The organism is Candidatus Tachikawaea gelatinosa (genome assembly GCF_000828815.1).
In the GTDB taxonomy this organism is placed as follows: domain Bacteria; phylum Pseudomonadota; class Gammaproteobacteria; order Enterobacterales; family Enterobacteriaceae; genus Tachikawaea; species Tachikawaea gelatinosa.
Genome location: NZ_AP014521.1, coordinates 57,672 through 115,342, shown reverse-complemented (window position 1 = coordinate 115,342; position 57,671 = coordinate 57,672). Strand labels below are relative to the sequence as shown.

Genomic DNA, 57,671 nt, shown 5'->3' with positions numbered 1-57,671 from the left:
AATTATTAATTTAGCATCACGTGTATCTTTCTTTATTGAAAAGAAATTTTTTGGGCAATTATCTTCTAAATTAGACAATATAAACTTTTATAATAAATTTTGTAAAAATATTGATATTGTGAAGAAATATTTCGAAAATAGAGAGTATTCTAACGTAATTAAAAAAATTATTCATTTATCCACTATAGCTAATTGTTATATTGATGAAAAAAAACCTTGGGTTTTAGCAAAGCAGAATAATTTAATTACTTTACAAGAAGTTTGTTCAATGGGCATTAATTTATTTAAAATAATTATAACTTTATTAAAACCTATTATTCCTATGATAACAAAAAAAGTAGAGTATTTTTTAAACAAAGATTTAAACTTTTATGATATAAAAAAACCATTATTAAATCATAAAATATTATCTTTTAAACATTTATATAACCGCATAGAAAAAAAACAAATTGATTTTTTATTAAAAGATTTAAAAATTTTTTAATATTTTATAAAAATTTATAATTATTTAAAATTTATTTAATAAAAATTTATTTTTTTTTTTGTATATTAATAGAACGGTGAGAGAGGGATTCGAACCCTCGATACAGTAGTTTTCCATATACATGTTTTCCAGACATGCTCCTTAAGCCACTCAGACACCTCACCAATATGAATATAAGACAAAATCATTTAAAAAAGATTCATTAGCAATTCATATATAACATAGGTTTTATTTAATTAAAATAGCATTATAAACAATATATCAATATTTTATCAAAAAGATTTTTAATAAATCAATAGATTTATTATAATCTCAAAAGGAAAAAATATTGCTATTTTATATATTTTTATATAGGATAATTCTTTACTCTTCGTAAAATTATTTATCTAATTAATTTTCAAAAAAATTATATTTTATAGCGTTTCTTTAATTACATATATTTGTAATTTTAAAACAAGAAACAATTTTTTTATTTTTTTATATCTGGAGCTCTGATCACATGCAGAACCAAAGGATACGTATTCGATTAAAAGCGTTCGATCATCGTTTAATTGATCAATCGACTTCTGAAATAGTTGAAACAGCTAAACGTACTGGCGCACAAGTTCGTGGACCTATTCCTCTTCCTACAAGAAAAGAACGTTTTACTGTTTTAATTTCTCCTCACGCAAATAAAGATGCACGCGATCAATATGAAATTAGAACGCATAAACGTTTAGTAGATATAGTAGAACCAACTGAAAAAACTGTTGATGCTTTAATGCGTTTAGATCTAGCTGCTGGCGTAGATGTACAAATTAGTCTAGGATAAAATAATTTAAAAAAAAGACTATCGATGCAAAAGAGGTTAAACAATGATTGGATTAGTTGGAAAAAAAATAGGAATGACCCGAATTTTTACTGAAGACGGCGTTTCTATTCCAGTTACTGTAATTAAAATTGATATCAATCAAATAACTCAAATTAAAAGTTTACTAAAAGATGGATATCAAGCAATTCAAGTAACAACTGGAAAGAAAAAAAATAATCGTATTAATAAAGCAAAATCAGGTCAATTTTCAAAAGCTGGTATACAAGCTGGAGAAGGATTATGGGAATTTCGTACAAAAAAAGAAGATATGTATAAGGTTGGCCAAAAACTTTCTGTTAAAATTTTTAATAATTACAAAAAAGTTGATGTTACTGGTATTTCTAAAGGAAAAGGTTTCTCTGGAACAGTTAAAAGATGGAATTTTCGTACACAAGACGCTAGTCATGGTAATTCTCTATCTCATAGAGTTCCTGGTTCAATAGGTCAAAATCAAAGTCCAGGAAAAGTTTTTAAAGGAAAAAAAATGGCTGGCCAATTAGGTAATAAACAAATAACTATACAAAACTTACCTATAGCACGTATTGATGAAAATAATAACCTTTTATTAATTAAAGGATCAGTACCAGGTTCTATTGGTAATAGGTTACTTGTTAAAGTTTCAGTAAAAATTTCAGAGGAATAACGAATGAAGTTACCAATACAAGACATCAATGATTTTTTACTTGTTTCAGATAGTAATTTTAACTATAAATTTAATGAATCATTAATACATCAAATAACTACATCTTATCTATTAGTGAATCGTCAAGGAACAAGTGCTCAAAAAAATCGTTCTGAAGTAAAAGGGACTAGCAAAAAACCTTGGAAACAAAAAGGTAGTGGTAGAGCACGTGCTGGATCTTTTCAAAGCCCAATTTGGCGATCTGGTGGTGTAACATTCGCTGGAAAAACACAAGATTACACACAAAAAATAAACAAAAAAATGTATCGAGGAGCAATAAAAAGTATTTTTTCAGAATTAATTCGAAAAGATCGTCTTATTATTTTTGAAAAATTTTTTATAGAACAACCAAAAAGTAAACTATTAATAAAAAAACTGAGCAAGATACAGCTAAAAGAAGCTTTTATTATAACTCATCAAACAGAAAAAAATCTTTTATTAGCAGCACGTAATTTATATAAAATAAAAATATGTCACATAAAAAACGTTGATCCAGTTAGTCTCATTACCTTTAAAAAAACTATAATTACTTCTATGGCGATGAAAAAATTAGAGGAAATGTTAAATGTTGTTTGAAAAAAAAGTGTTACAAATATATTTAAAACCACATTCTTCTGAAAAAACATCAGATGTTTTAGAAAAAAATAATACATATGTATTTAAAGTAAAAAAAAATGTTACAAAAAAAGAAATTTTTTTAATGAGCAAAAAAATTTTTATGGTAGATATTCAAAAAATAAATACTACAATTGTAAAGGGTAAAAGAAAAAAAAAATATAAATATCCTAAAAAAGATTATAAAAAAGTTTATCTTACTTTAAAAAAAGGTCAAACAATAAACTTTACAAGTCATACTAATTAATCATAGTTTAAGGAAAAAAAAATGGTAATGATTAAATGCAAGCCAACATCTCCAGGACGTCGTCATGTTGTAAAGTTAGTAAATCATTTTTTATATAAAGGAAAATCTTTTTCTAAATTAACGGAAAAGAACAAAAAAACAGGCGGAAGAAATAATAATGGACATATTACAACTCGTCATATTGGAGGAGGACATAAAAAAAATTATCGTATTATTGATTTTAAAAGAAATAAAGATGACGTTCCTGGAACAGTTGAAAGAATTGAATACGACCCAAATCGTTCCGCTAACATTGCTTTAATATTATATAAAGATGGAGAACGTAGATATATATTATCACCAAAAGGATTAAAAATAGGAGATATTGTTCAATCTGGAGTTGATGCTAATATAAACATTGGAAATACATTACCTTTATATAAAATACCTATTGGTGAAACTATACATAATATAGAGTTAAAAAATGGAAAAGGAGGTCAACTGGCACGTGCTGCTGGATCATATGTACAAATTATTGCACGTGAAGAAAAATATGTCAGTATTCGTTTACGTTCTGGAGAAATTAGAAAAATTCATATAAATTGTCGAGCAACTTTAGGTGAAGTTGGAAATAATGAACACATGTTAAGAATATTAGGAAAAGCAGGTGCAAAACGTTGGAGAGGAATAAGACCTACAGTAAGGGGAACTGCAATGAACCCAGTAGATCATCCTCACGGAGGAGGTGAAGGAAGAAATTTTGGAAAACATCCCGTTTCTCCATGGGGTAAACAAACTAAGGGAAAAAAAACAAGAAGTAATAAGCGAACTGATAAGTTCATTATTAGAAATCGTCATAAATAAATAATCCATGATACTAAATAAGAAAAGAGTAAATAAATTATGCCACGTTCCCTTAAAAAAGGTCCTTTTATTGATTTATCCTTGCTAAAAAAAGTAGAAAAAGCAATTAAAAATAATGATAAAAAACCTTTACGCACTTGGTCTCGTCGTTCTACAATTTTTCCTAAAATGATTGGGTTAACAATTGCCATACATAACGGACGTCAACATATCCCTATTTTTATTTCTGAAGAAATGGTAGGACATAAACTAGGTGAGTTTTCTCCAACACATACTTATCGTAGTCATACTGCAGATAAAAAAATTAAAAAAAAATAAAATGAAATTATAGGAAATAATGAAATGGAAACTATTGCTAAACATTTTTGTTCTAATTCTTCTGCTCAAAAAAATCGTTTAGTAGCAAATTTAATTCGAGGAAAAAAAGTCTCTCAAGCCTTGAATATTTTACAATTTACAAGCAAGAAATCAGCATTTTTAATAAAAAAAGTTTTAAATTCTGCTATTGCTAATGCTGAACACAATAATGGTTTAGATATTGACGATTTAATCGTTAAAAAAATTTTTATTGATCAAGGACCAACAGTTAAAAGAATTATGCCAAGAGCAAAAGGACGTGCAGATCGCATAACAAAACGTAGCAGCCATATTACTATTGTAGTATCTACTCATTAATATAAAAAAGAGAGTTTTTATGGGACAAAAAGTACATCCTAATGGAATTAGATTAGGTATAACAAAACCTTGGAATTCAACTTGGTTTGCAAATACTAAAAATTTTTCCGAAAATTTAGAAAGTGATTTTCAAGTACGTCGTTTTCTTTTTAAAGAATTATCTAATGCATCTATATCTCGTATTACTATTGAAAGACCTGCAAAAAGTATTCGTGTAACTATTCATACTTCGAGACCAGGTATTGTAATTGGAAAAAAAGGCGAAGATGTAGAAAAATTACGTTCTTTAATTGCTAAAATAGCTGGTGTACCAGCTCAAATAAACATTGCAGAAATTAGAAAACCAGAATTAGATTCAAAACTAGTAGCAGATAATATTGCAACACAGTTGGAACGTAGAGTTATGTTTCGTCGAGCAATGAAACGTGCAGTTCAAAACGCTATGAGATTTGGGGCTAAAGGTATTAAGATTAAAGTCAGCGGACGTCTTGGAGGAACAGAAATTGCCAGAACAGAATGGTATCATGAAGGGCGTGTTCCTTTACATACATTACGTGCAGATATTGATTATTCTGCATCAGAAGCCCATACTACATACGGCGTTATAGGGATAAAAGTTTGGATTTTTAAAGGTGAAATTTTAGGACGTAATATTTCTTTTAATGAAAAACTAACAAAAACTTCATATCCTTATAATAGAAGACAACAGCGAAAAAATCGTAAGGAGAACCGTTGATGTTGCAACCGAAGAGAACAAAATATAGAAAATTACAAAAAGGAAGGAATCGTGGGTTATCTATTGATGCAAACGTTGTTTTTGGAACGTTTGGATTAAAAGCTGCTGATCGTGGAAGAATTACAGCTCGTCAAATAGAAGCTGCAAGAAGAGCAATGAGTAGATCAATAAAACGCCAAGGAAGAATTTGGATTCGCATTTTTCCAGATAAACCAATTACTGAAAAACCCTTAGAAGTAAGAATGGGAAAAGGTAAAGGAAATGTGGAATATTGGGTGGCATTAATTCAACCTGGTAAAGTTTTATATGAAATGGATGGGGTAACAGAAAAAATTGCTCGTGAAGCTTTTAAACTTGCATCTGCTAAATTGCCAATGAAAACAGTTTTTGTTAATAATTAGGTGAATTTATGAAACCAGTTTTATTAAGAAAAAAAAACAAACAAGATTTAAAAAAAGAGTTGTGTAGTTTGTATCGAGAAAAATTTAATTTAAAGATACAAGCTTCGTTTGAAGATTTTAAACAAACGCATCTCTTAAAAAATGTTCGTCGTAAAATTGCTCGTGTTAATACTATATTAAACGAAAATATAAAAGAAATAAATCATGATTAAAAAAACTCGTATTCTAAAAGGCACTGTTATTAAAAATTATATGGAAAAATCAGCAACTGTTGCTATTCAACGTTTAGTTAAACATTCGATGTATGGAAAATTTATTAAACGAACAACTAAATTACATATTCATGACGAAAAAAATGAATGTAAGATTGGAGATATAGTTGAAATATGTGAATGTCGTCCTATTTCCAAAACAAAAAATTGGAAATTAGTAAAGATTGCAGAAAAATCTATTTTGCAGTAAAATTATTTAAGTTTTTAACAATCTTTAAAAATTATTTAATTCTTAAATTAATCAATATGATTTTACGTATCGTATTGATTTTTTTCACGAAATTTTTTCTAACAAATCATATAATAAAGAGTATTTATAAATGATACAAGCACAAACAGTTTTAAACGTTGCTGATAACTCTGGAGCACGTAGTGTTATGTGTATCAAAGTTTTAGGTGGTTCAAAACGTCGTTACGCAAATATTGGTGATATTATTAAAGTTGCTATTAAAGAAGCTGTTCCACGAGGAAAAGTAAAAAAAGGAGAAGTTTTAAAAGCTGTTATAGTAAGAACTAAAAAGGGAATTCGTAGATCTGATGGTTCTTTTATAAGATTTGATAGCAATTCATGTGTCATTTTAAATGATAGTAATTCACAACCAATAGGAACAAGAATTTTTGGACCAGTAACACGTGAACTTCGTACAGAAAAATTTATGAAAATTATATCTTTAGCACCTGAAGTTCTATAAAAGGAATAGATATATGGCAAAAAAAATACGTAAAAATGATGAAGTTATCGTCATTGCTGGAAGATGTAAAAATCAAAGAGGAAAAGTTAAAAAGATACTTTCTAACAAAAAGGTTATTGTAGAAGGTATTAATTTAGTAACAAAACATAAAAAGCCTATTCCTTCTTTACAACAAGAAGGAGGAATTTATAAAGAAGAATCTTACATCGATATCTCCAATATTGCAATTATTAATACTAAAACCGATAAATTAGATAAAGTTGGTTTTAAGTTTGAAAATGGAAAAAAAGTACGATTTTTTAAATCTAATAACAAAATTATTAAATAATAAAAGGAATGTCATGATAAAATTGTATGATTTTTATAAAAAAACTGTTGTGAAAAATCTTATAAAAGAATTAAATTACAAATCAATTATGGAAGTTCCTCGTTTTGATAAAATCACTTTAAATATGGGCGTTGGAGAATCTGTTAACGATAAAAAGTTTTTAGAACATGCGGTGTCAGATCTAACTGTTATTTCTGGTCAAAAACCTATACTTACAAAAGCAAAAAAATCGGTTGCTGGATTTAAAATTCGTCAAGGATACCCTATTGGATGTAAAGTAACTTTAAGAAGAAATCGCATGTGGGAATTTATTGAACGATTAATTACAATTGCAATACCTAGAATACGTGATTTTAGAGGTCTTTCAAAGAAATCTTTTGATGGTTATGGAAATTATAGCTTAGGAATAAAAGAACAGATTATTTTTCCTGAAATTAATTATGAAAAAATTGATCGCATACGCGGGCTAGATATTACTATTACAACGACCGCAAAAACTAATGAAGAAGGTCTTGCTTTGTTATCTGCATTTCATTTTCCATTTAGACATTAAAAAAAGGATCAATATATGGCAAAAGAATCAATGAAAGCACGAGAAAAAAAACGTGCAAAATTAATCGATAAGTTTTTTTCAAAACGTATAAAGCTAAAATCTATTATTGTAAATATGAATTTATCTGAAGAAAAAAGATGGGATGCAGTACTGAAATTGCAATCTTTACCTCGTGATTCTGTTCCATCTAGACAAAGAAATCGTTGTCGTCAAACTGGTAGACCTCATGGATTTCTTAGAAAATTTGGGTTAAGTAGAATAAAACTTCGAGAAATAGCTATGCGAGGAGAAGTTCCTGGATTAAAAAAATCTAGCTGGTAAAACAATATAGTTAAAAAACTACTATTTTTTTTTATAATATTCGTATAACTATAAGAACTATAGGAAAATAAAGATGAGTATGCAAGATCCAATTGCAAATATGTTAACTTGTATTAGAAATGGCCAAAATGCGAGGAAAATTTCAATAACAATACCTTCTTCTATATTAAAAGTTGAAATAGCTAAAGTTCTTCAAGAAGAAGGCTATATTAAAGATTTTAAAATTATAGAAAATAAAAAACCAAAAATTGTATTATATTTAAAATATTTTAAAGGAAAAGGTGTGGCAGAAAGTATTCAAAGAATAAGTCGTCCAGGACTACGTATATACAAAAAATATAATGAATTACCTAAAGTAATGAATGGTTTAGGTATATCTATTATTTCAACATCTAAAGGCATTATGACTGATCAAAAAGCATACAAATCTAATCTTGGTGGCGAAGTTATCTGTTATGTTTCTTAGGAGAAAAAATGTCTCGCGTTGCAAAACAACCCATTCTTGTTCCTAACAATATAGAAATAAAAATCGATAATCAAAAAATTTCTATGAAAGGTAAAAATGGTAAAATTAATTATTTAATACATCAATCAGTACACGTAAATTACACTAATAATTTTTTAATTTGTAAATCTCGTAATGGTTATGTAAATGGATGGGCTCAAGCAGGTACTGTTCGTGCAATATTGAATTCTATGATTTATGGCATAAATAATGAGTTTGTTAAAAAACTGCAATTAGTTGGTATTGGTTATCGTGCTTCAATTCAAAATAATATTATAACTTTATATCTTGGTTTTTCACATTTAATTAATCATAAAATTCCTTCCGAAGTATATGTAGAATGTCCAAATCAAAATGAAATTGTTTTAAAGAGCTTTAATAAACAACTAGTTGGTCAAGTAGCAGCTGATTTACGTTCATATCGCCCGCCTGAATCTTATAAAGGTAAAGGTATCAGATATATAGATGAAAAAATATTAATTAAAGAAACGAAAAAGAAATAATAAAGGATTATATAAGATGCTTAAAAAAAAAATAGCTCGTTTGCGTAGATCTAATAAAACAAAACATCGAATAAAAAAATTAAAGATTCATCGTTTATTAGTGCATAGGAGCTCACGTCATATTTATGCTCAAATTTTTAATATTGACAACGATCAAGTTTTAGCTAGCGCTTCAAGTTTAGAAAAAAAATATATGAATGAAATAAAAAAAACTGGTAACAAAGAAGCTGCTATTTTAGTTGGGAAAAATATTGCAAAACGTAGCATTAAAATTGGGATTAAGAAAGTTGCTTTTGATCGTTCTGGATTTCAATATCATGGAAGAATTAAAGCACTTGCTGAATCTGCTCGTGAATATGGATTAAATTTCTAAAAGAAGGCATTTTAATAATGACGCAATTTGAAAAAGTAGGTAATAACGAATTACAAGAAAAACTTATTGCTGTTAATCGTGTATCTAAAACAGTTAAAGGTGGACGAATTTTTTCGTTTACTGCGTTAACAGTTGTTGGTGATGGTAATGGTCGTGTTGGATTTGGATACGGAAAAGCTAGAGAGGTTCCATCAGCTATTCAGAAAGCTATGGAAAAAGCAAGGAAAAATTTAATAAAAATTTTTTTAAAAAAAGGTACTTTATATCATTCTGTAAATGGTACTCATACGGGATCACATATTTTTATGAAATCTGCTTCTGCAGGTACTGGAATAATAGCAGGTGGGGCAATGCGTGCTGTTTTAGAAGTAGCTGGAATACATGATGTTTTAGCTAAAACTTATGGATCAACTAATCCAATTAATGTAGTACGAGCAACAATTAACGGATTAATGAATATGAAATCTCCTAAAATGATAGCAGAAAAACGAGGTAAGTCTGTCAAAGAAATTTTAGGAACATAACTATGAAAAAAATTTATATTACTCAAATACGTAGTGCTATTGGAATTTTACCTCAACATAAAGCCACATTAATTGGATTAGGTTTACGTTATATTGGTCACACCGTGAAACGTAAAGATAGCATTGCAATTCGCGGAATGATAAAAAAAATAATTCATCTTATACAGATAAAGGAAGAAAAATAATGTTTTTAAACGTTTTATCTCCGTCTAAAGGATCAAAAACTAAAAAAAAAAGAATTGGTCGAGGTATTGGATCAGGATTTGGAAAAACTGGAGGAAGAGGACATAAAGGACAAAAAGCACGATCAGGAGGTAAAATAAGTCGTGGTTTTGAAGGAGGACAAATGCCTTTACATAGAAGAATTCCAAAATTTGGTTTTACTTCTAAAAAATCATTATTAAGAGAGGAAATAAGAACTAGTGATTTAAATAAAATTAATGGAAACGATATTACTTTAAAAAGCATAAAAAATGCTAAAATTATTAAAAAAAACACTAAACATATTAAAATAATTTTATCCGGTGAGAAACTGGAAAAAATTGTTAATATTCATGGAATAAATTTAACAAAAGGTGCAAGAAAATATATTGAATCTTCTGGTGGAAAAGTTCAGGAATAATCAATAAATGACTGATCATCAAATAAAATCAAATTTTTATAACAAAAAAAGTAGTTTTGACAATCTTAAGTATCGATTGTTATTTTTAATAACAGCTTTGATTATATTTAGGATAGGTTCTTTTATTCCAATACCTGGAATTAATACTGTTGTTTTAGCTAAAATCATAGAACAACAACGTGGTACTATTATTGAGATGTTTAATATGTTTTCTGGTGGTGCTTTAAGTCACGCATCAATATTTACTTTAGGTATTATGCCACATATTTCTGCATCGATTATCATTCAATTGCTTACTATGTTACATCCTAAATTTTCAGATATTAGAAAAGAAGGAGAATCAGGACAAAAAAAAATAAATCAATACATAAGGTATACTACATTAATTATATCTATTTTTCAAGCTATAGGTATTGCTACAGGCCTTCCGAATATACCAGGGATGGAAGAATTAGTTGTAGATGTGAATTTTTCTTTTTATTTTGTCGCAGTAGTTAGTTTAGTAACTGGAACCGTTTTTTTAATGTGGTTAGGAGAACAAATATCTGAAAAAGGTATTGGAAACGGGATATCCATAATTATTTTTATTGGTATTGTAGCTGGTTTACCAAGAGCTATTGCTCATACCATTGAGCAATCAAGACAAGGAAACCTACCAATTATGTTATTAATGTTAGTTATTGGTTTTATTTTAATTACTACATATTTTGTTGTATTTATTGAAAGAGGACAAAGAAAAATTTGTGTAAACTATGCAAAACGTCAGCATGGTCGAAAACTATATGCTGTGCAAAACACTCATTTACCTTTAAAAGTTAATATGTCTGGTGTTATTCCTGCTATTTTTGCTTCTAGCATAATTCTATTTCCAGCAACAATAGTGTCATGGTTTGGGAAAAGAAGTAGTTGGACTTGGTTACATGTTGTACAATCATACTTACAACCAGGACAACCATTTTATTTATTACTTTATGCTTCTGCAATTATATTTTTTTGTTTTTTTTATACATCTATTGTTTTTAAACCACGAGATACTGCTGATAATTTAAAAAAATCAGGTGCATTTATTCCTGGAATTCGTCCTGGAGAAAAAACAGCTAAATATATCAACATTATTATGAAAAAAATTACTTTAATAGGTGCTGTTTATATTACTTTTATTTGTTTAATTCCAGAGTTAATAAGATACATTGCAAATGTTCCTTTTTATTTTGGCGGTACTTCTTTATTAATTGTTGTCGTAGTAATAATAGATTTTATTTCTCAATTACAATCAATATTGATATCTAATCAATATGAATCTTTATTGAAAAAAGCTAATTTTAAAGGCTATCATCATTAAATTATAAAGAATTGGTAAAAAAATGAAAGTTCGTACTTCTGTAAAGAAATTATGTCGTAATTGTAAGATAGTTCGTAGAAATAGAGTGATCCGTGTTATCTGTAAAACAGATCCTAAACACAAGCAAAGACAAGGTTAGTATATTGTACGTTTTTTAAACTTTTAATTTATTTTATTTATAATAAATCATAAATAAATTTTATAATTTCAATATATATTAAAAAGAATTATATGTCTTAAAAGACATAAATAAAATTTGAAAAAAAGGAGTATCTTTATGACTCGTATAGCAGGTGTTAACGTTCCTGATAACAAACATGTTATTATTGCGTTAACCTCAATATATGGGATTGGTAAATCTCGATCAAAAAAAATATGTTCTTCTATCGGAATATCAGAACATGTTAAAATGAACGAATTATCTGAAGAACAAATTGATCATATTAGAGAAAAAATTAACAAATTTTCTATTGAAGGTGATTTACGTAGAGAAGTAACATTAAGTATCAAACGTCTAATAGATCTTAATTGTTATCGTGGTTTACGTCATCGTAGAGGATTACCTGTTCGAGGTCAAAGAACTAAAACAAATGCTCGTACACGCAAAGGTCCTAGAAAACCAATCAAAAAATAATTTATTTAAAAATGAGTAAATGAATAATGGCAAAAAAAACCATTCGAACAAATAAACGTATAAAAAAACAAGTTGCAGATGGAGTAGCTCACATTCATGCTTCTTTTAACAATACTATTGTAACTATTACTGATCGACAAGGAAATGTTCTTAGTTGGGCGACAGCTGGAGGTTCAGGATTTAGAGGGTCTCGAAAATCGACCCCATTTGCAGCACAAGTTGCTGCAGAACGTTGTGCAGAATCAGTGAAAGATTATGGTATTAAAAATTTGGAAGTGATGGTAAAGGGTCCAGGTCCTGGTCGGGAGTCTACTATACGTGCTTTAAATTCTGCAGGATTCCGTATTACTAACATCACAGATGTTACTCCTATCCCTCACAATGGTTGTCGCCCCCCGAAAAAAAGACGCGTATAATATATCAAATATAATATTGGAGAAAAAAATGGCAAAATATTTAGGGCCAAAGTTAAAAATAAGCCGTCGTGAGGGCACTGACTTGTTTTTAAAATCTGGAGTTCGCGCGATTGATACAAAATGTAAAATTGAACAAATGCCTGGACAACATGGTTTAAGAAAACCACGTTTGTCTGATTATGGTATTCAACTACGTGAAAAGCAAAAAGTACGTCGTATTTATGGAATATTAGAAAAACAATTTCGTAATTATTATAAAAAAGCATCTCAAATAAAAGGTAACACAGGTGAAAACCTATTAAAACTTTTAGAAAGCAGATTAGATAATATAGTTTATCGGATGGGTTTTGGCAGTACAAGGGCTGAGGCACGACAATTAGTAAATCATAAATCAATTACTGTTAATAATAACATTGTTGACATTGCTTCATATCAAACTTATCCTAACGATGTAATTGCAATAAGTGAAAAATCTAAACAACAATCTCGTGTAAAAGCCGCTATAGAAATTTCTGATCAGCGTGAGAAACCTAACTGGATTGAAGTTAATACAGATAAAATGCAAGGTATATTTAAACGTATTCCAGATAGGGCAGATTTATCAATGGATATTAATGAACATCTAATTATTGAACTCTATTCTAGATAATCCTTATCTCAAAATGGAGAAAATATGTATAGTTCTACAAAAGACTTTTTAAAACCACGATTAGTTAATATAGAACAAATCAGTGCAACGCATGCAAAAGTAACATTAGAACCACTAGAACGAGGTTTTGGGCATACTCTTGGTAATGCTTTACGTAGAATTTTACTTTCTTCTATGCCAGGTTCTGCGGTAACAGAAGTTGAAATTAAAGAAGTACTACATGAGTATAGTACTAAAGAAGGAGTTCAAGAAGATGTTTTAGAAATTTTATTAAATTTAAAAAAATTAGCAATTAAAATAAAAGAAAAAGATGAAGCAATTTTAACTTTAGAAAAAAAAGGCATTGGTCCTGTTACTGCAGCAGATATAGTTTATCATAGTGATGTTGAAATAGTTCAACCTGAACAAATTATTTGTCATTTAACAAAAGATAATGCATCAATTAGTATGCGTATAAAAGTTCAAAAAGGACGAGGTTATGTTCCTGCCTCTATGAATGCAAGATCTGAAGAAGATCGACCAGTTGGTAGATTACTATTAGATGCTTGTTATAGTCCTGTTGATCGTATTGCTTATAATGTTGAAGCTGCTCGTGTAGAACAACGTACTGATTTAGATAAACTCATTATTGACATGGAAACGAATGGTACAATAGATCCTGAAGAAGCTATTCGTTGCGCTGCTACTGTACTTTCAGAGCAATTGGAAGCATTTGTTGATTTACGTGATGTTCATCAGCCAGAAGTAAAAGAAGAAAAACCAGAATTTGATCCAATTTTATTATGTCCTGTTGATGATTTAGAATTGACAGTACGTTCTGCTAATTGTCTTAAAGCAGAGGCAATTCATTACATTGGAGATTTAGTACAACGTACTGAAGTAGAATTACTTAAAACACCAAATTTAGGAAAGAAATCTCTTACTGAAATAAAAGATGTTTTGGCTGCTCGAGGACTATTTTTAGGTATGAGACTTGAAAATTGGCCACCAGGTAACATGGAAGATTAAAATTTGGAGAAATTACATAATGCGTCATCGTAAAAATGGTCGTAAATTTAATCGTAATAGTAGCCATAGATATGCTATGTTTCGTAATATGACTTGTTCGTTATTACATCATGAAATGATAAAAACGACTTTACAAAAAGCTAAAGAATTAAGAAAAATAGCTGAACCGCTAATTACTTGTGCAAAAAAAGATAATTTATCTAATCGCCGTTTAGTTTTTTCTAAAACAAAAAATAGACAAGTAGTATCTAAGTTATTTAATGAATTAGGACCTAGATTTTTAGAACGTGCAGGTGGTTATACTCGAATTTTAAAATGTAATTTTAGAAAAGGAGATAACGCATCAATGGCATATATTGAACTAGTTGATCGTTTAAGAGAAAAAAAGAAAAGTTAATTTTTTATCGTTCTTTATCCGATGTATAAGGATAAAGAATGATACAATAAAAAAAGTTATTATTTTTTATTCATCTTATCTATATATCCCATACCAAACGCTGATATAACAAAAGTTAAATGTATAACAACACAACACATCATTTTATTATCAGGCGTTTTATCTGATTCCATAAATAAACGTAAAAGGTGAACAGAAGAAATAGCCACTATTGAAGAAGATACTTTGTTTTTAATCGAACTAATATCCATTTTCCCCATCCAACTTAATCTTTTTTTATTGTCGCCACTGCTCATTTTTAAGATAAAATTTTCATAACCAGAAAACATTACCATTACTAATAAACCACCTACAAGAGAAATATCTATTAAAGATAAAACTGTTAGAATAAGTCCGGATTCTGATATTTGAAATATATTTGGTATTACTTTTATAACTTCATGAAAAAACTTTAATGTTAAAAAAGTAAATCCAAAAGAAAGTCCCATATATACAGGAAATAGTAACCATCTTGATGCATATATCATTTTTTCTATCATTTTGATTATTGTTTTTCCATAGTTTTTCTTGTATTCATTATTTATAAATAAATTCTTATATTTTCTATAAACTTAGATTATTAATTATTTGAGATGAATATTAATTGTAAATGATATTTTTCAGTTTATAAAATAAATTTATGAGTGTTTTTTTATGTTTTTTATATTGTATAGTTATATATAGATTGTTCATTTTTAGGACGAGTTTTAAAACGGCGATGTAACCACATGTACTGTTCTGGAGCTAATAATATAGTTTTTTCTATTATTTTATTAATGTAAGTTACAATATCAATTTTATTTTCGATAGAAATTTTATTACTTATGTCTGGCATAAAAATCAATTCGTAACCGCTTCCATCAGACAATCTCTTAGGAAGAAAAGGAATAACAGCAGGTTTAGATAACTTTATTAAACTATAAGTTCCTGCCGTTGTAGCTGTTTTTTTTATTTTAAAAAAAGGCACAAAAACACTACTCTTTATACCATAATCTTGATCCGCTGCATACCATAATATTTCACCATCTCTTAAAGATTTTATCATACCCTTTAAATTTTTACGATCTAACATTTTTTTACTAGATCTAAGTCGCCCCCAATACTGTATCCAGTCTATCAATGGGTTATCATTTGGTCTATAAACACCTATACCTTTTTTTTTTAAGCTAAAACAACGTGCACCTAATTCAAGATTTAAAAAATGTATACCAATAATTAAAATTCCTTTCTTTTTTAGTGCTTTTTTAATATGTTCATATCCAAAAATTTTAAAATATTTTCGAATTCGCCAATCAGGCCAAAACCAAGCAATACTTGTTTCAATACATCCTAAACCTACAGACTCAAAATTTTTTATAAGCATATTTTCTCGTTCTTTCATTGACAGAGTAGGAAAACAAAGCTCTAAGTTTTTACGTACAATTGATACACGTTCTCTCATAAAGTATATAGCAATACGACCTATTTTCTTACCAAAAAAATATAAAAATGAATACGGAAATAGAACTAATAAGTAAAAAAAAATAATGATTAACCATAATACCCAATATTTTGGATGTAAAAAATAATATTTAAACTTTGGGGTATTTTTCATATTATTTTTTCTCTAATAAGAGATATATAATTTATAATTTATAAAAAACTATTTTTTTCTATTAAATGATTAAAAATTTATATATAAAATATATAAAAAATGCTTTCTGTATTGTTTTTTAGTGATGTTATATTAACTATTAATTTACATCTTTAAAGAAATTTTAGAAGATATATTATGTTATTGTATGATCTTTTAAAGAAATATCATTTATATTTATAATTTTATTATTATAATGCATAAAAATAAAATTAAAAACAATTTTATTCAAGGAAAGATTTAATGTTATATAACTCTATTTCTAATAAAATGTTAAAAATTGATATGTTAAAATCAGAGACTAAACGTATCACAATATCTTTTTATAAATACTTTACAGTTAAATATCCAAAAAATTTTAGAGATATGCTTTATCAAGAACTATATAAACTAAAAATATTTGGAAGAATTTATATTGCTAAAGAAGGAATAAACGCACAAGTTAGTGTTCCAAAAAAATATTATAAAAATATGATAAATATCATAGAAAAACTAGATAAATCTTTAAAAGACGTTAGAATCAATAAGGCCTTACAAGATAACGGAAAATCATTTTGGGTTTTACGTATTAAATTAAAAAATTCACTTGTTGCTGATGGTATCAATGAAAAATTTAATATTTATGATGTAGGAACTTCTTTAAATGCTGAAGAAACAAATTATATGTTAAATGATCCATCAGTTATTTTCATTGATATACGTAATCAATATGAATATGAAATTGGCCATTTTAATCGTGCGATTGTTATGCCATATAATACTTTTAGAGATCAACTACTTTCAATTATTACAACTTTTAAAAATCAAAAACACAAAAAAATTGTAATATATTGTACAGGAGGAATTCGATGTGAAAAAGCTAGTGCTTGGATGAAACATCACAACTTCGAAAATGTTTATCAAGTACAAGGTGGAATTATTCAATATGTTAGAGATGCAAAAAAACATGGATTACCAATATATTTTAAAGGCAAAAATTTTGTTTTTGATGAACGTATGCAAGAACATGTTTCTGATGATATTATTTCTTTTTGTCATCAATGTGGTAAACTATGCGATAAACATATTAACTGTTTAAATAATATTTGTCATAAACTTTTTATTCAATGTAAATCTTGTTTTAAAAAATATCAAGGATGTTGTAGTAAAGAATGTATTACTAAATATTCATATAAAGAAAATAAACATTAAAATAAATTATACAAAAAAATAAAGTGTTTATTTATAATAATATTGTCAATCACTATTTTAAAAAGTTTTTTTGGAGCATATAGATGATTGCTAGTAAGTTTAATATTGGACAACAAGTTAGACATAAAAATTTAGGGATATTAGGAGTTATTATCGATATCGATATTAAATGTTCTATTTCTCATCTTACAATACAAAATATAAAAGAGAAAGAAAAAAAAAATTTCAATTACCCATGGTATCATTTAATTGTACAAGATGAAGATGGAGATCCAATGCATATATATATATCAGAAAAACAGCTAGCGACAGAAAATTTTATTGGTAATTCTAAACAATCATCTATAGATAAACTATCTACTTTTATATTGTTAAAGCTTCAAAAAAAAAATCATCATTAAATTTTTTTAATAATTGTTTGTATAAAAAAAAATCGATATAATTTTTAAATGTTAAGTATATATGATTTTATAAAATATAAAAAATTAATACATACACCAATAAAATTTTTTGTGTTGAAAAAAACACAAAAGAACTAATTTTTACTGGAATCTTAAAAAAATGATAAAAAAAATTCAACAAAAACTTCTCGTCATATCACTATTAGTTTTTGGAGCGATTAATATTGTTCAAGCTGCACCAAAAAGTGAAACCTGGTATTTTGGTACAAAATCAGGGTTATCTAAATATTATCATTTTATATATCGCGGAAATAATTATGTGCCAAATGATGCACCTTTTGAAAAAAGTAGAATAACTTCAGGATTTCTTATAGGACAACAAACAACTAATCCTCATGTAGGAGTAGAAATGAGTGGTGAGTGGTTAGGTCGTTTAAACTATACAGGAAAAGATATTGTCGCAGCTTTGTGGGAAGGTTATGGTTTTCAAATGTCAACAATTTTACGACATCCAATATCAAAAACACTAGATTTATATACACGACTTGGTGCAACTATATGGCATGTTACTTCAGATCAAGTAGTAAAAGATCAAATTACACTTCATAATACTCTATGGGGTCCATCTCCAGTTTTAAGTGTAGGTTTTGAATATGCATGGACAGAAAATATAGCTATGAGATTAGACTTTCAATGGACTAATAGAGTTGGAAATCGTAAAACAGTTGGTTGTCGTCCTCACATTGCATTTATTAATTTTGGTTTCATTTATAGATTTCAACAAAAAGATCAATTAAAACCATCATCTATGAATAATGTATATAACTTATTAGATCATGTAAAAAAAATAATTACTCTTAATAATAAATCTTAAAAAGATATTTATTTAATATTTAATTAACATATACTACATAATAAAAAATAACATAATAAATAAACAGGCATAGAATATTTTTAATATTTGTTATAAAAATTAAAGCTATGTCTGTTATTCTAAGTAATCTTTTTGAGGTAATTTATAAAAAATTTTGATTAATATTTATAATAAATTTAATAAATACTTGTAAACTTAATGCAACATCTGTATCTAAAACAGATTCGTTTGGATTATGACTAATTCCTTTTTTACATCTAATAAAAATCATTCCAGTAGGACAACGTTTAGCAAAGGAAATTGCGTCATGACCAGCGCCACTATATATTTCTATAGTACGTTTTTGAAAATATTTTATTGTTTTCAACAATATTTCTTGCAATTTTTCATCAAAAAATACTGAAAACGAATGATATTTTTTTTTATATATGAACGTTGTTTTATAAAAATATGATATTTTTTTTGCATAATTTAATATTTCTTCTAAAAAATTATCTAATATTATATTATCTATACTTCTGAGATCTAAAGAAAAAACAATACTTTCTGGAATAACATTAGTTACATTAGGAAAACAATTAAACTTACCGATAGTACTAACAATTTTTTTGCTATATTTTTCTTTTTGTATATTTTTTCTTAAAAACATCAACCATTCAGAAAAAGCAAAAAATACATCTTTTCTACAAGACATAGGAACAGTACCAGCGTGACCAGATTCACCTATAAATTTACATTCTAAATGATACATGCCATTAATTCCTTTTACCACAGCTAACGGTAATTTTTCCAAATATAAATAAGGTCCTTGTTCAATATGCAATTCTAAATAGGTAATAAAATCGTCTTTAGCACGAGATGCTTTATTAAAAAAATTAGGATTTAATCCAAAACCTTCCATTGCTCGTTTTAATGAAATTCCTTTATTATCTATTATATTCAGCCAATCTTTTATCCATTCCCCTATTATTCCTTTGCTACCTAGAAATGGTATTCCAAACCTTACACCTTCTTCATCAGCAAAACCAATTACTTCAATGGCAAAATTAAAACGTAAATTTTTTTTATGAAACCAATGAACAATTTCTATTGAACTTAATACACCTAATATTCCATCATATTTTCCTGCATTTTTTACTGTATCTAAATGTGATGCCATAAGAATAGCAGATGAATTTAATGTATTACCTTCATAACGACCACAAATATTACCTACCTCATCTTGCCATGTTTTCATACCAGCTTTTTGCATCCATTTTTCAACTATGATATTTACATGTTTATGTTCTTTTGAAAGATATAATCGTGTAATTATGTTTTTATTCTCACTAATTTTTCCTAAAATATTACAGCGTTTCATAACGCTTTTTGCCATTTTTTTTGCTTCATCAAAAGTTATTAAAATTTTGTTCATTATAAGTCCTTTTTTTTAACTCATTTTATCATAGTGATTCCATGCTTCTTGTAAAGCATGACCATGATTTATTTTAAAACCTAAACGATGTAGCGTTGATTCTAATGCACTTAAAGTTTGTAAAACACAATCTCTTCTTGCATTATATCCCATCGTTCCAATTCTCCATATTTTTCCATATAATGGACCAAAAGAAGTGCCGATTTCGATGCCAAAATCGTTAAGCATTAATGAACGTACTTGTTCACCATTTATTTTTTTTGGAATAATAATTCCAACAACATTATTCATTTTATTTTTTATATCACCAAAAATTTTTAAACCCATACCTAATATTCCTTTTAGTAAGGCATCACCGTGTAATTTATGACGTTTAATGTTTTCTTCAAGACCTTCTTCTAAAATAATTCTAGCGCACTCACGAACTGCAAATAGTGCAGTAGTTGATTCAGTATGATGATTTAAACGTTTAGCTCCCCAGTAATCAATTATCATTGATAAATCAAAATAATTTGAAGATATGTATTTTTTGTTTATTTTATCTAAAGAATTACGTAAACCTTCTTCTATAGATTTCCTGTTATTAATGATACCTTCCATTTTTTTATTAATAGTAATAGGAGAACTGCCAGAAGGACCTCCTAAACATTTTTGCATACCTACAGAAACTGCATCTAATTCCCAATCATCAGTTTTTAAAAAGTTTCCAGCAATAGTAGCTGTAGCATCAGTATAAAAAAAAACGCTATATTTTTTACAAATTTTTCCTAAATCAGATAAAGGTTGTAACATTGTTGTAGAAGTATCTCCATGGACAATAAACAAAAAATTTGGTTTAATTTTTTTAATATAGTGTTCAATTTTATTTGCACTAAAAACTTTCCCCCAAGCAACTTCTATTCTATAAACTTTTGCGCGACATCTATAAGCAACTTCGCATAATAAATAACCAAAACGACCAAAAATAGGAACTAAAACTTTATCCCCAGGTTTTATTATAGAAACAAAAATAGATTCAATACCAGCTCTTGATGTACCGTTTACAATTAAAGTACAAAAATTTTTTGTCATAAATAATTGACGATATAATTGCATAACTTCATCCATATAATTAATCATTATCTCATCATATTGTCCAATTATATTACTAGACATTGCTTTTAATACTCTAGGATCAACATTTACTGGTCCAGCACCCATAAGCAATCTTTGAGGAGGATTTATTTGTTTATATATATTATTCTTCACAGAAGATAACCATTATTAATATTTATTAAGTAAAAACTATAATTTTATTATAAATGATAGTTAGTTAAATGATTTTTTAAAATAAAATATAATTTTTAATTCTTTTGTTTTATATAAAAATTCATTAAAAGTTTTTTTAAATAAAATAGTTGTACATTTATATTAAAAACTAAAAATATGCAAAGCAATATGTCTGTTAATGGAATGGTTGTTACTCCTCACCATTTAGCTAGTTCAAGCGGATTAAAAATATTACGTAAAGGTGGAAACGCAATTGAAGCAATGGTATCAGCTGCAGCAACCATTTCAGTAGTTTATCCTCATATGAACGGATTAGGAGGTGATGGATTTTGGATTATTATGTTCCCTAAAGAAAAACCTATAGCTATTGATGCAAGTGGATTTTCTGGGTCATTAGCTAACATAAAATACTTTAATAACAAAAAAACTATTCCTTATAGAGGTCCACAATCAGCATTAACAATTGCAGGTACTGTTAGTGGATGGGAAAAAGCATTAAATTTAATAAAAGAAAAAAAAATTTTGCAATCCTTTTCTATTTATGAATTATTAAATGATGCAATTAATTATGCAAGTAATGGTTTTCCAATCACTTTATCACAAAGTATTATGACTGAATCTAAAAAATTAGAATTAATTAATCAACCTGGTTTTTCTAAAATTTTTCTAAAAGATAATAAAAATATTTATAAACCTGGTGACCTTTTTTTTCAACCTGAATTAGCAAAAACATTAATAAATTTAAGTAAAGATGGTTTAGATAGTTTCTATCGAGGAGAAACAGCGTGTAAAATAGCAAAAGGTATGTTAAAACTAAATATTCCTATTACTTTAAATGATTTAATGAGTTATCGTGCACAATCCCATGTTCCTTTATATTTGTCTCATAGTAAAGGAAAAATATGGAATACAATGCCTCCAACCCAAGGTTTTGTTGCTCTAGTTATATTAGGAATTATTGATAACTTATCTAAAATTAATTATAAAAAAGAATCACATAATATTCATTATATTGTCGAAGCAACAAAAATAGCTTTTTTTATGCGCGATAAATATATCACTGATCCTATTTATATGAACAAAAATTTACAATCATTACTTTCAAAAGATTATTTAAAATCTCTATTTGATAAAATAAATAAGCATAAAGCTACTGATTTTTTATATAATAGTTTTTTTAAAAATGATACTGTTTGGATGGGTGCTATAGATAAAAATGGTATTGCAGTTTCTTTTATTCAAAGTATATATCATGAGTTTGGCAGTGGTGTTGTTATTCCTAAAACAGGAATTTTATGGAATAATAGAGGTTCATCTTTTGTTTTAGAACCTAAAAAAATATTAACTTTATTCCCTAAAAAAAAACCATTTCACACTCTCTGTCCTTCTTTAGCTATATTAAAAAATGGTAAATTAATGGTATATGGATCAATGGGTGGAGATGGACAACCGCAAACACAAGCAACAATTTTTCATCGATATGTAACACAAAATATACCACTTCAAGATGCAATTAGTGCGCCTCGTTGGTTATTTGGAAGAAATTGGGGTAAAAATTGTAACACCTTAAAACTCGAAAATCGATTTTTTATAAATATTTTAAAAGATTTAAAAAAAATGGGACATAACATAGAGATACTATCTCAATATAGTGAAAAAGTTGGTCATGCAGGTATAATTGTTCGTCATAGTAATGGAATATTAGAAGGTGCTTATGATCCACGTAGCAACGGAAGCGCATGTGGTTTTTAAAAAACAGATATTATATGAAAAAAAAAAATTGGATGAATTATATTCATCATATGGAAGATATTTTAGAACTAAAGATAAATAATACTAATCGTTTAAAATTATTATATCAATTAAAACAAATTGAAGAATTATCAATAATTTTAATGAGTTATCCAATCGAATATGATATAGAAATATCAGGAGTTTTTAATGCATGAATATTTTTGGACTAACTATTAAACAATTGAAATCAGCTATTCTTAAAAAGAAAATAAGTATCCAAGAAATCACGAAAGAAACGATAAAAAATATTCAAAAATATAATCCACAATTAAATGCTTGGATAACAATTACTGAAAAACGTATGTTGCTTGAAGCAACTAATCTTGAGAAAAAATATTTTAAAAACATTAAAAATTTACCTTTATTAGGAATACCCTATGGGGTTAAAAACATTTTTAATATAAAAAATTATATAACATTAGTTGGATCAAAAATTTTTAAAAAAAACAAACCCGCTATTAAAGATGCATGGACAATAAATAAATTGTTACAGTCAGGAGCTTTGTTAACAGGTGCATTAAATATGGATGCTTATGCATATGGTTTTACTACAGAAAATAGCGATTATGGTCCTACGCGTAACCCACATGATCATAAACGTATAGCAGGTGGTTCATCAGGAGGATCAGCTGCAGCAGTATCTGCAGGTTTAATTCCATTTTCGCTTGGAACTGATACAAATGGTTCAATAAGAGTACCTGCTTCTTTATGTGGAATTTTTGGGTTAAAACCAACTTTTGGACGTATTTCTCGAAACGGAGTGCACGTTTTTTCAAGCAGTTTAGATCATGTTGGTCATTTTGCTCGCTGTGTTGAAGATCTTGCACTTGTTTATAATGTTTTATGTGGACGTGATATACAAGATTGTTTTCAATCTTCTTATTCTGATAATTCGATGTATAATTTTAATTGTATTAAAAAAGGTGCAAAAGGATTAAAATGCGCTGTTCTTGGAGGTTTTTTTAAAAAGTGGTGTGATAAACATGCGAATCTAGCAGTTAAAAAAGTTGCTCAATCATTAAATATACAAGAAGAAATTATTTTACCTGAAGCAATTATAGCTCGTATATCTGCTTTTATTATTACAGCCTCTGAAGCTGGAAATAATTACTTACCATATTTACGTAAATCATTAAAAATGGATAGTTATTCATACCCTAGACTTTTAGCAGGTTCTATGATACCAAATACTTGGTATATTCAAGCTCAACGTTTTCGACGTATTTTTCAAAAAATTGTTGCATCTATTTTTAAAAAAATTGATATATTAATTGCACCATCTACTCCTTGTAGTGCTACTTTAATTGGACAAGAAAACATGATTATTAATAATACAAATTTTTCACCACGTGTGGCTATGGGGTTATTAACACAACCAATTTCTTTTATTGGTTTACCAGTTTGTAGCGTGCCATTAATGACTGATAAAAAATTACCAATTGGAATACAAATAATTGCTTCTCCATTTAAAGAAATAAATGCTTTAAGAATAGCTTGGGAATTAGAAAAAAAAGAAATATTATTGAAACCTAGGAATATTAGACTATAAAAATAAATTAAAATACTTAATTTTATAAATATTTTATTCAAAAAGAATAAGGAAAATTTTTTATCCAAAATTCAGCAATTTGTTGTCGTGTACAGATCCAAATTTTTTTATATTGTTGAATATAATCAAGAAAATTTTGCAATCCTTTGAACCGACCAGGTCGACCTAATATTCGACCATGCATTCCAATAGACATCATTTTAGGTGTGTTTTTTCCTTCTTTATATAAAACATCAAATGTATCACGTAAATATTTATAGAAATGTTCTGAAGTTCCAAATCCTTGTTGTGTAACAAAACGCATATCGTTACAATCTAATGTATACGGAATTATTAAATGAGGTTTTATGATTTTATTTTTACAAGTTACTTTTGTCCAAAAAGGTAAATCATCGCCATAATAATCACTATCATAAATGAAAGAACCATTTTCTACTATTAATCTACGGGTATTAGGACTATCCCTTCCTGTATACCAACCTGTTGGTTTTTTATTAAAAATTTTAATAAATATTTTTACTGCTTGATCTATATGTTTTTTTTCAATTTTCTCATTAATGTTTTGATAATTAATCCAACGAAAACCATGACTCACTATATCAAAGTAATTTGATTTAATTATTGATATGATTTCTGAATTTTTTTCTAATGCTATTGCTACAGCAAAAATCGTGAGAGGTAAATTTCTTTTTTGAAATTCTTTCATAATTCTCAAACAACCTACACGAGAACCATACTCATAAATTGAATCCATAGACATATGAATATTATTATATTCTTGTGCGTTTGTTATATCTGAAAGAAATTTTTCAGAAAATTTATCTCCATTTTGTATATGACTCTCTCCTCCTTCTTCATAATTTAAGACAAACTGAATTGCAATATTTGTGTTATTTGGCCAACGAAAATTAGGACTATTATTACCATAACCAATAAAATCACGTGAATATTTTATAGCGCATGTATTATTTTTTTTCAAATTCATCTTCATAGATTTAGCTTAAAATATATTTTAACTAAATTTTTCTATATTTGAAATTTATTTGTTTGTCAATTACTTTTGTTTGTACGTTAAAATAAATAAAAATCAACTATTCCATAAACAATTTTTATTTGTTTTTTTTATAATTTTTAATAATTTTATATGTTGTTCAATATCATTGGTTTTTGCATATATTATAGGTAAATTTAATACTTTGTTTTTTTTATGAATTTTATTATAATCAATATCTTTATCATAACTTTTCCTTTGATGAAAGGAAAAAGATATTTGACCACTTGTCATTAATAAATAAACTTGTGCAAGAATTTCAGCATCTAATAAAGCTCCATGCAAAATACGTTTATTATTATTAATGTTATAACGTGAACATAACGCGTTCAAACTGTTTCTTTTTCCTGGAAACAGTTTTCTTGCGATCTTTAGACTATCAGTTATTTTACAAAAATTTTCTAATTTAAATTTTTTTTTCATTAATAATGAAAATTCATAATCAATAAATCCTATATCAAAAGCTGCATTATGAATAATCAGTTCAGTATTCACAATATATTTAAAAAAACTTTTTGCAACTTCATTGAATTTTGGTTGGTTAGAAAGAAAATTATCTGATATACCATGTATATTAAATGCTTTGATATCTACTAAACGATTAGGTTTTAAGTAAACATGAAAATTTTTTCCTGTTAACTGACGATTAATAATTTCTACTGCTCCAATTTCAATAATACGATGTCCTTCATAATGTGCACCAATAGTATTCATTCCAGTTGTTTCAGTATCTAAAACAATTTGACGATTATTGATAATGTTCATATTTTTTTTAAATAGTAATTTATTAAAAGAAATGTATAAAAAAGTAATAATATTTATTGATGGTTCTTGTTTAGGAAATCCAGGTCCTGGTGGATATGGAATCATTTTACGTTATAATACATATGAAAAGCAAATGAGTGTTGGATATCATCTAACAACGAATAATCGAATGGAATTAATGGCAGCTATTGTTGCATTAGAAACAATTAACCAGGCTTGTGATATTAAAATTTACACTGATAGTCAATATTTAAATCAAGGAATTAATATATGGATAAAAAAATGGAAAATAAATAATTGGAAAATTAAACAAAAAACTGTTAAGAATATTGACTTATGGAAAAAATTAGATCACGTTATTAAATTTCATTATAAAATAAAATGGTATTGGTTAAAAAGTCATAATGGTCATAAAGAAAACGAAATTTGTGATATTTTAGCCAAAAAAGCTGCAAAATTTCCAGATCATATAGATACTGGATACATATATAAAAAATAATATTAATATGAATATTACAGGTGTATTAAGTTTAAAAGATAATTACATTTGGATTTTATATAACAAAAAAAAAGATTGCGTCATCATTGATCCAGGTGATACAAAATTATTAATAAATAAAATATATTCTAATAAATTATATCCTATTGGAATTTTTCTTACGCATAATCATGAAGATCATACAGGAGGAGTATATAATATATGCAAAATTTGGCCAAAAATAAAAATATTTGGTCCAAAAGAAATAACAAAAAAATATAATAACTATATCGTTGTTAGTAATAATAGTATTAATATTTTAGGAAAAAAAATTTTTGTAATATTAACACCAGGTCATACAATGGGACATGTTTCTTATTATATTAAACCTTATTTGTTTTGTGGTGATGTTTTATTTTCTGGAGGTTGTGGACGTTTATTTGAAGGAACGGCTAAAGATATGTATAATTCTTTAAATAGAATTAATAATTTACCCGAACAAACTATTATATGTCCTGGACATGAATATTCTTTAAATAATATGAAATTCTCTTATACACTTTTTCCAAAAGATGTATACTTTTCTTCATATTATAGGAAAATAAAAAATAAAACAAAAAAAACAAGAATAAATTTTCCAACAACTTTATCAAAGGAAAGAAAAATTAATATTTTTTTTCGCATCAAAGAAAAAAAAATAAAAAAATTTTTTCATGTTAAAACAAACTTTTTATGGGATATTCTTGCTTTATTACGTAAAAAAAAAGATACGTTTTAATGCAATATAAAAATTATTCTTAACAAGAAAATTATTATATATATAAAAAATTTTTGAATTAACTATTCATCAAATTCTTATCATAAAATTCATAATGAATAAATCTACATTAATAACGTTTCAAAACATTATACGCATTTTAAAAAAATATTGGTCAGATAAAGGATGCAATGTATTACATCCCATAGATTTAGAAGTTGGTGCTGGTACATCTCATCCTTTTACTTTTTTTGGTGCAATTAACAATGAACCTATGTCAGCAGTTTATTTACAACCTTCACGTCGTCCAAATGATGGACGTTATGGAAAAAACTCTTATCGATTACAACACTATTATCAATTACAAGTTATTATTAAACCTCCTCCTCAAAATATACAAGATATATATATAAATTCTTTAAAAAGTATTGGAATAGATTTAAAAAAGAATGATGTTCAATTTATCGAAGATAATTGGTCAAACCCAAGTTTAGGCGCTTGTGGAGTGGGATGGGAAGTTTGGATGAACGGAATAGAAATTACTCAATTTACTTATTTTCAACAAATGGGGGGTATTTCTTGCAAACAAATTAGTGTAGAAATAACTTATGGTTTAGAACGATTAGCTATGCATGTTCAGCAAAAAAATAATGTTTATGATATCATTTGGGATGAAAATTTATTTAATAAAATTACTTACGGTGATTTTTTTCTTAAAAATGAACAAGATCAATCTGCTTATAATTTTGAATATGCAAACGTTGATTTTCTTTTATATTGTTTTAACCAATACGAAAAAGACATACAACACTTAATTAATTTAAAAAAACCTTTACCTATTTCAGCTTACGAATTGGCGCTAAAAGCAATACATTGTTTTAATCTAATGAATGCTCGTCAAGCTTTTTCAGTTACTGAACGTCAAGACTATATTTTACGACTTCATAAATTAACTAAATCTATTGCTAAAACTTATTGTAAGCTAATGAGAAAAATATAAAAAATTGTCATATTATAAATTATTATGAATAAACAAACTTTTTTAGTAGAAATTGGAACAGAAGAATTACCACAAAAAATATTGCACAATTTATCAAAAAATTTTTGTAATCATTTAGTATCCGAAATAAAAAAATTAAAAATAATGCATGGTAATGTAGAAATATTTGCAACATCAAGAAGATTAGCTATAAAAATTTTTAAATTACATGAATACCAGTTAGATCAAAATATTAAAAAAATTGGTCCTTATTTTTCTTCTATTTTTGATCTAAATAAAAAAATTCCTAAACCTGCTGAAATTTGGGCGTTTAAAAATAAAATTGATATTTTAAAAACTAAATTCTTAGAAAGAAATAACGGTTATTCTTTAATTTATTATCAAAAAATAAAAGGTAAATTAACAAAAATCTTATTACCTGAAATTATAAAAAAAACTTTGGAAAAAATCTCTGCTCCATATTCCATGAAATGGCATATGGATATTACACCTTTCGTACGACCTATCCGTACAATCACAGTTTTATTAGACAATGAATTAATTAATATGAAACTGTTTAATATACAGTCTAATCGTTATATAAATGGGCACCGTTTTTTAGGAAAAAATAAATTATTTTTAAATCATGCTAATGAATACCCATCTATTCTTTATAAGAATAACCAAATAATTGCTGATTTTAATGAAAGAAAAGAAAAAATTAAAAAAGATATTAAAAGCACTGCTAGAAAGTTAGGTGGAATTATTAAATTTAATAGTGCATTACTTAACGAAATTAATTCTTTAGTTGAATCCCCTAACATATATTATGGAAGTTTTGATAAAAAATTTCTTATTATACCTCAAGAAATTCTTATATATATTATGGAAGTAAAACAAAAATGTTTTCCAATATATGATATTAATCATAATTTACTAAAAAGTTTTATTTTTGTTGCTAATATTAAATCTAAATCTTCTACAATTATTGTTGCTGATTATGAAAAAATTTTATATTCACATTTTTCTGACATTCTATTTTTTATTACTCAGGACATGAAAATCAATTTTGCAGATCGTTTATTGAAACTTAAGCAAATTATTTTTCAAAAAGATTTAGGAAATATGTACGATAAAACAAAAAGAATTAAAAAATTGTCAATATGGATTGCTAATACACTTAATATAGACGATAAGCTTATAAAACGTACAGCATTATTATCCAAATGTGATTTAGTTACTCAATTAGTAAACGAACATCCAGATCTTCAAGGAATAGTAGGTATGTATTACGCACTTAATAATGGAGAAAAAAAAGAAATTGCTATTGCTTTAAAAGAACAATATTTACCTCGGTTTTCTAATGATATACTGCCTTCTAACATAATCGGATCTATTTTAAGTATTGCAGAAAAAATTGATGTAATTACGGGTATAATGATTTTAGGAAAAATTTCAAAAGGAAACAGTGATCCTTTTGGATTAAGACGTGCAGGTTTAGGATTATTAAAAATTATTGTTCACAATCGTTTTCATATCGATTTAAATAATTTAGTTGAAAAATCTATTGAATGCTATAATCAATTACAGCAAACAAAAAAAGAGATAATTATTGATTTCCTTTTAAAGAGATTACTCTCATGGTATAAGGATAAAAAATATAATTCAAACGTTATTAAATCGATATTAATTTTTCGACCTACAAAACCTATGAATTTTGATGCTAAAGTTAAAGCTATTACGTTATTTTACAATTCAAAGCAAATAAACGCTTTACTTGATTTAAATAAACGTATTATTAATGTTTTTTCTAAAATAAATAAAAATGTTGTATTACCTGATAAAATAAACGTTAAATATTTAGTAGAACATGATGAAATTAAATTATTTCAAGTTATTAATCAAATCAATAATATTATTGATCATTTAATAGAACAAAACAACTATGAAAGTTTATTGAACGAAACAATGAGTTTAATAAAACCAGTAAATAATTTTTTCAAAAATGTAAAAATTAACGTTACAAACAAAAAATTATATAAAAATCGATTATTAATTTTAAAAAATATAAAAGAAATTTTCTTAAAAATTGCAGATTTTTCTTTTTTAAAAAACAGTGAATTATAACATCTGTATTTTTAGCACTTTTTAATTTTTATAAATGATACATACACTATGTCTAAAAAAATTAGTTATTATTTATATAATTTCTTTTTTTTGTACTTAATGTAATGTTTGCTCTGATCGAAGAGAGATCAGTACAAAAATATTATAACTCTCTTATTCTTACTTATTTTATATTAAATGATATTCTCTTTAAGAATTTTTTTTTAAAATATTAAAGTTCTAATATCAATATGCTATATTTTTTCTCAAAATTATACGTTTTATATTTATTTTTTTTTATTTTTTGAAATTTTTTAAAGCTTTTATATATTTATTTACAATGCATATAATATATTATAAATATTCTATACATATTACATATGCTTATTGCTATTTTAATGATAATAAAAAATAAATTTTTTAATATTTTTAAATAAATTTAAGGTTACACAATCAATAAAATCTTGTTATATTAAAATAACGAATACAAATTATTTAAAGATTTTTTAGATATAAAAAAGTCTTTAATAATTACTTCTAAAAAAAATGCAATACACTATAACTATTATTAGTAGCTTTAATAAATATTTTTTATCATAAAGTAACAATAATCATTCCCATAAATTGGTTATAAAATAACGAATAATTATATTCTTCAATGTTTTTCTTATATTGTTTTAATAAATTTACAACTTTTTTAGAAAAAATATAAAAAATCATTAATAAAAATAATATTTTTCCAGTTTTATTAAAAATAAAATTGTATGATAAACTGTGTATACAGTTTCTTCAGTAAATGAATTAAATATTTTTAATAACTATTTTAGTATATTTTTGATATAAATGTTTAAATCAATAAAAATATTCAATCAATAGGACGTTTAAGATAAATATTATGTTTTATGTTTTTTACATTACAATTTTATGAAAAATAAATTTTATATTTCATATTAATTATTATTAAAAAATTTGCTGATTTTTATAAAAATAAATTATCGTTAGTATTATAATTATTTTAAAAAATAAAAATATTATAGATCATTTATTTTTATAAAAAATAATGATTCTAAAAAAAATTTATATTTTTTAAAAATTTTTAATATCAACTAATACTAATAAAGCTGCTGTACCGCCAAAAATTTTTATTGCTTGATGAAATGCAATAACATGAGGATGCTGAGCTAACCAAAGAGGTATCTGTTTTTTTAAAATATGTTCACCATGCCCATGCATAACATTAGCGCAAAATAATTGTTGATCACGACAAAACATAATTAATGAAGCTAACTTCATTTTAGCTTGCCTTTGATTTAATCCATGTAAATCAAGAAAAATTTCTGGTTTATAATATCCTCTACTTAATTTTTTTAATTCTTTATTGTATATATTGTTACGTACATATCGTATTGGAGATTCAAAAGATAACAATTGATTATAACTAGTAAAATAATGCGAATGATTTAGTTCATTTAAAAAACTTTTACTAATTAATTTCTTATCTGTTTTTTGCTTTTTATACGTAATTACATCTTGTTTTATGCGATAAGTATCGTACATAACTTGACGAAAAAGTATTTTATCACTTTTATTAATACCTTTATTATTCATATAAATGTTCTTTTATCATATTTAGATATAAAAATAATTTTTGTATTGAATTACTTTATTTTCTATTATTTTATGTAAGAATAACTTATTTATTTAACTTAGTATAAAAAATAATGGAAAACATGTTTATTAATGAAGCAATTAATGAATTAAAAACTCTACAAGATATGCTCAGATGGGCAGTAAGTTGTTTTGAATCAGAAAATATTTATTACGGTCATGGAACAGATAATCCATGGGATGAAGCTGTACAATTAATTTTACCAACACTTTTTTTACCTATCGATTCTTTAGCTGAAAATATTAAAGAAGCTAAATTGACGTGGAGCGAAAGAAAAAAAATTATTGATAACATTATGTTACGTACAAAAAAACGTATTCCTGTTCCTTACTTAACTAATAAATCATGGTTTTGTAATTATGAGTTTTATATCGACAGACGTGTTTTAATCCCACGTTCTCCTTTTGGTGAAATAATTAATAATAATTTTAAAAATATTGTTTCTCATTCTCCTAAATTTATTCTTGATATGTGTACTGGCAGCGGTTGCCTTGCTATTGCTTCCGCATATGTCTTTCCTGAATCACAAATTGATGCTGTTGATATTTCTGCTGATGCACTTGCAGTAGCTAATATTAATATTAATAATCATTTTTTATTTCACCGTATAAAACTTATACATTCTGATTTATTTCTTCATATCCCTATTAAAAAATATGACTTAATTATAACTAACCCACCTTATGTAAATAACGAAGATATGCGAAATCTTCCAAAAGAATATCTTCATGAACCTCATATAGGATTATTAGGTGGGAATGACGGATTAAATTTTATCAATCGTATTTTGTTTATTGCTTCAGATTATATGAATGAAAATGGTATATTAATTTGCGAAGTAGGAAATAACATTGAAAATTTAAAAAAAAAATATCCTAATATACCTTTTACTTGGATTGAATTAAACAACGGTGGAAAAGGAGTGTTTTATTTAACTTTTCAGCAGATCATTGATTCTAAACAATATTTAATTTATTAAATATTGTAAATGAGGTGTTAATATGGCAGGAAATAGCATAGGTCAATCTTTTAGAGTTACTACTTTTGGAGAATCTCACGGAGAAGCACTCGGATGTATTATTGATGGTATGCCTTCTGGAATACCCATTACTGAAGATGATATACAATCTGAATTAAATCGTCGTCGTCCTGGATCATCTCATTATACTACAAAACGTCGTGAATTAGATAAAATAAAAATCTTATCGGGGATGTTTCAAGGAAAAACAACTGGTACACCTATTGGTTTATTGGTAAAAAATGAAGATCATCGTTCTCAAGATTATAATCAAATAAAAGATTTATTTAGACCAGGTCATGCAGATTATACATACCAAAAAAAATATGGATTTCGTGATTATCGGGGAGGAGGCCGTTCTTCTGCAAGAGAAACTGTTATGAGAGTTGCAGCAGGAGCAATTGCAAAAAAATTTTTAAAAATAAAATATAATATTCAAATATGTGCATATCTTTCACAAATGGGGGATATTGTTTGTGATTCTAAAAATTTAGATTTCATAGACAAAAATCCATTTTTTTGTCCAGATCCAGATAAATTAGATTCTTTAGATCTGTTAATTAGAACTTTAAAAAAAGAAAAAGATTCTATTGGAGCAAAAATAAGAATTTTAGTTAAGAATGTTCCTGTGGGTCTTGGAGAACCTGTTTTTGATCGTTTAGATGCAGATTTAGCTCATGCATTAATGAGTATTAATGCCGTAAAAGCAATAGAAGTTGGTGACGGATTTGCTGTAATAAATCAAAAAGGAAGTTTTCATCGAGATGAAATTGATAAAAATGGTTTTAAAACTAATCATTCTGGTGGTATGCTTGGAGGAATTAGTACTGGACAAGAAATAATATTAAATATTGCTATGAAACCTACTTCCAGTATTCAGAAACCATGTAATACGATTGATCGTTTTGGAAATGAAGTAAAAATAATTACTAAAGGACGTCACGATCCCTGTGTAGGAATACGAGCAATACCTATAGCTGAATCTATGGTTGCAATTGTTTTGATGGATCATATTTTGCGTAATTATTATTATCATGAAAATAAATAATAAAAATATCAAAAACATTAATATAAATTAAAACTTATATTAATACTTTAATTAAAATATAGGTAATTCATTAAATGAAACGTGCAGTAATTACTGGTATAGGAATCATTTCCAGTATTGGTAATAATAAAGAAGAAGTATTACAATCACTTTTAAAGGGTCAATCTGGAATCGTTTTTTCAGATGAAATGAAAAGCATTGGAATGCGAAGTCATGTTTGGGGTAATATAAAAATAGATGTTACTGGTTTAATAGATAGAAAAAACATGCGTTTTATGAGTGATGCATCTATTTATGCTTATCTTGCTACAAAAGAAGCTATTATAGATGCTAATATTTCTGATAAAGTTTATCAAAAAAATCCGCGTGTAGGATTAATTATTGGTTCTGGAGGAGGATCTCCTCATTTTCAAGTATTAGGTGCAGATGCAATGCGAAGTTCACGAGGTTTGAAAGCAATTGGACCATATATTGTTACAAAAGCAATGGCTTCTGGGATATCTGCATGTTTAGCTACATCTTTTAAAATTTATGGCATAAATTATTCCATTAGTTCTGCATGTGCGACTTCTACACATTGTATTGGTAATGCTGTTGAGCAAATACAGTTAGGAAAACAAGATATAGTTTTTGCTGGAGGTGGAGAAGAATTAAGTTGGGAAATGGCATGTGAATTTGATGCTATGGGAGCTTTATCTACTCAATATAATCACTTACCTAAAGAAGCATCCCGTACTTATGATATAAAACGTGATGGTTTTGTAATAGCTGGTGGAAGCGGTATTCTTATTGTTGAAGAATTAGAACATGCTTTATCTAGAAACGCAAAGGTTTATGCTGAAATTATAGGTTACGGCGCTACATCTGATGGTACAGATATGGTTGTTCCTTCTGGAGAAGGCGCTATACGCTGTATGAAAATGGCTATGAACAATGTTCAGAATCCAATTGATTACATTAATGCTCATGGAACATCCACAGTAATCGGCGATATAAAAGAACTTCTTGCAATAAAAGAGGTATTTTATCCAAATATTCCTTATATTTCTTCAACTAAATCTATGACAGGTCACTCTTTAGGTGCAGCTGGTGCTCAAGAAATTATTTATTCCTTATTAATGTTAAAAAATAATTTTATTGCTCCTAGTATTAATGTGAAAGAGTTAGATCCTCTTGCAAAAGATATGAATATTGTTACAAAAACTTTAAAAAAAAAGATAAACACAGTAATGTCTAATAGTTTTGGATTTGGTGGCACAAATGCTACACTAGTTTTATGTAGATATTAATTCTTTTATAAAGGAAGATATTATTAACTTTTAATCAAGGATACACTAAAATGGTATATTCTTGATTAAAAAAATTAATATTTATTACAGATGGTAAAAATTTTATGTTTTTTTTGCTATAATATAGTTGTTTTTTATAAACTTTTAAAAATTTATTATTCTATTTAAATTACAAAAAGATAACATTTTTAGTATTAACGAAAAGAGGTCAACAAATTTTCATGTTACGTGTTGTTAAAGAAGCATTAACTTTTGATGATGTACTATTAGTTCCTGCATATTCTAAAATTTTACCAAATGAAGTAAATCTTTGTACAAAATTAACAGAAAATATTCATCTTAATATTCCATTATTATCTGCAGCAATGGATACGGTTACTGAATCAAAATTAGCTATAGCATTAGCTAAAGAAGGAGGTATTGGATTTATTCATAAAAATATGTCTATTGAACACCAATCTAAAGAAGTGTTAAAAGTAAAAAAATATGAAAGTGGTGTAGTGAAAAATCCTAAAACGGTACTTCCTACTACAACTTTACGTGAAATAAAAAAATTAACTAAAAAAAATGGATTTGCAGGTTATCCTATCGTTAATAAATTTAATGAACTAATTGGCATTATAACAAGCAGAGATGTTAGATTTGTTAATAATTTAGATTTGCCAGTAACAAAAATGATGACACCAAAAGAACAATTAGTTACAGTAAAAGAAGGAGAAAACAGCGACATAGTATTAAAAAAAATGCACGAAAAACGTATTGAAAAAGTATTAGTAGTTGATAATAACTTTCATTTGTGCGGTATGATTACGGTTAAAGATTTCAAAAAGGCAGAAAGTAAACCTAATGCATGTAAAGATAATCAAGGATGTTTAAGAGTTGGTGCAGCTATTGGAATATCACAAGATAATGAAGATCGTGTAGAATCATTAATTAATGTAGGAGTAGACGTTTTATTAGTAGATTCATCTCATGGTCATTCAAAACATATAATAAAATTTATTCGTACAATAAGAAAAAAATATCCAAATATTGATATTATTGGTGGAAATATTGCGACAAGTGATGGAGCTTTAGCGTTAGCAAAAGCAGGCGTTGATGCTGTAAAAGTAGGAATAGGTCCTGGTTCTATTTGTACTACTCGTATTATTACTGGTGTTGGTGTTCCTCAAATAACAGCTATTTATGATAGCTTTGCTATATTAAAAAAAACAAACGTAAAAATTATAGCAGATGGAGGTATTCGTTTTTCTGGAGATATCGCAAAAGCTATTGCTGCAGGAGCACATTGTGTAATGGTAGGTTCCATGCTTGCTGGTACCGAGGAATCGCCTGGAGATATTGAAATGTATCAGGGTCGTGCATTTAAATCGTATCGAGGAATGGGTTCTATAGGAGCTATGTCAAAAGGTTCTTCCGAACGTTATTTTCAAAATACAGAAATAAATAATAAGTTTGTTCCAGAAGGCATTGAAGGAAGAGTTGCTTATAAGGGAACATTGCAAGATATTATATATCAACAAATGGGAGGTTTAAGATCATGTATGGGGCTAACTGGTTGTTTAAATATTCATGAGTTACGCTCGAAAACTAAATTTATTAAAATTAGTAATGCTGGATTAAATGAAAGCCATGTTCATGATATTACGATTACAAAAGAATCTCCAAATTATCATCGTACGGACTAAAACTTCTAAAAAATATTTCATGTTTTATAAAAAATTTGTAGTTATTTTTATGTAGGAATAAACTTTAATGATAAAAAAAGATAATAAAAATCGTATTTTAATTTTAGATTTTGGTTCTCAATATACACAGATATTGGCAAGACGTGTACGTGAATTAGAAATATATTGTGAAATTTATTTATGGAATACTACTATAGAAAAAATTCTTAATTTTTCTCCAAACGGCATTATTTTATCAGGTGGTCCAAAAAGCGCTACTGATAAGAATTATCCATCTGTAGATGATAAAATTTTTCATATTAATATCCCAATATTAGGTATTTGTTATGGCATGCAAATTATTATGAATCAGTTAGGAGGAAAAACAGAAAAATCTAAAGAATGTGAATTTGGATCAATTCAAGTAGAAATTACCAAAAAATCAAGTCTTTTGTTAAAAAATATATATGATAGTTTTAATTCACAAGGAAATCCATTATTAAATGTTTGGATGAGCCATATGGATAAGGTTATCATAATTCCTAAAGAATTTGATATAGTTGCACAAACAAAAAATTGCCCATTTGCAATTGTAGAACACAAAAAAAAAAAAATTTACGGCTTACAATTTCATCCTGAAGTAACGCATACTCTTCAAGGAAAAAAAATTTTACAGCGTTTTATTTATAATATTTGTAATTGCCATCCTTCTTTATGGACATCTGATAAGATAATCGACAATATTGTTATTAATATTCGTAAAAAAGTTAAACAAGATAAAGTAATTTTAGGTTTATCTGGTGGCGTTGATTCTTCAGTATCAGCGATATTATTAAATCATGCTATTGGTAAACAATTAACATGTATTTTTATAAATAACGGGTTAATGCGAATCAACGAAGCTGATAGTATTTTATCGATATTAAAAAATAAATTTAAACTAAAAATTATATATATACACGCAGAAAAAAAATTTTTGCAAGCACTTTCTAATGTAGAAGATCCAGAAAAAAAAAGAAAAATAATTGGAAATATTTTTATTGAAATTTTTGAAGAAACTGCAAAAAAATCTATTGAGGATATTAAATGGTTAGCTCAAGGAACAATTTATCCAGACGTTATTGAATCCTCCTCATCTCAAAAAGATATTTATTCTTATACATCAACTATTAAATCTCATCATAATGTTGGTGGTTTGCCTAAAAAAATGAACTTAAAATTAATTGAACCTTTAAGATATCTTTTTAAAGATGAAGTAAGAAAAATTGGATTAACATTAGGTTTATCTAAAGAAATAATTTATCGCCATCCTTTTCCAGGACCAGGTCTTGGAGTACGAATCTTAGGTACAATAAGAAAAGAATATTGTGATATCTTGAGACAAGCTGATCATATTCTAATAGAAGAATTATTTAATGCAGATTTATATTATAAAGTCAGTCAAGCTTTTACAGTTTTTCTTCCTATAAAATCTGTCGGAATCAAAGGTGATAATCGTCATCATGAATGGATAATTGCACTACGAATAGTAGAAAGCGTTGATTTTATGACTGCAAAATGGATATCGTTACCTTACTCTTTTTTAGATCATGTTTCTAATCGTATAGTAAATGAAATACGTGGAATATCGCGTGTTGTTTATGATATTACTAATAAACCACCTGCTACTATAGAATGGGAATGATTTTATATCACACATATTTTTTTTAAAAAAGAAAATAATAATTGGGGTAAAATTCCAAATAAAATGTTTAGAAAACTTAATGTTATAATTATTAAACCAGTAGGAGTTAAACACCAGTTTTTTGAAATTTCATAAATATTATCAAAAGATCTTTCTTTAAGAAATAAACTTATGACCACTCTTAAATAGTAATATAATCCAATTGCGCTACCCAAAAGAATTGCAAATACTAAAAACCAAGAACTCGTTTGCATACTTAAAACAATAATATAAAATTTACCAAGAAAACCAAAAGTGCTAGGTATCCCTGCTAGGGATAACATAGAAACAGTAAATGTAATAGCCAAAACTGGATTTTTCCAAAAAAGACCACGATAACAATATAAAGAATCTGCATGCGATATTTCTTTTTTATGAAAAGAGGCCATTAAATTAATTATACCAAAAACACAAATAATACTAAGTAAATATCCAATAATATACACAATAATTGTTTCTTTAATAAAATTAAAATTAATAGTTTCTAATCCAACTACAGAAATTATCAAGTATCCAAAATGAGCAATAGATGAATATCCTATTAACCTTTTAAGATTCATTTGGTTTATTGCCATAAGATTGCCAAAAATAATTGAAAAAGCAGCCATTATGCTAATAATTAAATAAATGCTTTTTTCTTCTATCGGTATAAAAACACATAATAGTTGTAAAAAAAAACTGAAAATAGAAATTTTACTAATTGTAGCTAAAAAATTTGTAACGGGAATAGGAGATCCTTCATAAATATCTGGAGTCCAAAGATGAAACGGAAATATAGACATTTTAAAAAAAATCCCTGTGATTAACATTCCAAAACCGATTAATAATAGCGGATAATTTATTATCCTATTATTATAAAAAGCTTCATAAAGTTGAAAAAAATTTAATTTTCCTGTGTTTAAGTAAATTAAACCTATTCCAAATAAAACAAAAGCAGATGTTACTCCAGATAATATAGTATATTTAATAGCTGATTCTATAGTTTTTTTTTGATGAAAAGAATATCCAATTAATCCTAAAAGAGGCAAGGATAATAGTTCTAAACTAACAAAAACTGATGCAAAATGAACAGAAATAACTAATGTTAGTGATCCTAGTGTAGCAATAAGAGTTAATAAATAAAATTCAGCAGTATTATATTGAAAAAATTTTAACCATAGATGTGCAAAAAAACAAGTTATAATACTTGTTAACAAAATTAATATACAAAAAAATATTGAATAATTATTTATTTCAAACATTGAAGCAATATTAATAGTTTGATTGTTTTTTATTAAATAAAAACATGAAAAAAGAGCAAAAAATAAACCTATTATTACAAAAATTACGTTTAAAAAATTATTTCTTTTAAAGATAATAGATAACATAACAAGTATAGTAGTACTAGCTACTATAATGAATGGAAATAACGCAATTAATTGTTGCATAGTAATTTTCATAAAAAATAAAAACCTTTAATTTTTTAAATCATGATCCATTTATAAAGATCATTAATTGATTCATATGAAACGTTTAAAAGTAATTGTGGATAAATACCTATTATCACAGATGTAAGAGTGAGCGTTATAATAATAAAATATTCACGTAACTCAGTTTGTTTAAAATGAGTGACACTTTTAGATAAAATCGCCGGTAATAAACCAAAATATATACGTTGCATCATATGAAGAGAGTATACTGATGCAAAAACTAAACCAAATATGCTAATAACTACTACCCAAGGTATAATTTTAAAACTACCAATTAAAATCATAAATTCACCAACAAAATTACCAGTTCCTGGTATTCCAATATTGGCCATAGAAAAAAATAATGATAAACTTGGAATCCATTTTATGGAAGACCACAACCCTCCCATTTCATGGATATTGCGTGTTTTTGTACGTTCATACAGTTGACCGCATAAAATAAACAAAGCAGCACTAGAAATGCCATGAGCAAACATCTGTACTATAACTCCGTGAAGAGCAAGTTGATTAAAGCTATAAATACCAATTAATGTAAAACCCATATGAGAAATAGAAGTATAAGCAATTAAACGCTTAACATCATTTTGTGAAAAAGCTAAAAAAGCACCATAAAAAATCCCTAATAAACCTAAGAACAAAGCAATAGGAGTAAAATCTATAGAAGCATGAGGAAATAAACATAAATTAAATCTTAACAAACCATATGCTGCTGTTTTTAATAAGATTCCAGCTAAATCTACAGAACCTGCAGTAGGAGCTTGGCTATGCGCATCTGGCAACCAACCATGTAAGGGAATTATTGGCATTTTTATAGCAAAAGCAACAAAAAAACCGATCATTAATAAATATTCTACATAATAAGGCATTTTTGTATGTAAAAGATCTTCATAATTAAAAGTTAAAATTCCTGTTGTATAATAATGTATCGCTACTAAACCTAAAATAGCTACTAACATTACTAATCCTGACAATTGTGTATAAATAAAAAACTTAGTAGCTGCAGAAATACGTGTTTTTCCGTTAGAAGCTTTATGACCCCACAGAGCAATTAAAAAATACATCGGAACTAACATAATTTCCCAGAAAAAAAAGAACAAAAAAAGATCAACAGCAATAAAAACTCCTATTACTCCAACAAGTATCCACATTAAATTTAAGTAGAATAATCCTTGATATTTCTGTATTTCATTCCAAGAACATAAAACAGCCATGAATCCTAATAAACTTGTCAAAACCAACATAGTTAGTGACAAACCATCTAATGCAAAATGAAAATTAATATGAAATCTTTGGATCCAAGGATAAAGAAACTCTATTTTCCAAAATGGAAATTTAGAATAAAAATTAATGTTATTTTTACATGTTGACCAAATATAAAGAACACTAATTAAAAATGTTCCTGTAGTAATTAATGCTATCCATCTAGGTATTTTTATATTCAATTTTTCAGTTAAACAACAAAGCAAACCACCGATAAAAGGAATAACGATTAAAAAAGGTAGTAACACAGCAAATATTCTCTCATAACAAAATTAGAAATTATTTTTTATAAAACTATTTTTGATTGCTTTAAAAAAAGAATTAAAAAAATAGTAAAACTCGCACCTAATCCTATTGATGCTATATACCAGCGTAACATTCCATTTATACTTTTTAACAAAACATTACTAGTTTTTTTAAAACAAATAGTAAGAAAATCAAAAAAAACAATAAATGGATCATTTCTTAAAAAATTAGAAAATCTTAAATAAGATTGAACAAATATTTTATTATATAAATAATCGAATCCAAAACCATTATATAAATAAGAATTCAGCATTAAAAAAAAACGTTTTTCTTTAATTTTTTTTAAAAAATCTTTTTTTATTAACCAAAAAAAAATAGCAATTAAAAAACCTGATAAGCTACATACACTTGATAAAAATTGTATTAAAAATTTTTGTTCTACATTGTTTTTTTCTATTATAGAAAAAAATTTTGAAAAAGAAGGAATGACAAAAGTTCCTAAATATGTAGATAAAATTGTTAAAATCACTAAAGGAAGATTATGATTTATTGTATTATTTACAACATCAGAATAAATATTTTTTTTATTAAGTTTTCCATGAAAGACAACAAAAATTGTCCTAAATATATATAAAGAACTCAAAATTGTTCCTATCAACCCAGCAATCATTAATTTTAGATGACCATGAGTAAATACTCCTAGTAATATTTCATCTTTACTGTAAAAACTAGCAGTAATTAGTGGCAATCCTGATAAAGAAAATCCTCCTATTAAAAAACAAAAATAAACTAATGGTATCTTATTTTTTAAACCTCCCATTTTAAAAATATTTTGTTCATGATTACATGTATTTACTATTGAACCTGCAGATAAAAATAAAAGTGCTTTAAAAAAAGCATGAGTCAATAAATGATACATAGCTGCATCCCATGCTTCAACACCTAAAGCTAAAAACATGTAACCAATTTGACTAATCGTAGAATATGCAAGAATACGTTTAATATTAGTTTGAAACAATGCAGATATACCACCTAATAATAAAGTGATAACGCCAACTATTTGAATAATAAGTAATGTTGTAGGGGTTATTAAAAATACAAAATATGTACGAGTAATTAAATAAACTCCTGCAGTTACCATAGTTGCTGCATGGATAAGAGCAGATACCGGAGTAGGACCAGCCATTGCATCTGGTAACCAATTTTGCATAGGAAATTGTGCAGATTTACCAATTGAACCTATTAATAACATTAAAGTAGCAACAGTTAATATAGAACTTCCAACTAAAAATTGTAATGGAACTAACGATTTTATTTCTTGAAAATTTAAAGTAGCAAATTCACGATAAAAAATAAATAAACCAATAGCTAAAAAAATATCTCCTATTCTTGTTATAATAAATGCTTTCATTGCTGCATAACAATTATTTAAGTTTTGATAATAAAATCCAATTAATAAGTATGAACATACTCCTACCAATTCCCAACCAAGATACATTAACATTAAATTATCTGCTAATATTAATATTAGCATACTAGCCATGAATAGATTAGTATACGCAAAAAATCTTGAATATCCTTCCTTATTATACATATACCATGATGCAAATATATGTATTAACAATCCTACACCTGTTATCATAGATAACATTGTTAATGATATGGAATCAATCATAAAACTTATTTTTATATTAAAATTATCTAATTTTATCCAATCCCAAAGAAATTGATTAAATACTATTGTATTTTTTCTAGAAAAATCAAAAGCGACATAAACTGCAACTAAAGCAGATAAAGCAATGGATCCAACTCCAATAAGTGTACAAATCTTTTTAGACCATGATCCTAAAGAAAACGCTAATAAACAAAATCCAATTAATGGAATTAATATAGTCAAATAAAGATAGTTCATCGATGCATCTCACATATATCATCTATGTTTAAAGTTTTAAAGCGACGATGCATTTGAATTAAAAAAGCTAAACCAATGCTAGCTTCTGCTGCTGCAAAACTAATAGTAAGTAAATACATAATTTGTCCATCTACTTGTTTCCAAAAATTTCCTGAAAGTATAAAAAATAAAGCAGCAGCATTTATCATTATCTCTATTCCTACTAATATAAAAAATAAATTTTTTCTTAATATTAATGATGTTAGTCCGATTAAAAAAAGTAAAGTAGATATAATTATACAGTGTTGTATTGGAATCATTTATTTATCTCCTTTATTGTTTTTTTACTGCTATTATTTCTTTCATCTTTCAGAAAATAATTTTCTCGTCCAACATGAAAAGTAACAATTAAACTAGATAATAATAAAAATGAGATCAATTCTACCATTAATAGATAATGGCTAAACAAATTTATTCCTATTTCTTGAGATTTTATTAAGTTTTTATCTAATACATAATTTTTAATACTTGCTAATTGATACGTAATTAATAAAAACAATAGCAAAGATATTCCTATAGAATATATAAAAATTTGAGGTTTTAAAAAACTTTTTTCTTGTTTTTCTAATAAAGGTCCTAAGTTTAACAACATAATAACAAAAATAAATAACACCATAATTGCACCAGCATAAATAATAATTTCCATAGATCCTGCAAAATTATTACCTAAAGAAAAAAAAATTCCTGATATTGAAAATAAAGAAATAATAAAATACAATAGCATATAAATTGGATTTACACTGATTACTGTTAATATTGTACTTAATACTGCTATTATTGCAAAAAAATAAAAGAAAAATGTCATTTTATATATCTCTATGGTAACAAAGTTTTTAAATCAATTGGTTTTTCTTCATTGTTAGCTTCTCCTTTATCTTTGTTTTTTATTTTTTTTCCAGTAAAACGATAAAAATTATACTCTGGATATTTTCCAGGACCAGAAATTATTAAATCTTCTTTTTCATATACTAAATCTTGACGTCGAAATTCAGATAATTCAAAATCTGGAATCAATTGAATAGCCATAGTAGGACAAGCTTCTTCGCACATACCACAAAAAATACAACGAGAAAAATTTATACGAAAATATTTTGCATACCAACGTCCATCTTTTTTCTCTGATTTTTTAAGTGAAATACAAGAAACCGGACAAGAAACTGCACACAATCCACAAGCAACACAACGTTCTAAACCATCAGGATCTCTTGTTAAAACTACACGACCTCTATAACGAGGAGATAAATAAACTGGTTCTTTTGGATATCTTTTTGTTTCACGTTTACTAAAAATATTCATAAAAATTATGAAAATGCTACGAATTTGTGTAAAAATTCCAAATACGGTCTTTTTTAATAAACCCATAATAGTTCGTCCTTCTTATATTTTGTACAACACTACTGCAGCAGTAAAAATTAAATTTAATAACGTTAATGGCAAACATATTTGCCACCCAAACAACATTACTTGATCATAACGTGGTCTTGGCAGAGAAGCTCTAATAAGAATAAAAATTACAATAAAGAAGATAGTTTTTAAAAAAAACCACAAAAATGGTGGAAAGAAAGGACCTTGCCATCCACCAAAAAATAAGGTTGCAATTATACTAGAAATGGCAATCATTGCTGTATATTCACCAATAAAAAATAAACCAAATTTCATACCAGAATATTCAATATGATAACCATCAGCTAATTCTTGCTCACTTTCAGGTTGATCTAATGGATGACGATGACAAATTCCTAAACTAGCAATAATAAAAACAATAAATCCAAAAAACTGAGGGATAATATTCCAAATAAATTTTTGATGCTCTACAATATCGTTTATATTAAAAGAACCTGTTTGTGCAACGATGCCCATTAATGATAAACCTAAAAAAACTTCATAACTTAAAACTTGTGCTGAAGCACGTATTGCTCCAAGCAGAGAATATTTATTATTGCTAGCCCAACCTGCAAGCATAATCGGATAAACAGATAATCCTGCAATCATAAGAAAAAATAACAAACCGTTATCTAAATTAATAATATAATAATTAGGAGCAACAGGTACAATAACAAATATTAAAAATGGAAGCAAAAAAGAAAAAATAGGAGCAATTAAAAAAATTATTTTATTAGAAAAAGAAGGAATCCAATCTTCTTTAAATAACATTTTTATCATATCAGCAAATAATTGTAAGGATCCTTGCCAACCTACCTGATCTGGTCCATATCTATTTTGAAACAATCCAAGCATACGACGTTCAAAAACACTCATAAAAGCACTAGAAATAAGAAGAACTAAAAAGACAGAAACAATTTTAATTATTTCTGATAAAAAAGGATAAATATAAGCGCAAAAATAACCTATTTTACTCATCTTATCTCCTTGAGTTGTTTTATATTAGCTCCTAATAAAAATATTGGAACACCTGACATACCTATTGGTAAACCAACTTGTCCTGGATTCAGGATTTTTGAAAAACTTATTGGAAAAATCCATTTTTCTTCATCATATAAAAAAGCAAAATTACCACCTTTATCCAAACCTAGATTATATACATCCATTGGATTCATTGTTATTTGTGCAGTAGGTATTCTTTTTTGAAAATCTTTTGATAATTGTGATAATTCTTCGCTACCAAATAGTTGATAGTAAGGTACTACAATCCAGCTGTTTTCATTTTTAATAAAAGTAGAAGGAATATGATCAAACCATTTTAATGAATTATTTTTTATAAAACGAAATAATAAATGTCCTGGGTTACCAGCTAATAATTGTCTTCCTACTTCTTTTTGAAATTTATTTAAAGCTTGAACAGAATTCCATCCTGGGCTCCAAACAAAAGGAATCTCTGAATTTAAATGATTAGGTTGACTATTTCCTTCCATTGAAAACGTAAATATAGTATCCTTATCTTGAGGTTGTCGTGTTTCATGTACATTATTTTTTGCATTAATTGCAGTTCTTCCGCTAGAACGATTTGTTAACCGTGCTATTTTTTGACCATGAATTCTGAATGTAGATTTTGGAGAAGCTTTTTTAATACCTTTCAAATTAACAACAGATTTTTCTATACATTTAATAATATCATCTAAATTTTTCCATTGAACAGATTTATTATTAATTTTCATGCTTATATAATTAATCCACCGCCAACTTTCAAATAAAATTGTATCATTATTATTGTAGTAATTATGGTCATAAGTTTTAAAAAATCGTTGAGCTCTTCCTTCATAATTTATTAAAGTACCATCACTTTCTACAAAACTAGTTGATGATAATAACAATTTTGCTTTTTTTGTTGTTTTAGTTAATTGATGATCAAGAACAATAATTTTATTATTTTTTTTAAAAATTAAATCTCTTTTATTTTTAGAAAGAGAACGACATATATCGTTTTCGAGAATGATAATAACGTTGTTATGTTCTTCTTTTAATTGATTATGAATTTTTTCAAGAGGGTTACCTTCTATTAATCCTACACCAATACTATTAACTTCTGGTACTAATAAAACGATACCTACATCTTTTTTATTTTTTTTTAGTGATTTTGCAATATTTGCACTACATTCTATAAGAGACAAATTTCCAGAGTTACTACCTGATATAATTAAAGGTTTTTTTGATTCATTTAAAATTTTAGCAATTTCTTTAGTTTTTTTTTCGATATCTACACTTAAATTATCCACTTTTGGTGCATCATTATTAATAAAATGAGCAATAGAAAAACCAAAACGTGCTTGATCATTAATAGGAGCATAATAATTAAACATTGAAATATCGTCTAATGAAGTTTTATCAACACTTGTAATAAAAAGTGGATATTTTTTATTTTTTGCATAATTTAAAATTGCTTCTGATTGCCATTTCTCAATACCTTTTAATGCAGATAAATTATACATTTTTTCTTTTACTGCTTGACGAATTGATAAGGCAATACGAGCAGCGATTTGAGTTATATCTTCACCCAAAATTAATATTGCATCATAACTTTCAATTTCATGCACAGAAGGAATATAAAAACCTCCTTCACGCAATATTTTTATTATTAAATTTAATTTTTGTTGTTCAAGAAAAGATATTCCTGTATAAAAATTTTTTTTTCCAACAAAATTTTGTAAAGCAAAATTGCTTTCTATGCTAGCTCTTGGCGATCCTATACCAATTATATTTTTTGAACTTTTAATGATGTCTACTGCAAGCATTATAGATTCGTTAGTATTAATTCTTATAAAGTCATCATTATTTTTTACATATGGATAACGAGGTCTATCTTTTCGATTCACATAACCATATCCAAAACGTCCTCTGTCACAAATAAAGTAATAATTTATCGCTTCATTATAACGATTATCAATACGAATAATTTTTCCATTACTTTCTCCTACACTAATATTACATCCAACGCAACATTGTTGACAAATACTTGGAGAAAATTGTATATCCCATTTTCTTGTATAATTTTTAGATTGAAGTTTATCAGTAAAAACTCCAGTTGGACAAACGTCTATCAAATTACCTGAAAACTCATTATTTAACGTTCCATTTGAAAAACGACCAAAATATATATTATTATGCACTCCATATACACCAAAATCTTTTCCGTCTGCATAATTTTGATAAAATCTTACACAACGGTAACAAGTAATACAGCGATTCATTTCATGAGAAATAAAAGGACCAAGATTTTGATTATAAAAAGTACGTTTTTTAAAACGATAACGACGATAATTATGTCCAGTCATTACAGTCATATCTTGTAAATGACAACTTCCCCCTTCCTCACAAACAGGACAATCATGAGGATGATTTATCATCATTAATTCTATTATATTTTTTCTAAATTTTTTTATTTCTGCATTTTCTATAGAAATATGCATGTTATCAACAGCAGATGTCATGCAAGACATCGCAATTTTTCCAATTTTATCTTCTTTGTTTTGATAAACTTTTATTGCGCATAAACGACAAGCACCCAAGCTTCCTAAAGCTGGATGCCAACAAAAATAAGGAATATCTATTCCTAATGACAAACAAGTATTCAACAAATTATTCGTTTTTTTAATTGTATATTTCTTTCCATCTATATGAATAATGATCATATCAAATAATTTTTCCATAAGATTTGTAAGTAAAAAAATTAAATAGCATGTTTAACGACTTTTAAAATCAAATATTAATGCAACACTATATTTTTTATTTTATGTATATTGTTTATCGTCCTAATAAAATTGTTATTTTTCAATAAACTTTATAATTCCTTTTTCAAATTCTTCTGGGAAGAATTTTAATGCACTTTGTAAAGGTTCAATTGCCCCAGGTGCGTGAGCACAAAAAGATTTCCCAGGACCTAACTGATAACAAAGATTCTTCAAAATTTTAATATCTTTTGATAATCCTTTGCTCTTTTCAATACTACATAAAATTTGAACAATCCAAGGTAATCCATCACGACAAGGAGTACATAATCCACAAGATTCTCGTGCAAAAAATTCTTCTAAATTCCTTACTACCGAAACAATGCTAGTTTTATTATCAATAGCTATAGAAATTCCGGTACCTAAACGACTACCAGCACTAGCAATGCTATAAAAATCCATTTTTATATCAAGATGTTTTTCTAATAAAAAATCCGTTCCAGCTCCGCCTGGTTGCCAGGCTTTTAAGGAATGATTTTTACACATACCGTTAGCATAATTTTCTAAAATTTCTCTTGCAGTAATCCCAAAAGGTAATTCCCAAACACCCGGTTGATTAACTTTTCCACAAAATCCCATCATCTTTGTTCCAGTGTCGTTACTTTTCTTCGATAAGTTCAAATACCATTGAACTCCATTATTTAAAATAGCAGGAATGTTCGATAACGTTTCAACATTATTAACACATGTCGGTTTACCCCATAACCCCACTTCTGCAGGAAAGGGCGGTTTAGAGCGTGGGTTAGGACGCCGTCCTTCTAACGAATTAATTAAAGCAGTTTCTTCTCCGCAAATATAACGACCTGCACCAGTATGTATAAATATTTCAAAATCAAACGTGGTGTTTAAAATGTTTTGTCCTAAAAGTTTTTGTTCTTTTGCTTCTATTATTGCACGTCGAAGAGATTGTTCAGCTTTTATATATTCTCCTCGTAAAAATATATAACCAATGTTTGCTTGTATAGCAAATGCAGAAATCATCATTCCTTCTATTAGTTGATGAGGCATTTGTTCCATTAATAAACGATCTTTATAGGTTCCTGGTTCCATTTCATCTGCATTACATAAAAGATAAATTATATCTGTATTTTTTTTTTTTTTAGGAATTAAACTCCATTTTAATCCAGTATAGAACCCAGCTCCGCCTCGACCTCTTAACTTTGATTTAATAATTAACTTAATAATTTCTTCCGAACTGAAATTTTTTAGTGCTTTTTTAAATCCGGAATAACCTTCTTTTTTTGTATATTCATCAAACCACACTGGTTTTTTATCTTTTCTTAAACGCCAAGTTAAAGGATGAGTTTCTATATTTCGAATGATATTGTTGATCTTCATTAATATTTCTCTAATAAAAACTGTATTTGATTTGATTTTACGCAGTTATAAGTTTTATTATTGATCATTAAAGTTGGACTTTTATCACAATTCCCTAAACAACATACAGGTAATAGTGTAAAAATACCATCTTCCGTTGTTTCACCAGGTTGTATTTTTAAAATTTTTGTTATTTCTTTTACAATCGACTCATATCCGTTAATATAACAAACAACGCTATCGCAATATCGAATAATGTGTTTTCCTACTGGTTGACGAAAAATTTGACTGTAAAATGTTGCAATTCCTTCAATATCGCTTATTGAAATTTTTAATATTTTTGATATAGCGAAAATTGCTTGATCTGATATCCAACCACGTTTTTTTTGAACAATTTTTAGTGCTTCAATAACTACAGCACGTGCATGAGCATATTTTTTTTTTTCAGTTTCAATGGCATAAATTTCTTCATCACTTAATACAATTTTTGATTCATTGTTGTTAAAAACATATATAGGAATTTTTTTATTAGACATAATCAACGATCCACATCCGACATTACAAAATCAATACTACCTAAATAAACTACTAAGTCTGAAATTAAACTACCACAAATTACAGAAGGAATCTGTTGAAGATGTGCAAAACTAGGAGTACGAATTCTTGTACGGTAGCTCATCGTTCCTCCATCACTGATAATATAATAACTATTAATACCTTTAGTAGCTTCAATCATTTGGAATGATTCATTGGCAGGTATAACTGGACCCCAAGAAACGTTTAAAAAATGAGTAATTAAGGTTTCTATATCTTTTAAAGTTTTTTCTTTTTTTGGAGGAGTAGTTAAAGGATGATCAGCTTTAAAAGATCCTTCAGGCATTTTTTTTAAACATTGATCAAGAATTTTTAAAGATTCATAAATTTCTTCCATTTTTAGTATAACACGTGTATAAGCATCACTAATTCCGTTTCCAATTGGGATCTCAAAATCAAATTTTTCATATCCTGAATAAGGACGCCATTTTCTTACATCAAAATTTATACCAGTGGCACGTAGTCCTGATCCAGTAACGCCCCATTCTAGGGCTTCTTTAAAGTTATATGTAGCAATTCCTTTAGAACGTTTTATCAAAATACTATTTTTTAAAGCAACGTTATTATATTCTTTTAAACGTTTTGGCATCCATTTTAAAAATTCATCTAGTAATTTTTCCCATCCTTTTGGCAAATCGTGCGCTAAACCACCAATACGAAACCATGCAGGATGCATACGAAAACCTGTTATTGCCTCAATAATGTCATAAATTTTTTGACGATCGGTAAAAGCTAAAAAAACTGGTGTCATTGCTCCGACATCTTGAATAAAAGTAGAAATATAAAGTAAATGACTATTTATACGAAATAATTCTGAGAGCATTACACGAATAAATTGCACGCGATCTGACACTATAATTCCTGCTAATTTTTCTATCGCTAAAATATAAGGCATCTCATTTACACATCCACCTAAATATTCCACACGATCAGTATAAGGAATATAACTATGCCAAGATTGACGTTCTGCCATTTTTTCAGCTCCTCGATGATGGTATCCAATATCTGGAATACAATCAACAATTTCCTCTCCATCTAATTTTAAAATGATACGAAAAGCACCATGCGCTGAAGGATGGTTAGGACCAAAATTAAGAAACATAAATTTTTCATTATCTTTTTTATTTTTTGTTTCCCATTTTTTTTGAATCATAGTAAGGTTACTCATACTACTATCTTCTTTTTCTTTTGTTAAAGAAAAAGCATTAAATTCTGTTGCTCTAGCAGGGTAATCTTTGCGCAAAGGATGTCCTATCCAATCTATAGGCATCATTATACGTGTTAAGTTGGGATGATCATCAAATGTTATTCCAAACATTTCCCAAGTTTCTCTTTCATACCAGTTAGCATTAGGCCAAATTTTAGTAACAGTTGGTATATGTAAATTATTTGATAATAAAGCTACTTTTAGTACAATATCATGATTACGTTCAATAGATAATAAATGATAAAAAACTGTGAAATCCATAAAAGGAATATTATGACAATTAGAGCGTAAACGTTCATCTATTCCGTGTAAATCATACAACATAATATATGGTTTATCAGTTTTTTTTAAGAAACTTAGAACAGATAATAAATCTTTTCTACGAATCCATAAAACAAGTGATTCAATATAAGTTTCTTGAATAGTAAAAATACTATTACCAAACTTTTGAGTTAATTCCTTGATTATTTGTTTATTTTTAATATGTGTTATACTTGAAATATTTTTTTTCATTTTAGAAGAATTCTTAATAACGTTGCTGTTGATAAATTAAAATTATTGATTAATCTTCATAAAATTAAATTGTATCAGGACTACGTAAATTTCGTACTGCAATATGTTCATTACGTTTTTCTATACGTTTTGATTTAAGATTAGCACGGTAATAACTACCTTTATTATCTACTACCCACGATAACGGCCTACGTTCATTTTGTATAGATTCTTGAAGTAACATTAAACCTTGTATATATGCTTCAGGTCTAGGAGGACATCCGGTAATATATATATCAACAGGCAAAAATTTATCCACCCCTTGTACTACAGAATAAATATCATACATTCCTCCAGAATTAGCACATGATCCCATAGAAATAACCCATTTTGGATCAAGCATTTGGTCATATAATCTTTGAATTATAGGCACCATTTTTATAAATGGAGTTCCAGCTACAACCATAAAATCTGCTTGTCGAGGTGATGCACGTAATACTTCAGATCCAAATCTCGCTATATCATGTACAGAAGTAAATGCTGTAGTCATTTCTACATAACAGCAAGATAAACCAAAATTATAAGGCCAAAGAGAATTTTTGCGCCCCCAATTTATAAGACTATTTAATTTTTTTTTTACTGTTCCTAAAAAAATACCATGTGATTCTATAGAATTTAAAGGATCATCAACAGTTTTTTTATCCTGTAAAGGATATTTTTTTTTATTATTATAGTCTGTTTGAATCAGCGTATAATCCATATAGAACTCCTTTAATTTATTTATTTAAGTTGACTTTATTCTTATTTTTAGATAACCAGTTTAAAGCATCAATACGAATTAAATAGAATAAACTAGTTAATAGTATAAAAATAAAAATAGTAGCTTCAAAGAATCCGGTCCAACTAGTTTCTCTTATTGAAATTGCCCAAGAGTATAAAAAAATAGCTTCTATATCAAATATAACAAAAAATATTGCGATTAAATAAAATTTTGTTGAAAATTCACGATATGTTGATCCTATTGGATTAATTCCTGATTCAAACGGCGTATTTTTATAACGAGAGTCAGAACGACCCCCTAATAACCACCCCCCTATAAGCATCATTGCGCAAAAAAAAACAATAACAAATACGTATATAATAAATCGTAAATACTCTATATTTATTAATGTAAAATACTTATTTAACACTTTTTATTCCATACAATTTTTAAAATTCTAAATACATAAATATTTTATAATAGATATATGTAATAAAGAAGATATTAGATGTTTAAAAAATTTAGTATAGTGATTTAACTCTCTAATTTCTGATTTGTCAACTTTTGATCTTGTTTATAATTTTTACAATTCATATAATTTTTATGAAAAATTTGTTATAAATTTTTATTTAAACATATTTTATTCAAATACAACAAAATTATTGTATATTTTATAATTTTTTTTTTAAATTTAATTTATACTCTTATGTTTTTAATATGTTAATAACGAGATTTTATTTTATGATAAATAAATATACATTAGTTTTAAATTGCGGTAGTTCCTCTATAAAATTTGCTATATTTAATATTGAAAATGAAGAAAAAATATTATGGGGTTTAGCGGAATGTTTATATTTGCAAGAAGCACAGATTAAATGGCATAGTAATAATATAGAGAAAAAAATATTTTTTAAACATAAAGCAACGCATATTGAAGTTATGGATGTGATTATTAATACAATTTTAAAAAATAATTTAAAAATTTATAAAAATATAATTGCAATTGGTCATCGTGTTGTACATGGTGGTGAAAAAATAACACATTCCACTGTTATTACAAAAAAAGTTATAGAAACAATTAAAGAATCTATTCATTTAGCGCCTTTACATAACCCTGCACATCTAATCGGAATCAAATCTGCAATTAAGAATTTTCCTCAACTTTCTCAAAGAAATATCGCTGTTTTTGATACAGCTTTTCATCAAACTATTCCAGAACATTCTTTTTTATATGCTCTGCCTTATAAACTATATAAGAAACATGGTATTAGAAGATACGGAGCACATGGAATTAGTCATCAATATGTTACATATCAAGCAGCAAGTATTTTAAATAAATCATTAAAAAATTTAAATATTATCACATGTCATCTAGGTAACGGTTGTTCAATTGCTGCTATTTGTAACGGTAAATGTGTTGATACTTCTATGGGATTTACCTCTTTGGAAGGTTTAGTAATGGGAACAAGAAGTGGAGATATTGATCCAGCAATCATTTTTTTTCTATATAATCAATTAAATATGAAAATAGATGATATAAAGGAACTATTAACCAAAAAATCAGGATTATTCGGTTTAAGTGAAATTACTAGTGACTGTCGATATATAGAAAAAAACTACAAAAAAGATATTGCGTCTCAACGTGCTATTAACGTTTTTTGTCATCGTTTATCTAAATATATTGCTTCATATATACCCTTAATGAACAATCATTTAGACGGTTTGATTTTTACTGGTGGAATAGGTGAAAATTCATCTTTAATTAGACAATTAACCATCGAAAAATTATCTTTATTAAACTTTAACATAGATAACGTTCTAAATTCTATTATAAAACATGGAAAATCTGGTAGTATTAATACTATTAATACAAGACCTATTTTAATTATTCCTACCAACGAAGAGTTAATGATAGCAAAAGATACTATTAGTTTGATTAATAAAATATAAATTTTTATGCTGTAAGTTATTTCATAATCTTTAGAGGGAGATTAAATTCTGTGTCACGAAAAATAATGATTATTCCTATTAATGATATAGAAGATCAATTTTTTAATGTTATTTTAGGTTTAACTTATATAATAAAAAAACATGAAATACCATTTAATATTTTTAAACCTATTGGACGTTCAAATTTAAATAAAATTTATTCAGAAGAAATTAGTAAAAAGAAAATTTTTTTTATAAAAAATGCTTTATCAATGAGATCTGCTCAAATATTATTGAAAGATAAAAAAGAAAATGAATTAATAGAAAAAGTTTTAGAGTATTATGAACAAAATAAAAAAACAAAAAACATTACCTTCATTGAAGGATTCACTGAAAAGTCTGACGATTTATCTATTTTAGATTTAAATTACAAAATTGCTGTTTCTTTAAATGCAGAAATTTTACCTATATTTTTTTTAAAAAACTTTTGCTTAAATGATGCAAATCAAGCTATTCAAGAATTATCATATAAAAAAATAAGTTTTTCTCAAATAATATTTTTACAAAATTCACCGTTTCAAAATAGTTATAAAAAATTATTTTATGATTCTTTGGAAGATTTTATTAAGCAAAAAAATAGTAGGCACTATAAAAATACTTACCTTTTTGAAAAAGATGAAATAAAGATAAAACACATGAAATCTGTTATAGGATGCATTCCTTTTTATTCCTGTTCATCTATTATGCGTACTATTGATATTTGTCGTAGTTTAAAAGCAAAAATTATTAATTACGGTAATATTCAAAAATTTCGTGTGAAATCGGTTGTATTATGTACTGATAATGCCCTTAATATTTTAAAAAAAATTGTTTCTGATGAAATACTGTTAATGATTCCAAGTCATAGAGAAGATATATTTACTGCTGTATTTTTGGCTATAATAGAAGGAGTTAAAATCAGCGGAGTCCTTCTTATTGGGAATAAAAATATAAATTATAATAAAAAAAAGATTTTTGCATCGATTTTTAAAACTAGTTTACCTATCTTAAAAACAAATCTAAATATAATAGAAACGTTACTTATTTTAAAAAAATATCAATTTCACGTTTATGAAGATGATATTTTTCGTATCAAAATAATACAAAAATATATTGGAAAAAATATTAATCAAAATTGGATTCGTTCACTAAAAAATAATTCAATAAAAAAAGAAAAATTTTCACCTTCTTCTTTTAAGTATTTAATAACTTCTCTAGCAAAGAAAACAAAAAAAGTAATTGTTTTACCAGAAGGCACAGAGCCTCGTACTATAAAAGCAGCATCTATTTGTGCTGATAAGAAAATTGCAACTTGTATTTTACTTGGATGTCCTAAAGAAATTTATTTAATTGCAAAAACAATGAAGTTATCTTTAAATAAAGACGTTAAAATTATTAACCCGTCTTTTATAAGAGAAGAATATATTTCATCATTAGTTAAATATCGTCAAAAAAAAGGAATGACAAATTCTATAGCAAAAAAATTATTAAAAGATAACGTTATTTTAGGAACTATGATGTTAAAGCTTGGAAAGGTAGATGGTTTAGTATCTGGAGCAATTAATACTACAGCGAATACTCTTCGTCCTGCTTTACAAATCATTAAAACGAAAAATAACAATTCGTTAATATCATCGATTTTTTTTATGTTATTTCCTGAAAAAGTGATGATCTATGGAGACTGTGCTATTAATACTAATCCTTCTTATGAAGAATTGGCAACAATAGCTATTCAATCAGCAAATTCTGCAAAAGCTTTTGGTATTCAACCTAAAATAGCAATGATTTCTTATTCCACACATTGTTCAGGAAGTGGTCCTGACGTAGAAAAAGTAAGA

At 26.7% G+C, this 57,671-nt stretch carries 66 protein-coding genes and 1 tRNA gene (2 of these 67 cut by a window edge); 46 read left to right on the top strand and 21 right to left on the bottom strand.

From position 1 onward, the window contains the following. On the top strand, positions 1 to 484 hold the end of the coding sequence (gene metG / locus TGUWTKB_RS00590; RefSeq protein ID WP_052459516.1) for a methionine--tRNA ligase. 1,166 nt of this gene lie to the left of the window's left edge; only the last 484 of its 1,650 coding nucleotides appear in the window; its start codon lies off the left edge, out of view; its stop codon occupies positions 482 to 484. 74 nt (positions 485 to 558) lie between these two features. On the opposite strand, the gene TGUWTKB_RS00585 is transcribed toward metG, so the two are convergent. Next, a tRNA-Ser gene (locus tag TGUWTKB_RS00585) sits at positions 559 to 648 on the bottom strand. Between the two features lie 335 nt (positions 649 to 983). Between TGUWTKB_RS00585 and rpsJ the strand changes: the two genes are divergently transcribed. From rpsJ to rplQ, 28 genes are all read left to right on the top strand, one after another. Further along, positions 984 to 1,295: a 30S ribosomal protein S10 gene (gene rpsJ, locus TGUWTKB_RS00580; protein WP_041062482.1), complete on the top strand. Its 312-nt coding sequence runs from the start codon at positions 984 to 986 to the stop codon at positions 1,293 to 1,295. A 43-nt stretch (positions 1,296 to 1,338) separates the two neighbouring features. Continuing rightward, the gene (gene rplC, locus TGUWTKB_RS00575) at positions 1,339 to 1,977 is read left to right on the top strand and encodes a 50S ribosomal protein L3 (protein WP_041062479.1); all 639 of its coding nucleotides are present in this window, start codon (positions 1,339 to 1,341) and stop codon (positions 1,975 to 1,977) included. Positions 1,978 to 1,980: 3 nt separating this feature from the next. Next, positions 1,981 to 2,592: a 50S ribosomal protein L4 gene (rplD, locus tag TGUWTKB_RS00570; RefSeq protein ID WP_041062476.1), complete on the top strand. Its 612-nt coding sequence runs from the start codon at positions 1,981 to 1,983 to the stop codon at positions 2,590 to 2,592. Beyond that, positions 2,582 to 2,878 carry a 50S ribosomal protein L23 gene (gene rplW, locus TGUWTKB_RS00565; protein ID WP_041062474.1) on the top strand — a complete coding sequence of 99 codons (297 nt, stop codon included), beginning with the start codon at positions 2,582 to 2,584 and terminating at the stop codon, positions 2,876 to 2,878. Before rplD ends, rplW begins: the two co-directional genes overlap by 11 nt. Positions 2,879 to 2,899: 21 nt before the next feature. After that, on the top strand, positions 2,900 to 3,721 hold the full coding sequence (gene rplB / locus TGUWTKB_RS00560; protein ID WP_041062471.1) for a 50S ribosomal protein L2: 822 nt from the start codon (positions 2,900 to 2,902) through the stop codon (positions 3,719 to 3,721). A 39-nt stretch (positions 3,722 to 3,760) separates the two neighbouring features. Then, the gene (gene rpsS, locus TGUWTKB_RS00555) at positions 3,761 to 4,039 is read left to right on the top strand and encodes a 30S ribosomal protein S19 (protein ID WP_041062468.1); all 279 of its coding nucleotides are present in this window, start codon (positions 3,761 to 3,763) and stop codon (positions 4,037 to 4,039) included. A gap of 24 nt (positions 4,040 to 4,063) precedes the next feature. Next, positions 4,064 to 4,396 carry a 50S ribosomal protein L22 gene (gene rplV / locus TGUWTKB_RS00550; protein ID WP_041062465.1) on the top strand — a complete coding sequence of 111 codons (333 nt, stop codon included), beginning with the start codon at positions 4,064 to 4,066 and terminating at the stop codon, positions 4,394 to 4,396. Positions 4,397 to 4,415: 19 nt separating this feature from the next. Further along, positions 4,416 to 5,132: a 30S ribosomal protein S3 gene (gene rpsC, locus TGUWTKB_RS00545; protein ID WP_041062463.1), complete on the top strand. Its 717-nt coding sequence runs from the start codon at positions 4,416 to 4,418 to the stop codon at positions 5,130 to 5,132. Then, on the top strand, positions 5,132 to 5,533 hold the full coding sequence (gene rplP / locus TGUWTKB_RS00540) for a 50S ribosomal protein L16 (RefSeq protein WP_041062461.1): 402 nt from the start codon (positions 5,132 to 5,134) through the stop codon (positions 5,531 to 5,533). Before rpsC ends, rplP begins: the two co-directional genes overlap by 1 nt. A gap of 8 nt (positions 5,534 to 5,541) precedes the next feature. Continuing rightward, entirely contained in the window at positions 5,542 to 5,745 is a 204-nt protein-coding gene (rpmC, locus tag TGUWTKB_RS00535) for a 50S ribosomal protein L29 (RefSeq protein WP_041062459.1), read from the top strand. Beyond that, on the top strand, positions 5,738 to 5,995 hold the full coding sequence (gene rpsQ / locus TGUWTKB_RS00530) for a 30S ribosomal protein S17 (RefSeq protein WP_041062457.1): 258 nt from the start codon (positions 5,738 to 5,740) through the stop codon (positions 5,993 to 5,995). Before rpmC ends, rpsQ begins: the two co-directional genes overlap by 8 nt. A 130-nt stretch (positions 5,996 to 6,125) precedes the next feature. After that, positions 6,126 to 6,497, top strand: coding sequence for a 50S ribosomal protein L14 (rplN, locus tag TGUWTKB_RS00525; RefSeq protein ID WP_041062455.1), 372 nt, complete (start codon positions 6,126 to 6,128; stop codon positions 6,495 to 6,497). Positions 6,498 to 6,510: 13 nt separating this feature from the next. Continuing rightward, positions 6,511 to 6,825: a 50S ribosomal protein L24 gene (gene rplX / locus TGUWTKB_RS00520; protein ID WP_041062453.1), complete on the top strand. Its 315-nt coding sequence runs from the start codon at positions 6,511 to 6,513 to the stop codon at positions 6,823 to 6,825. Between the two features lie 13 nt (positions 6,826 to 6,838). Beyond that, entirely contained in the window at positions 6,839 to 7,378 is a 540-nt protein-coding gene (gene rplE / locus TGUWTKB_RS00515; RefSeq protein ID WP_041063500.1) for a 50S ribosomal protein L5, read from the top strand. Positions 7,379 to 7,393: 15 nt separating this feature from the next. After that, a complete protein-coding gene (gene rpsN, locus TGUWTKB_RS00510; protein WP_041062451.1) occupies positions 7,394 to 7,699 on the top strand; it encodes a 30S ribosomal protein S14 in 306 nt (101 codons plus the stop codon). A gap of 73 nt (positions 7,700 to 7,772) precedes the next feature. Continuing rightward, complete coding sequence (gene rpsH / locus TGUWTKB_RS00505; RefSeq protein WP_041062449.1) at positions 7,773 to 8,165, top strand: 30S ribosomal protein S8; 393 nt, start codon at positions 7,773 to 7,775, stop codon at positions 8,163 to 8,165. A gap of 8 nt (positions 8,166 to 8,173) precedes the next feature. Then, entirely contained in the window at positions 8,174 to 8,707 is a 534-nt protein-coding gene (gene rplF, locus TGUWTKB_RS00500) for a 50S ribosomal protein L6 (protein ID WP_041062447.1), read from the top strand. Between the two features lie 16 nt (positions 8,708 to 8,723). Next, positions 8,724 to 9,080: a 50S ribosomal protein L18 gene (gene rplR / locus TGUWTKB_RS00495; protein ID WP_041062443.1), complete on the top strand. Its 357-nt coding sequence runs from the start codon at positions 8,724 to 8,726 to the stop codon at positions 9,078 to 9,080. Between the two features lie 17 nt (positions 9,081 to 9,097). After that, positions 9,098 to 9,604, top strand: coding sequence for a 30S ribosomal protein S5 (rpsE, locus tag TGUWTKB_RS00490; protein ID WP_041062441.1), 507 nt, complete (start codon positions 9,098 to 9,100; stop codon positions 9,602 to 9,604). Positions 9,605 to 9,606: 2 nt separating this feature from the next. Next, positions 9,607 to 9,789: a 50S ribosomal protein L30 gene (gene rpmD, locus TGUWTKB_RS00485; RefSeq protein ID WP_041062437.1), complete on the top strand. Its 183-nt coding sequence runs from the start codon at positions 9,607 to 9,609 to the stop codon at positions 9,787 to 9,789. Further along, positions 9,789 to 10,226 carry a 50S ribosomal protein L15 gene (gene rplO, locus TGUWTKB_RS00480; protein WP_041062434.1) on the top strand — a complete coding sequence of 146 codons (438 nt, stop codon included), beginning with the start codon at positions 9,789 to 9,791 and terminating at the stop codon, positions 10,224 to 10,226. Before rpmD ends, rplO begins: the two co-directional genes overlap by 1 nt. A gap of 7 nt (positions 10,227 to 10,233) precedes the next feature. Then, positions 10,234 to 11,568, top strand: a complete 1,335-nt coding sequence (gene secY / locus TGUWTKB_RS00475; protein ID WP_041062431.1) for a preprotein translocase subunit SecY — start codon at positions 10,234 to 10,236, stop codon at positions 11,566 to 11,568. A 22-nt stretch (positions 11,569 to 11,590) separates the two neighbouring features. Then, entirely contained in the window at positions 11,591 to 11,707 is a 117-nt protein-coding gene (gene rpmJ, locus TGUWTKB_RS03375; RefSeq protein ID WP_082018160.1) for a 50S ribosomal protein L36, read from the top strand. 138 nt (positions 11,708 to 11,845) lie between these two features. Beyond that, a complete protein-coding gene (rpsM, locus tag TGUWTKB_RS00470) occupies positions 11,846 to 12,202 on the top strand; it encodes a 30S ribosomal protein S13 (RefSeq protein WP_041062428.1) in 357 nt (118 codons plus the stop codon). Positions 12,203 to 12,228: 26 nt separating this feature from the next. After that, positions 12,229 to 12,618, top strand: a complete 390-nt coding sequence (gene rpsK / locus TGUWTKB_RS00465) for a 30S ribosomal protein S11 (protein WP_041062425.1) — start codon at positions 12,229 to 12,231, stop codon at positions 12,616 to 12,618. Positions 12,619 to 12,646: 28 nt separating this feature from the next. Continuing rightward, positions 12,647 to 13,267: a 30S ribosomal protein S4 gene (rpsD, locus tag TGUWTKB_RS00460; protein ID WP_041062422.1), complete on the top strand. Its 621-nt coding sequence runs from the start codon at positions 12,647 to 12,649 to the stop codon at positions 13,265 to 13,267. A gap of 24 nt (positions 13,268 to 13,291) precedes the next feature. After that, on the top strand, positions 13,292 to 14,275 hold the full coding sequence (locus tag TGUWTKB_RS00455) for a DNA-directed RNA polymerase subunit alpha (protein WP_041062418.1): 984 nt from the start codon (positions 13,292 to 13,294) through the stop codon (positions 14,273 to 14,275). Between the two features lie 19 nt (positions 14,276 to 14,294). Then, positions 14,295 to 14,672, top strand: a complete 378-nt coding sequence (gene rplQ / locus TGUWTKB_RS00450; RefSeq protein WP_041062415.1) for a 50S ribosomal protein L17 — start codon at positions 14,295 to 14,297, stop codon at positions 14,670 to 14,672. Between the two features lie 59 nt (positions 14,673 to 14,731). Here the strand turns inward: rplQ and TGUWTKB_RS00445 are convergent, their stop codons facing one another. Beyond that, positions 14,732 to 15,220, bottom strand: coding sequence for a TIGR00645 family protein (locus tag TGUWTKB_RS00445; protein ID WP_041062412.1), 489 nt, complete (start codon positions 15,218 to 15,220; stop codon positions 14,732 to 14,734). 152 nt (positions 15,221 to 15,372) lie between these two features. Next, positions 15,373 to 16,305 (bottom strand): LpxL/LpxP family Kdo(2)-lipid IV(A) lauroyl/palmitoleoyl acyltransferase, encoded by a 933-nt coding sequence (gene lpxL / locus TGUWTKB_RS00440; RefSeq protein WP_041062409.1) that lies wholly within the window; start codon positions 16,303 to 16,305, stop codon positions 15,373 to 15,375. A 282-nt stretch (positions 16,306 to 16,587) separates the two neighbouring features. Here lpxL and trhO point away from each other — a divergent pair, with 282 nt between their 5' ends. The 3 genes from trhO (at position 16,588) to TGUWTKB_RS00425 (ending at position 18,810) form a co-directional block, all read left to right on the top strand. Then, complete coding sequence (trhO, locus tag TGUWTKB_RS00435) at positions 16,588 to 17,535, top strand: oxygen-dependent tRNA uridine(34) hydroxylase TrhO (protein ID WP_070104512.1); 948 nt, start codon at positions 16,588 to 16,590, stop codon at positions 17,533 to 17,535. 83 nt (positions 17,536 to 17,618) lie between these two features. Then, positions 17,619 to 17,936 (top strand): heat shock protein HspQ, encoded by a 318-nt coding sequence (gene hspQ, locus TGUWTKB_RS00430; RefSeq protein ID WP_041062406.1) that lies wholly within the window; start codon positions 17,619 to 17,621, stop codon positions 17,934 to 17,936. A gap of 160 nt (positions 17,937 to 18,096) precedes the next feature. Next, positions 18,097 to 18,810, top strand: a complete 714-nt coding sequence (locus TGUWTKB_RS00425) for an outer membrane beta-barrel protein (protein WP_052459515.1) — start codon at positions 18,097 to 18,099, stop codon at positions 18,808 to 18,810. 142 nt (positions 18,811 to 18,952) lie between these two features. On the opposite strand, the gene TGUWTKB_RS00420 is transcribed toward TGUWTKB_RS00425, so the two are convergent. Then, positions 18,953 to 20,224 (bottom strand): Zn-dependent hydrolase, encoded by a 1,272-nt coding sequence (locus TGUWTKB_RS00420; RefSeq protein ID WP_041062403.1) that lies wholly within the window; start codon positions 20,222 to 20,224, stop codon positions 18,953 to 18,955. A gap of 15 nt (positions 20,225 to 20,239) precedes the next feature. After that, positions 20,240 to 21,424: a pyridoxal-phosphate-dependent aminotransferase family protein gene (locus TGUWTKB_RS00415; protein ID WP_052459584.1), complete on the bottom strand. Its 1,185-nt coding sequence runs from the start codon at positions 21,422 to 21,424 to the stop codon at positions 20,240 to 20,242. A gap of 225 nt (positions 21,425 to 21,649) precedes the next feature. On the opposite strand from TGUWTKB_RS00415, the gene TGUWTKB_RS00410 reads away from it, so the two are divergent. From TGUWTKB_RS00410 to TGUWTKB_RS00400, 3 genes are read left to right on the top strand one after another with little or no spacing between them, the layout of a single operon-like run. Next, complete coding sequence (locus TGUWTKB_RS00410; RefSeq protein ID WP_041062397.1) at positions 21,650 to 23,245, top strand: gamma-glutamyltransferase family protein; 1,596 nt, start codon at positions 21,650 to 21,652, stop codon at positions 23,243 to 23,245. Between the two features lie 14 nt (positions 23,246 to 23,259). Then, positions 23,260 to 23,442 (top strand): AtzG-like protein, encoded by a 183-nt coding sequence (locus TGUWTKB_RS00405; protein ID WP_041063494.1) that lies wholly within the window; start codon positions 23,260 to 23,262, stop codon positions 23,440 to 23,442. After that, positions 23,439 to 24,836, top strand: coding sequence for an AtzE family amidohydrolase (locus TGUWTKB_RS00400; protein ID WP_041062395.1), 1,398 nt, complete (start codon positions 23,439 to 23,441; stop codon positions 24,834 to 24,836). Before TGUWTKB_RS00405 ends, TGUWTKB_RS00400 begins: the two co-directional genes overlap by 4 nt. 37 nt (positions 24,837 to 24,873) lie before the next feature. On the opposite strand, the gene puuE is transcribed toward TGUWTKB_RS00400, so the two are convergent. Both puuE and dnaQ read right to left on the bottom strand, forming a co-directional pair. Further along, the gene (gene puuE, locus TGUWTKB_RS00395) at positions 24,874 to 25,827 is read right to left on the bottom strand and encodes an allantoinase PuuE (RefSeq protein WP_052459513.1); all 954 of its coding nucleotides are present in this window, start codon (positions 25,825 to 25,827) and stop codon (positions 24,874 to 24,876) included. A 96-nt stretch (positions 25,828 to 25,923) separates the two neighbouring features. After that, positions 25,924 to 26,652 carry a DNA polymerase III subunit epsilon gene (gene dnaQ / locus TGUWTKB_RS00390; RefSeq protein WP_041063492.1) on the bottom strand — a complete coding sequence of 243 codons (729 nt, stop codon included), beginning with the start codon at positions 26,650 to 26,652 and terminating at the stop codon, positions 25,924 to 25,926. A 31-nt stretch (positions 26,653 to 26,683) separates the two neighbouring features. Here dnaQ and rnhA point away from each other — a divergent pair, with 31 nt between their 5' ends. The 4 genes from rnhA to glyS all read left to right on the top strand — a co-directional run bounded on the left by rnhA (position 26,684) and on the right by glyS (position 30,993). Continuing rightward, on the top strand, positions 26,684 to 27,151 hold the full coding sequence (gene rnhA, locus TGUWTKB_RS00385) for a ribonuclease HI (RefSeq protein WP_041062392.1): 468 nt from the start codon (positions 26,684 to 26,686) through the stop codon (positions 27,149 to 27,151). Between the two features lie 7 nt (positions 27,152 to 27,158). Beyond that, on the top strand, positions 27,159 to 27,908 hold the full coding sequence (gloB, locus tag TGUWTKB_RS00380) for a hydroxyacylglutathione hydrolase (RefSeq protein ID WP_041062389.1): 750 nt from the start codon (positions 27,159 to 27,161) through the stop codon (positions 27,906 to 27,908). A 94-nt stretch (positions 27,909 to 28,002) separates the two neighbouring features. Continuing rightward, the gene (gene glyQ, locus TGUWTKB_RS00375; protein ID WP_041062386.1) at positions 28,003 to 28,887 is read left to right on the top strand and encodes a glycine--tRNA ligase subunit alpha; all 885 of its coding nucleotides are present in this window, start codon (positions 28,003 to 28,005) and stop codon (positions 28,885 to 28,887) included. 24 nt (positions 28,888 to 28,911) lie between these two features. Then, entirely contained in the window at positions 28,912 to 30,993 is a 2,082-nt protein-coding gene (gene glyS, locus TGUWTKB_RS00370; RefSeq protein WP_041062383.1) for a glycine--tRNA ligase subunit beta, read from the top strand. A gap of 1,065 nt (positions 30,994 to 32,058) precedes the next feature. On the opposite strand, the gene smrB is transcribed toward glyS, so the two are convergent. Then, complete coding sequence (gene smrB, locus TGUWTKB_RS00365; protein WP_041062380.1) at positions 32,059 to 32,580, bottom strand: endonuclease SmrB; 522 nt, start codon at positions 32,578 to 32,580, stop codon at positions 32,059 to 32,061. 113 nt (positions 32,581 to 32,693) lie between these two features. Between smrB and prmB the strand changes: the two genes are divergently transcribed. From prmB to guaA, 5 genes are all read left to right on the top strand, one after another. Then, positions 32,694 to 33,620, top strand: coding sequence for a 50S ribosomal protein L3 N(5)-glutamine methyltransferase (prmB, locus tag TGUWTKB_RS00360; protein WP_041062377.1), 927 nt, complete (start codon positions 32,694 to 32,696; stop codon positions 33,618 to 33,620). 22 nt (positions 33,621 to 33,642) lie between these two features. Then, positions 33,643 to 34,707, top strand: coding sequence for a chorismate synthase (aroC, locus tag TGUWTKB_RS00355; RefSeq protein ID WP_041062374.1), 1,065 nt, complete (start codon positions 33,643 to 33,645; stop codon positions 34,705 to 34,707). Between the two features lie 74 nt (positions 34,708 to 34,781). Continuing rightward, the gene (gene fabB / locus TGUWTKB_RS00350; RefSeq protein ID WP_041062370.1) at positions 34,782 to 35,996 is read left to right on the top strand and encodes a beta-ketoacyl-ACP synthase I; all 1,215 of its coding nucleotides are present in this window, start codon (positions 34,782 to 34,784) and stop codon (positions 35,994 to 35,996) included. Positions 35,997 to 36,217: 221 nt separating this feature from the next. Further along, positions 36,218 to 37,684, top strand: coding sequence for an IMP dehydrogenase (gene guaB / locus TGUWTKB_RS00345; RefSeq protein ID WP_041062367.1), 1,467 nt, complete (start codon positions 36,218 to 36,220; stop codon positions 37,682 to 37,684). A gap of 67 nt (positions 37,685 to 37,751) precedes the next feature. Further along, positions 37,752 to 39,347 carry a glutamine-hydrolyzing GMP synthase gene (gene guaA / locus TGUWTKB_RS00340; protein ID WP_041062364.1) on the top strand — a complete coding sequence of 532 codons (1,596 nt, stop codon included), beginning with the start codon at positions 37,752 to 37,754 and terminating at the stop codon, positions 39,345 to 39,347. A gap of 2 nt (positions 39,348 to 39,349) precedes the next feature. Here the strand turns inward: guaA and TGUWTKB_RS00335 are convergent, their stop codons facing one another. From TGUWTKB_RS00335 to ndhC, 13 genes are all read right to left on the bottom strand, one after another. Beyond that, complete coding sequence (locus TGUWTKB_RS00335) at positions 39,350 to 40,825, bottom strand: NADH-quinone oxidoreductase subunit N (protein WP_041062362.1); 1,476 nt, start codon at positions 40,823 to 40,825, stop codon at positions 39,350 to 39,352. 23 nt (positions 40,826 to 40,848) lie between these two features. Beyond that, positions 40,849 to 42,363, bottom strand: a complete 1,515-nt coding sequence (gene nuoM / locus TGUWTKB_RS00330; protein ID WP_041062360.1) for an NADH-quinone oxidoreductase subunit M — start codon at positions 42,361 to 42,363, stop codon at positions 40,849 to 40,851. A gap of 38 nt (positions 42,364 to 42,401) precedes the next feature. Then, the gene (gene nuoL / locus TGUWTKB_RS00325) at positions 42,402 to 44,273 is read right to left on the bottom strand and encodes an NADH-quinone oxidoreductase subunit L (protein WP_041062357.1); all 1,872 of its coding nucleotides are present in this window, start codon (positions 44,271 to 44,273) and stop codon (positions 42,402 to 42,404) included. Continuing rightward, positions 44,270 to 44,572 carry an NADH-quinone oxidoreductase subunit NuoK gene (gene nuoK / locus TGUWTKB_RS00320; RefSeq protein ID WP_041062353.1) on the bottom strand — a complete coding sequence of 101 codons (303 nt, stop codon included), beginning with the start codon at positions 44,570 to 44,572 and terminating at the stop codon, positions 44,270 to 44,272. Before nuoK ends, nuoL begins: the two co-directional genes overlap by 4 nt. Next, entirely contained in the window at positions 44,569 to 45,117 is a 549-nt protein-coding gene (gene nuoJ, locus TGUWTKB_RS00315) for an NADH-quinone oxidoreductase subunit J (RefSeq protein WP_041062349.1), read from the bottom strand. Before nuoJ ends, nuoK begins: the two co-directional genes overlap by 4 nt. A gap of 11 nt (positions 45,118 to 45,128) precedes the next feature. Further along, positions 45,129 to 45,674 (bottom strand): NADH-quinone oxidoreductase subunit NuoI, encoded by a 546-nt coding sequence (gene nuoI, locus TGUWTKB_RS00310; protein ID WP_041062346.1) that lies wholly within the window; start codon positions 45,672 to 45,674, stop codon positions 45,129 to 45,131. Between the two features lie 15 nt (positions 45,675 to 45,689). Next, on the bottom strand, positions 45,690 to 46,664 hold the full coding sequence (gene nuoH / locus TGUWTKB_RS00305; protein ID WP_408605740.1) for an NADH-quinone oxidoreductase subunit NuoH: 975 nt from the start codon (positions 46,662 to 46,664) through the stop codon (positions 45,690 to 45,692). Between the two features lie 5 nt (positions 46,665 to 46,669). Next, positions 46,670 to 49,399 carry an NADH-quinone oxidoreductase subunit NuoG gene (nuoG, locus tag TGUWTKB_RS00300; protein ID WP_041063490.1) on the bottom strand — a complete coding sequence of 910 codons (2,730 nt, stop codon included), beginning with the start codon at positions 49,397 to 49,399 and terminating at the stop codon, positions 46,670 to 46,672. Between the two features lie 132 nt (positions 49,400 to 49,531). Continuing rightward, positions 49,532 to 50,827 (bottom strand): NADH-quinone oxidoreductase subunit NuoF, encoded by a 1,296-nt coding sequence (gene nuoF / locus TGUWTKB_RS00295; protein WP_102007740.1) that lies wholly within the window; start codon positions 50,825 to 50,827, stop codon positions 49,532 to 49,534. Positions 50,828 to 50,832: 5 nt separating this feature from the next. Next, positions 50,833 to 51,348: an NADH-quinone oxidoreductase subunit NuoE gene (nuoE, locus tag TGUWTKB_RS00290; protein ID WP_041062343.1), complete on the bottom strand. Its 516-nt coding sequence runs from the start codon at positions 51,346 to 51,348 to the stop codon at positions 50,833 to 50,835. Between the two features lie 2 nt (positions 51,349 to 51,350). Continuing rightward, positions 51,351 to 53,126 (bottom strand): NADH-quinone oxidoreductase subunit C/D, encoded by a 1,776-nt coding sequence (gene nuoC / locus TGUWTKB_RS00285; RefSeq protein WP_052459510.1) that lies wholly within the window; start codon positions 53,124 to 53,126, stop codon positions 51,351 to 51,353. Between the two features lie 64 nt (positions 53,127 to 53,190). Then, entirely contained in the window at positions 53,191 to 53,865 is a 675-nt protein-coding gene (locus tag TGUWTKB_RS00280; RefSeq protein ID WP_041062335.1) for a NuoB/complex I 20 kDa subunit family protein, read from the bottom strand. A gap of 16 nt (positions 53,866 to 53,881) precedes the next feature. Next, the gene (gene ndhC, locus TGUWTKB_RS00275) at positions 53,882 to 54,295 is read right to left on the bottom strand and encodes an NADH-quinone oxidoreductase subunit A (RefSeq protein ID WP_408605728.1); all 414 of its coding nucleotides are present in this window, start codon (positions 54,293 to 54,295) and stop codon (positions 53,882 to 53,884) included. Positions 54,296 to 54,606: 311 nt separating this feature from the next. Between ndhC and TGUWTKB_RS00270 the strand changes: the two genes are divergently transcribed. Together TGUWTKB_RS00270 and pta are read left to right on the top strand one after the other, a co-directional pair. Then, positions 54,607 to 55,815, top strand: coding sequence for an acetate kinase (locus tag TGUWTKB_RS00270; protein WP_041062332.1), 1,209 nt, complete (start codon positions 54,607 to 54,609; stop codon positions 55,813 to 55,815). Positions 55,816 to 55,865: 50 nt separating this feature from the next. Continuing rightward, positions 55,866 to 57,671, top strand: the 5' portion of a protein-coding gene (gene pta, locus TGUWTKB_RS00265) for a phosphate acetyltransferase (RefSeq protein ID WP_041062328.1). Its footprint extends 324 nt past the window's final position; the window shows 1,806 of its 2,130 coding nt (coding positions 1-1,806); its start codon is at positions 55,866 to 55,868; the stop codon falls past the right edge of the window.

What these genes read in the sequence shown, in the direction of transcription:
- rpmC (WP_041062459.1), top strand. Translation starts at nt 5,542, where the DNA reads ATGAAACCAGTTTTATTAAGAAAAAAAAACAAACAAGATTTAAAAAAA.
- nuoC (WP_052459510.1), bottom strand. Translation starts at nt 53,126, where the DNA reads ATGAAAAAAAATATTTCAAGTATAACACATATTAAAAATAAACAAATA.
- TGUWTKB_RS00405 (WP_041063494.1), top strand. Translation starts at nt 23,260, where the DNA reads ATGAAAAAAAAAAATTGGATGAATTATATTCATCATATGGAAGATATT.
- rplX (WP_041062453.1), top strand. Translation starts at nt 6,511, where the DNA reads ATGGCAAAAAAAATACGTAAAAATGATGAAGTTATCGTCATTGCTGGA.
- rplV (WP_041062465.1), top strand. Translation starts at nt 4,064, where the DNA reads ATGGAAACTATTGCTAAACATTTTTGTTCTAATTCTTCTGCTCAAAAA.
- TGUWTKB_RS00425 (WP_052459515.1), top strand. Translation starts at nt 18,097, where the DNA reads ATGATAAAAAAAATTCAACAAAAACTTCTCGTCATATCACTATTAGTT.
- TGUWTKB_RS00420 (WP_041062403.1), bottom strand. Translation starts at nt 20,224, where the DNA reads ATGAACAAAATTTTAATAACTTTTGATGAAGCAAAAAAAATGGCAAAA.
- rpsQ (WP_041062457.1), top strand. Translation starts at nt 5,738, where the DNA reads ATGATTAAAAAAACTCGTATTCTAAAAGGCACTGTTATTAAAAATTAT.
- smrB (WP_041062380.1), bottom strand. Translation starts at nt 32,580, where the DNA reads ATGAATAATAAAGGTATTAATAAAAGTGATAAAATACTTTTTCGTCAA.
- TGUWTKB_RS00280 (WP_041062335.1), bottom strand. Translation starts at nt 53,865, where the DNA reads ATGGATTATACGCTGATTCAAACAGACTATAATAATAAAAAAAAATAT.
- TGUWTKB_RS00410 (WP_041062397.1), top strand. Translation starts at nt 21,650, where the DNA reads ATGCAAAGCAATATGTCTGTTAATGGAATGGTTGTTACTCCTCACCAT.
- aroC (WP_041062374.1), top strand. Translation starts at nt 33,643, where the DNA reads ATGGCAGGAAATAGCATAGGTCAATCTTTTAGAGTTACTACTTTTGGA.
- nuoE (WP_041062343.1), bottom strand. Translation starts at nt 51,348, where the DNA reads ATGTCTAATAAAAAAATTCCTATATATGTTTTTAACAACAATGAATCA.
- dnaQ (WP_041063492.1), bottom strand. Translation starts at nt 26,652, where the DNA reads ATGAACATTATCAATAATCGTCAAATTGTTTTAGATACTGAAACAACT.
- guaA (WP_041062364.1), top strand. Translation starts at nt 37,752, where the DNA reads ATGATAAAAAAAGATAATAAAAATCGTATTTTAATTTTAGATTTTGGT.
- rplE (WP_041063500.1), top strand. Translation starts at nt 6,839, where the DNA reads ATGATAAAATTGTATGATTTTTATAAAAAAACTGTTGTGAAAAATCTT.
- nuoG (WP_041063490.1), bottom strand. Translation starts at nt 49,399, where the DNA reads ATGATCATTATTCATATAGATGGAAAGAAATATACAATTAAAAAAACG.
- rplC (WP_041062479.1), top strand. Translation starts at nt 1,339, where the DNA reads ATGATTGGATTAGTTGGAAAAAAAATAGGAATGACCCGAATTTTTACT.
- prmB (WP_041062377.1), top strand. Translation starts at nt 32,694, where the DNA reads ATGGAAAACATGTTTATTAATGAAGCAATTAATGAATTAAAAACTCTA.
- TGUWTKB_RS00415 (WP_052459584.1), bottom strand. Translation starts at nt 21,424, where the DNA reads ATGGGTGCTGGACCAGTAAATGTTGATCCTAGAGTATTAAAAGCAATG.
- glyS (WP_041062383.1), top strand. Translation starts at nt 28,912, where the DNA reads ATGAATAAACAAACTTTTTTAGTAGAAATTGGAACAGAAGAATTACCA.
- nuoK (WP_041062353.1), bottom strand. Translation starts at nt 44,572, where the DNA reads ATGATTCCAATACAACACTGTATAATTATATCTACTTTACTTTTTTTA.
- rplR (WP_041062443.1), top strand. Translation starts at nt 8,724, where the DNA reads ATGCTTAAAAAAAAAATAGCTCGTTTGCGTAGATCTAATAAAACAAAA.
- rplD (WP_041062476.1), top strand. Translation starts at nt 1,981, where the DNA reads ATGAAGTTACCAATACAAGACATCAATGATTTTTTACTTGTTTCAGAT.
- rpsJ (WP_041062482.1), top strand. Translation starts at nt 984, where the DNA reads ATGCAGAACCAAAGGATACGTATTCGATTAAAAGCGTTCGATCATCGT.
- rpsN (WP_041062451.1), top strand. Translation starts at nt 7,394, where the DNA reads ATGGCAAAAGAATCAATGAAAGCACGAGAAAAAAAACGTGCAAAATTA.
- TGUWTKB_RS00400 (WP_041062395.1), top strand. Translation starts at nt 23,439, where the DNA reads ATGAATATTTTTGGACTAACTATTAAACAATTGAAATCAGCTATTCTT.
- rpmJ (WP_082018160.1), top strand. Translation starts at nt 11,591, where the DNA reads ATGAAAGTTCGTACTTCTGTAAAGAAATTATGTCGTAATTGTAAGATA.
- rplP (WP_041062461.1), top strand. Translation starts at nt 5,132, where the DNA reads ATGTTGCAACCGAAGAGAACAAAATATAGAAAATTACAAAAAGGAAGG.
- fabB (WP_041062370.1), top strand. Translation starts at nt 34,782, where the DNA reads ATGAAACGTGCAGTAATTACTGGTATAGGAATCATTTCCAGTATTGGT.
- rpsD (WP_041062422.1), top strand. Translation starts at nt 12,647, where the DNA reads ATGGCAAAATATTTAGGGCCAAAGTTAAAAATAAGCCGTCGTGAGGGC.
- rpsC (WP_041062463.1), top strand. Translation starts at nt 4,416, where the DNA reads ATGGGACAAAAAGTACATCCTAATGGAATTAGATTAGGTATAACAAAA.
- guaB (WP_041062367.1), top strand. Translation starts at nt 36,218, where the DNA reads ATGTTACGTGTTGTTAAAGAAGCATTAACTTTTGATGATGTACTATTA.
- rplO (WP_041062434.1), top strand. Translation starts at nt 9,789, where the DNA reads ATGTTTTTAAACGTTTTATCTCCGTCTAAAGGATCAAAAACTAAAAAA.
- gloB (WP_041062389.1), top strand. Translation starts at nt 27,159, where the DNA reads ATGAATATTACAGGTGTATTAAGTTTAAAAGATAATTACATTTGGATT.
- TGUWTKB_RS00270 (WP_041062332.1), top strand. Translation starts at nt 54,607, where the DNA reads ATGATAAATAAATATACATTAGTTTTAAATTGCGGTAGTTCCTCTATA.
- TGUWTKB_RS00335 (WP_041062362.1), bottom strand. Translation starts at nt 40,825, where the DNA reads ATGAAAATTACTATGCAACAATTAATTGCGTTATTTCCATTCATTATA.
- rpsE (WP_041062441.1), top strand. Translation starts at nt 9,098, where the DNA reads ATGACGCAATTTGAAAAAGTAGGTAATAACGAATTACAAGAAAAACTT.
- rpsH (WP_041062449.1), top strand. Translation starts at nt 7,773, where the DNA reads ATGAGTATGCAAGATCCAATTGCAAATATGTTAACTTGTATTAGAAAT.
- hspQ (WP_041062406.1), top strand. Translation starts at nt 17,619, where the DNA reads ATGATTGCTAGTAAGTTTAATATTGGACAACAAGTTAGACATAAAAAT.
- secY (WP_041062431.1), top strand. Translation starts at nt 10,234, where the DNA reads ATGACTGATCATCAAATAAAATCAAATTTTTATAACAAAAAAAGTAGT.
- rpsK (WP_041062425.1), top strand. Translation starts at nt 12,229, where the DNA reads ATGGCAAAAAAAACCATTCGAACAAATAAACGTATAAAAAAACAAGTT.
- rnhA (WP_041062392.1), top strand. Translation starts at nt 26,684, where the DNA reads ATGTATAAAAAAGTAATAATATTTATTGATGGTTCTTGTTTAGGAAAT.
- puuE (WP_052459513.1), bottom strand. Translation starts at nt 25,827, where the DNA reads ATGAAGATGAATTTGAAAAAAAATAATACATGCGCTATAAAATATTCA.
- nuoI (WP_041062346.1), bottom strand. Translation starts at nt 45,674, where the DNA reads ATGGGTTTATTAAAAAAGACCGTATTTGGAATTTTTACACAAATTCGT.
- TGUWTKB_RS00455 (WP_041062418.1), top strand. Translation starts at nt 13,292, where the DNA reads ATGTATAGTTCTACAAAAGACTTTTTAAAACCACGATTAGTTAATATA.
- nuoL (WP_041062357.1), bottom strand. Translation starts at nt 44,273, where the DNA reads ATGAACTATCTTTATTTGACTATATTAATTCCATTAATTGGATTTTGT.
- rplN (WP_041062455.1), top strand. Translation starts at nt 6,126, where the DNA reads ATGATACAAGCACAAACAGTTTTAAACGTTGCTGATAACTCTGGAGCA.
- rpsS (WP_041062468.1), top strand. Translation starts at nt 3,761, where the DNA reads ATGCCACGTTCCCTTAAAAAAGGTCCTTTTATTGATTTATCCTTGCTA.
- rplW (WP_041062474.1), top strand. Translation starts at nt 2,582, where the DNA reads ATGTTGTTTGAAAAAAAAGTGTTACAAATATATTTAAAACCACATTCT.
- trhO (WP_070104512.1), top strand. Translation starts at nt 16,588, where the DNA reads ATGTTATATAACTCTATTTCTAATAAAATGTTAAAAATTGATATGTTA.
- rplF (WP_041062447.1), top strand. Translation starts at nt 8,174, where the DNA reads ATGTCTCGCGTTGCAAAACAACCCATTCTTGTTCCTAACAATATAGAA.
- lpxL (WP_041062409.1), bottom strand. Translation starts at nt 16,305, where the DNA reads ATGAAAAATACCCCAAAGTTTAAATATTATTTTTTACATCCAAAATAT.
- glyQ (WP_041062386.1), top strand. Translation starts at nt 28,003, where the DNA reads ATGAATAAATCTACATTAATAACGTTTCAAAACATTATACGCATTTTA.
- rpmD (WP_041062437.1), top strand. Translation starts at nt 9,607, where the DNA reads ATGAAAAAAATTTATATTACTCAAATACGTAGTGCTATTGGAATTTTA.
- rplQ (WP_041062415.1), top strand. Translation starts at nt 14,295, where the DNA reads ATGCGTCATCGTAAAAATGGTCGTAAATTTAATCGTAATAGTAGCCAT.
- rplB (WP_041062471.1), top strand. Translation starts at nt 2,900, where the DNA reads ATGGTAATGATTAAATGCAAGCCAACATCTCCAGGACGTCGTCATGTT.
- nuoJ (WP_041062349.1), bottom strand. Translation starts at nt 45,117, where the DNA reads ATGACATTTTTCTTTTATTTTTTTGCAATAATAGCAGTATTAAGTACA.
- rpsM (WP_041062428.1), top strand. Translation starts at nt 11,846, where the DNA reads ATGACTCGTATAGCAGGTGTTAACGTTCCTGATAACAAACATGTTATT.